This is a genomic window from Crossiella sp. S99.2, assembly GCF_023094165.1.
Classification (GTDB): domain Bacteria; phylum Actinomycetota; class Actinomycetes; order Mycobacteriales; family Pseudonocardiaceae; genus Crossiella.
This window is the reverse complement of record NZ_JALMDK010000006.1, coordinates 515,060-570,105: the sequence shown is the minus strand read 5'-3', so window position 1 is coordinate 570,105 and position 55,046 is coordinate 515,060. Positions and strand designations below refer to the sequence as shown.

Annotated in this window: 58 protein-coding genes, 1 tRNA gene and 1 pseudogene (2 of these 60 running past the window's edge); 27 read left to right on the top strand and 33 right to left on the bottom strand. The window is 67.9% G+C overall.

What is annotated here, in order from left to right; translation table 11 throughout:
- The 3 genes in view from MZC64_RS25820 to MZC64_RS25810 are tightly spaced (at most 18 nt apart) and all read right to left on the bottom strand, a layout consistent with a single transcriptional unit that may run on beyond the window.
- Positions 1–116, bottom strand: partial view of a quinone-dependent dihydroorotate dehydrogenase gene (locus MZC64_RS25820; protein WP_247759105.1) — the 5' portion only. 973 nt of this gene lie to the left of the window's left edge; only the first 116 of its 1,089 coding nucleotides appear in the window; its start codon is at positions 114–116; its stop codon lies off the left edge, out of view.
- Positions 117–134: 18 nt separating this feature from the next.
- Positions 135–512: a nuclear transport factor 2 family protein gene (locus MZC64_RS25815; RefSeq protein ID WP_247759106.1), complete on the bottom strand. Its 378-nt coding sequence runs from the start codon at positions 510–512 to the stop codon at positions 135–137.
- A 14-nt stretch (positions 513–526) separates the two neighbouring features.
- Complete coding sequence (locus MZC64_RS25810) at positions 527–1,255, bottom strand: SDR family oxidoreductase (protein WP_247759107.1); 729 nt, start codon at positions 1,253–1,255, stop codon at positions 527–529.
- A gap of 69 nt (positions 1,256–1,324) precedes the next feature.
- On the opposite strand from MZC64_RS25810, the gene MZC64_RS25805 reads away from it, so the two are divergent.
- Positions 1,325–2,215 carry a LysR family transcriptional regulator gene (locus MZC64_RS25805; RefSeq protein ID WP_247759108.1) on the top strand — a complete coding sequence of 297 codons (891 nt, stop codon included), beginning with the start codon at positions 1,325–1,327 and terminating at the stop codon, positions 2,213–2,215.
- Positions 2,216–2,375: 160 nt separating this feature from the next.
- Here the strand turns inward: MZC64_RS25805 and MZC64_RS25800 are convergent, their stop codons facing one another.
- The 4 genes from MZC64_RS25800 to MZC64_RS25785 are packed head-to-tail and all read right to left on the bottom strand — an operon-like array spanning position 2,376 to position 6,921.
- Positions 2,376–4,493 carry a bifunctional diguanylate cyclase/phosphodiesterase gene (locus tag MZC64_RS25800; RefSeq protein WP_247759109.1) on the bottom strand — a complete coding sequence of 706 codons (2,118 nt, stop codon included), beginning with the start codon at positions 4,491–4,493 and terminating at the stop codon, positions 2,376–2,378.
- Positions 4,494–4,499: 6 nt separating this feature from the next.
- Positions 4,500–5,315: an SAM-dependent methyltransferase gene (locus MZC64_RS25795; RefSeq protein WP_247759110.1), complete on the bottom strand. Its 816-nt coding sequence runs from the start codon at positions 5,313–5,315 to the stop codon at positions 4,500–4,502.
- On the bottom strand, positions 5,312–6,115 hold the full coding sequence (locus tag MZC64_RS25790; protein WP_247759111.1) for an SAM-dependent methyltransferase: 804 nt from the start codon (positions 6,113–6,115) through the stop codon (positions 5,312–5,314). The genes MZC64_RS25795 and MZC64_RS25790 overlap by 4 nt, the downstream gene beginning before the upstream one ends.
- A complete protein-coding gene (locus MZC64_RS25785) occupies positions 6,112–6,921 on the bottom strand; it encodes an SAM-dependent methyltransferase (protein ID WP_247759112.1) in 810 nt (269 codons plus the stop codon). Before MZC64_RS25785 ends, MZC64_RS25790 begins: the two co-directional genes overlap by 4 nt.
- A 155-nt stretch (positions 6,922–7,076) precedes the next feature.
- Between MZC64_RS25785 and MZC64_RS25780 the strand changes: the two genes are divergently transcribed.
- Positions 7,077–9,152: a phosphocholine-specific phospholipase C gene (locus MZC64_RS25780; protein WP_247759113.1), complete on the top strand. Its 2,076-nt coding sequence runs from the start codon at positions 7,077–7,079 to the stop codon at positions 9,150–9,152.
- A gap of 205 nt (positions 9,153–9,357) precedes the next feature.
- Here the strand turns inward: MZC64_RS25780 and MZC64_RS48015 are convergent, their stop codons facing one another.
- From MZC64_RS48015 to MZC64_RS25760, 3 genes are all read right to left on the bottom strand, one after another.
- The gene (locus tag MZC64_RS48015) at positions 9,358–9,636 is read right to left on the bottom strand and encodes a DivIVA domain-containing protein (RefSeq protein ID WP_282105816.1); all 279 of its coding nucleotides are present in this window, start codon (positions 9,634–9,636) and stop codon (positions 9,358–9,360) included.
- Between the two features lie 69 nt (positions 9,637–9,705).
- A complete protein-coding gene (locus MZC64_RS25765) occupies positions 9,706–10,392 on the bottom strand; it encodes a TetR/AcrR family transcriptional regulator (RefSeq protein ID WP_247759114.1) in 687 nt (228 codons plus the stop codon).
- Between the two features lie 2 nt (positions 10,393–10,394).
- Positions 10,395–11,597, bottom strand: coding sequence for a helix-turn-helix domain-containing protein (locus tag MZC64_RS25760; RefSeq protein WP_247759115.1), 1,203 nt, complete (start codon positions 11,595–11,597; stop codon positions 10,395–10,397).
- A gap of 146 nt (positions 11,598–11,743) precedes the next feature.
- Between MZC64_RS25760 and MZC64_RS25755 the strand changes: the two genes are divergently transcribed.
- Positions 11,744–12,622: an alpha/beta fold hydrolase gene (locus MZC64_RS25755; RefSeq protein WP_247759896.1), complete on the top strand. Its 879-nt coding sequence runs from the start codon at positions 11,744–11,746 to the stop codon at positions 12,620–12,622.
- Positions 12,623–12,672: 50 nt separating this feature from the next.
- On the opposite strand, the gene MZC64_RS25750 is transcribed toward MZC64_RS25755, so the two are convergent.
- From MZC64_RS25750 to MZC64_RS25735, 4 genes are all read right to left on the bottom strand, one after another.
- The gene (locus tag MZC64_RS25750) at positions 12,673–13,443 is read right to left on the bottom strand and encodes an alpha/beta fold hydrolase (protein WP_247759116.1); all 771 of its coding nucleotides are present in this window, start codon (positions 13,441–13,443) and stop codon (positions 12,673–12,675) included.
- Positions 13,428–13,916, bottom strand: coding sequence for a hypothetical protein (locus MZC64_RS25745; RefSeq protein WP_247759117.1), 489 nt, complete (start codon positions 13,914–13,916; stop codon positions 13,428–13,430). The genes MZC64_RS25750 and MZC64_RS25745 overlap by 16 nt, the downstream gene beginning before the upstream one ends.
- Positions 13,917–13,989: 73 nt before the next feature.
- On the bottom strand, positions 13,990–14,388 hold the full coding sequence (locus MZC64_RS25740) for an SgcJ/EcaC family oxidoreductase (protein ID WP_247759118.1): 399 nt from the start codon (positions 14,386–14,388) through the stop codon (positions 13,990–13,992).
- Between the two features lie 139 nt (positions 14,389–14,527).
- Positions 14,528–15,187: a PadR family transcriptional regulator gene (locus MZC64_RS25735; RefSeq protein WP_247759119.1), complete on the bottom strand. Its 660-nt coding sequence runs from the start codon at positions 15,185–15,187 to the stop codon at positions 14,528–14,530.
- A gap of 142 nt (positions 15,188–15,329) precedes the next feature.
- Here MZC64_RS25735 and MZC64_RS25730 point away from each other — a divergent pair, with 142 nt between their 5' ends.
- The 4 genes from MZC64_RS25730 (at position 15,330) to MZC64_RS25715 (ending at position 18,589) form a co-directional block, all read left to right on the top strand.
- Entirely contained in the window at positions 15,330–16,691 is a 1,362-nt protein-coding gene (locus MZC64_RS25730) for an aminotransferase class I/II-fold pyridoxal phosphate-dependent enzyme (RefSeq protein ID WP_247759120.1), read from the top strand.
- Complete coding sequence (locus MZC64_RS25725) at positions 16,688–17,308, top strand: hypothetical protein (protein WP_247759121.1); 621 nt, start codon at positions 16,688–16,690, stop codon at positions 17,306–17,308. Before MZC64_RS25730 ends, MZC64_RS25725 begins: the two co-directional genes overlap by 4 nt.
- Positions 17,305–17,901 carry a DUF6875 domain-containing protein gene (locus MZC64_RS25720; protein ID WP_247759122.1) on the top strand — a complete coding sequence of 199 codons (597 nt, stop codon included), beginning with the start codon at positions 17,305–17,307 and terminating at the stop codon, positions 17,899–17,901. The genes MZC64_RS25725 and MZC64_RS25720 overlap by 4 nt, the downstream gene beginning before the upstream one ends.
- A 64-nt stretch (positions 17,902–17,965) precedes the next feature.
- A complete protein-coding gene (locus MZC64_RS25715) occupies positions 17,966–18,589 on the top strand; it encodes a septal ring lytic transglycosylase RlpA family protein (RefSeq protein ID WP_247759123.1) in 624 nt (207 codons plus the stop codon).
- Positions 18,590–18,657: 68 nt separating this feature from the next.
- Here the strand turns inward: MZC64_RS25715 and MZC64_RS25710 are convergent, their stop codons facing one another.
- Complete coding sequence (locus tag MZC64_RS25710) at positions 18,658–19,401, bottom strand: trypsin-like serine protease (RefSeq protein WP_247759124.1); 744 nt, start codon at positions 19,399–19,401, stop codon at positions 18,658–18,660.
- Between the two features lie 279 nt (positions 19,402–19,680).
- Here MZC64_RS25710 and MZC64_RS25705 point away from each other — a divergent pair, with 279 nt between their 5' ends.
- Positions 19,681–20,067 carry a DUF3800 domain-containing protein gene (locus MZC64_RS25705; protein ID WP_247759125.1) on the top strand — a complete coding sequence of 129 codons (387 nt, stop codon included), beginning with the start codon at positions 19,681–19,683 and terminating at the stop codon, positions 20,065–20,067.
- A gap of 29 nt (positions 20,068–20,096) precedes the next feature.
- Here MZC64_RS25705 and MZC64_RS25700 read toward each other — a convergent pair whose 3' ends face one another.
- The 5 genes from MZC64_RS25700 to MZC64_RS25680 form a co-directional block, all read right to left on the bottom strand.
- Positions 20,097–20,744 carry a TetR/AcrR family transcriptional regulator gene (locus MZC64_RS25700; protein WP_247759126.1) on the bottom strand — a complete coding sequence of 216 codons (648 nt, stop codon included), beginning with the start codon at positions 20,742–20,744 and terminating at the stop codon, positions 20,097–20,099.
- Complete coding sequence (locus tag MZC64_RS25695) at positions 20,737–21,441, bottom strand: DUF4166 domain-containing protein (RefSeq protein WP_247759127.1); 705 nt, start codon at positions 21,439–21,441, stop codon at positions 20,737–20,739. The genes MZC64_RS25700 and MZC64_RS25695 overlap by 8 nt, the downstream gene beginning before the upstream one ends.
- Positions 21,438–22,118: an SRPBCC family protein gene (locus MZC64_RS25690; protein ID WP_247759128.1), complete on the bottom strand. Its 681-nt coding sequence runs from the start codon at positions 22,116–22,118 to the stop codon at positions 21,438–21,440. The genes MZC64_RS25695 and MZC64_RS25690 overlap by 4 nt, the downstream gene beginning before the upstream one ends.
- A 74-nt stretch (positions 22,119–22,192) precedes the next feature.
- On the bottom strand, positions 22,193–23,095 hold the full coding sequence (locus MZC64_RS25685; protein ID WP_247759129.1) for a hypothetical protein: 903 nt from the start codon (positions 23,093–23,095) through the stop codon (positions 22,193–22,195).
- A 109-nt stretch (positions 23,096–23,204) separates the two neighbouring features.
- Complete coding sequence (locus tag MZC64_RS25680) at positions 23,205–23,861, bottom strand: 4'-phosphopantetheinyl transferase superfamily protein (protein ID WP_247759130.1); 657 nt, start codon at positions 23,859–23,861, stop codon at positions 23,205–23,207.
- Positions 23,862–23,936: 75 nt separating this feature from the next.
- On the opposite strand from MZC64_RS25680, the gene MZC64_RS25675 reads away from it, so the two are divergent.
- The 4 genes from MZC64_RS25675 (at position 23,937) to MZC64_RS25660 (ending at position 26,985) form a co-directional block, all read left to right on the top strand.
- Complete coding sequence (locus MZC64_RS25675; protein WP_247759131.1) at positions 23,937–24,485, top strand: NADPH-dependent FMN reductase; 549 nt, start codon at positions 23,937–23,939, stop codon at positions 24,483–24,485.
- Positions 24,486–24,630: 145 nt separating this feature from the next.
- Positions 24,631–25,608: a DUF1996 domain-containing protein gene (locus MZC64_RS25670; RefSeq protein ID WP_247759132.1), complete on the top strand. Its 978-nt coding sequence runs from the start codon at positions 24,631–24,633 to the stop codon at positions 25,606–25,608.
- A 58-nt stretch (positions 25,609–25,666) separates the two neighbouring features.
- Positions 25,667–26,218 carry a hypothetical protein gene (locus tag MZC64_RS25665; protein WP_247759133.1) on the top strand — a complete coding sequence of 184 codons (552 nt, stop codon included), beginning with the start codon at positions 25,667–25,669 and terminating at the stop codon, positions 26,216–26,218.
- 5 nt (positions 26,219–26,223) lie between these two features.
- Entirely contained in the window at positions 26,224–26,985 is a 762-nt protein-coding gene (locus MZC64_RS25660; RefSeq protein ID WP_247759134.1) for a MerR family transcriptional regulator, read from the top strand.
- On the opposite strand, the gene MZC64_RS25655 is transcribed toward MZC64_RS25660, so the two are convergent.
- The 7 genes from MZC64_RS25655 to MZC64_RS25625 form a co-directional block, all read right to left on the bottom strand.
- On the bottom strand, positions 26,936–27,451 hold the full coding sequence (locus MZC64_RS25655) for a DUF2165 domain-containing protein (RefSeq protein ID WP_247759135.1): 516 nt from the start codon (positions 27,449–27,451) through the stop codon (positions 26,936–26,938). The genes MZC64_RS25660 and MZC64_RS25655 overlap by 50 nt on opposite strands.
- Before the next feature lie 213 nt (positions 27,452–27,664).
- Positions 27,665–31,537, bottom strand: a complete 3,873-nt coding sequence (locus tag MZC64_RS25650; RefSeq protein WP_247759136.1) for a hypothetical protein — start codon at positions 31,535–31,537, stop codon at positions 27,665–27,667.
- Positions 31,538–31,734: 197 nt separating this feature from the next.
- Positions 31,735–33,090, bottom strand: a complete 1,356-nt coding sequence (locus tag MZC64_RS25645) for an MFS transporter (protein ID WP_247759137.1) — start codon at positions 33,088–33,090, stop codon at positions 31,735–31,737.
- Positions 33,091–33,228, bottom strand: coding sequence for a hypothetical protein (locus MZC64_RS25640; protein ID WP_247759138.1), 138 nt, complete (start codon positions 33,226–33,228; stop codon positions 33,091–33,093). It abuts the gene before it with no gap.
- 64 nt (positions 33,229–33,292) lie between these two features.
- Positions 33,293–34,042, bottom strand: coding sequence for an SDR family oxidoreductase (locus tag MZC64_RS25635; RefSeq protein WP_247759139.1), 750 nt, complete (start codon positions 34,040–34,042; stop codon positions 33,293–33,295).
- A gap of 100 nt (positions 34,043–34,142) precedes the next feature.
- Positions 34,143–34,907 (bottom strand): SDR family oxidoreductase, encoded by a 765-nt coding sequence (locus tag MZC64_RS25630; protein ID WP_247759140.1) that lies wholly within the window; start codon positions 34,905–34,907, stop codon positions 34,143–34,145.
- A 490-nt stretch (positions 34,908–35,397) separates the two neighbouring features.
- Entirely contained in the window at positions 35,398–36,492 is a 1,095-nt protein-coding gene (locus tag MZC64_RS25625) for a hypothetical protein (protein ID WP_247759141.1), read from the bottom strand.
- A gap of 392 nt (positions 36,493–36,884) precedes the next feature.
- On the opposite strand from MZC64_RS25625, the gene MZC64_RS25620 reads away from it, so the two are divergent.
- From MZC64_RS25620 to MZC64_RS25595, 6 genes are all read left to right on the top strand, one after another.
- The gene (locus MZC64_RS25620) at positions 36,885–37,124 is read left to right on the top strand and encodes a helix-turn-helix domain-containing protein (RefSeq protein ID WP_247759142.1); all 240 of its coding nucleotides are present in this window, start codon (positions 36,885–36,887) and stop codon (positions 37,122–37,124) included.
- A gap of 95 nt (positions 37,125–37,219) precedes the next feature.
- Positions 37,220–37,426 carry a hypothetical protein gene (locus tag MZC64_RS25615; RefSeq protein ID WP_247759143.1) on the top strand — a complete coding sequence of 69 codons (207 nt, stop codon included), beginning with the start codon at positions 37,220–37,222 and terminating at the stop codon, positions 37,424–37,426.
- On the top strand, positions 37,423–37,953 hold the full coding sequence (locus tag MZC64_RS25610) for a DUF6879 family protein (RefSeq protein WP_247759144.1): 531 nt from the start codon (positions 37,423–37,425) through the stop codon (positions 37,951–37,953). The genes MZC64_RS25615 and MZC64_RS25610 overlap by 4 nt, the downstream gene beginning before the upstream one ends.
- The gene (locus MZC64_RS25605; protein ID WP_247759145.1) at positions 37,928–38,779 is read left to right on the top strand and encodes a helix-turn-helix transcriptional regulator; all 852 of its coding nucleotides are present in this window, start codon (positions 37,928–37,930) and stop codon (positions 38,777–38,779) included. Before MZC64_RS25610 ends, MZC64_RS25605 begins: the two co-directional genes overlap by 26 nt.
- A gap of 115 nt (positions 38,780–38,894) precedes the next feature.
- Positions 38,895–39,155: a hypothetical protein gene (locus MZC64_RS25600; protein ID WP_247759146.1), complete on the top strand. Its 261-nt coding sequence runs from the start codon at positions 38,895–38,897 to the stop codon at positions 39,153–39,155.
- Between the two features lie 173 nt (positions 39,156–39,328).
- Positions 39,329–40,354: a Scr1 family TA system antitoxin-like transcriptional regulator gene (locus MZC64_RS25595; protein WP_247759147.1), complete on the top strand. Its 1,026-nt coding sequence runs from the start codon at positions 39,329–39,331 to the stop codon at positions 40,352–40,354.
- On the opposite strand, the gene MZC64_RS25590 is transcribed toward MZC64_RS25595, so the two are convergent.
- The gene (locus tag MZC64_RS25590; protein WP_247759148.1) at positions 40,339–41,097 is read right to left on the bottom strand and encodes a DUF6879 family protein; all 759 of its coding nucleotides are present in this window, start codon (positions 41,095–41,097) and stop codon (positions 40,339–40,341) included. The two genes, MZC64_RS25595 and MZC64_RS25590, sit on opposite strands and share 16 nt — an antisense overlap.
- 419 nt (positions 41,098–41,516) lie before the next feature.
- On the opposite strand from MZC64_RS25590, the gene tgmA reads away from it, so the two are divergent.
- Genes tgmA through MZC64_RS25580 form a run of 3 tightly spaced genes read left to right on the top strand, consistent with a single transcriptional unit; the run spans position 41,517 to position 43,929 of the window.
- Positions 41,517–41,858 (top strand): putative ATP-grasp-modified RiPP, encoded by a 342-nt coding sequence (tgmA, locus tag MZC64_RS49170; protein WP_374205792.1) that lies wholly within the window; start codon positions 41,517–41,519, stop codon positions 41,856–41,858.
- A complete protein-coding gene (gene tgmB / locus MZC64_RS25585; protein WP_282105815.1) occupies positions 41,855–42,805 on the top strand; it encodes an ATP-grasp ribosomal peptide maturase in 951 nt (316 codons plus the stop codon). The genes tgmA and tgmB overlap by 4 nt, the downstream gene beginning before the upstream one ends.
- Positions 42,802–43,929: a methyltransferase domain-containing protein gene (locus MZC64_RS25580; protein ID WP_247759149.1), complete on the top strand. Its 1,128-nt coding sequence runs from the start codon at positions 42,802–42,804 to the stop codon at positions 43,927–43,929. The genes tgmB and MZC64_RS25580 overlap by 4 nt, the downstream gene beginning before the upstream one ends.
- 493 nt (positions 43,930–44,422) lie before the next feature.
- Here MZC64_RS25580 and MZC64_RS25575 read toward each other — a convergent pair whose 3' ends face one another.
- The gene (locus tag MZC64_RS25575) at positions 44,423–44,806 is read right to left on the bottom strand and encodes a winged helix-turn-helix domain-containing protein (RefSeq protein WP_247759150.1); all 384 of its coding nucleotides are present in this window, start codon (positions 44,804–44,806) and stop codon (positions 44,423–44,425) included.
- A gap of 142 nt (positions 44,807–44,948) precedes the next feature.
- Between MZC64_RS25575 and MZC64_RS25570 the strand changes: the two genes are divergently transcribed.
- The 4 genes and pseudogenes from MZC64_RS25570 to MZC64_RS48805 all read left to right on the top strand — a co-directional run.
- Positions 44,949–45,191 carry a hypothetical protein gene (locus tag MZC64_RS25570; RefSeq protein WP_247759151.1) on the top strand — a complete coding sequence of 81 codons (243 nt, stop codon included), beginning with the start codon at positions 44,949–44,951 and terminating at the stop codon, positions 45,189–45,191.
- Positions 45,192–45,202: 11 nt separating this feature from the next.
- Positions 45,203–47,269, top strand: coding sequence for a hypothetical protein (locus tag MZC64_RS25565; protein ID WP_247759152.1), 2,067 nt, complete (start codon positions 45,203–45,205; stop codon positions 47,267–47,269).
- Between the two features lie 261 nt (positions 47,270–47,530).
- Positions 47,531–47,803, top strand: coding sequence for a hypothetical protein (locus tag MZC64_RS25560; protein ID WP_247759153.1), 273 nt, complete (start codon positions 47,531–47,533; stop codon positions 47,801–47,803).
- 116 nt (positions 47,804–47,919) lie between these two features.
- Positions 47,920–49,128, top strand: a pseudogene (locus MZC64_RS48805) (recombinase family protein); the annotation flags it as partial.
- A gap of 626 nt (positions 49,129–49,754) precedes the next feature.
- Here the strand turns inward: MZC64_RS48805 and MZC64_RS25550 are convergent.
- Positions 49,755–49,828, bottom strand: a tRNA-Arg gene (locus MZC64_RS25550).
- Positions 49,829–49,982: 154 nt separating this feature from the next.
- Here MZC64_RS25550 and MZC64_RS25545 point away from each other — a divergent pair.
- Positions 49,983–51,947 carry a bifunctional copper resistance protein CopD/cytochrome c oxidase assembly protein gene (locus MZC64_RS25545; RefSeq protein WP_247759898.1) on the top strand — a complete coding sequence of 655 codons (1,965 nt, stop codon included), beginning with the start codon at positions 49,983–49,985 and terminating at the stop codon, positions 51,945–51,947.
- A gap of 19 nt (positions 51,948–51,966) precedes the next feature.
- Here the strand turns inward: MZC64_RS25545 and MZC64_RS25540 are convergent, their stop codons facing one another.
- Genes MZC64_RS25540 through MZC64_RS25530 form a run of 3 tightly spaced genes read right to left on the bottom strand, consistent with a single transcriptional unit; the run spans position 51,967 to position 54,405 of the window.
- Positions 51,967–52,791, bottom strand: coding sequence for an ABC transporter permease (locus MZC64_RS25540; protein ID WP_247759154.1), 825 nt, complete (start codon positions 52,789–52,791; stop codon positions 51,967–51,969).
- An 11-nt stretch (positions 52,792–52,802) separates the two neighbouring features.
- The gene (locus MZC64_RS25535) at positions 52,803–53,747 is read right to left on the bottom strand and encodes an ATP-binding cassette domain-containing protein (protein ID WP_247759155.1); all 945 of its coding nucleotides are present in this window, start codon (positions 53,745–53,747) and stop codon (positions 52,803–52,805) included.
- Positions 53,748–53,778: 31 nt separating this feature from the next.
- Positions 53,779–54,405 (bottom strand): TetR/AcrR family transcriptional regulator, encoded by a 627-nt coding sequence (locus MZC64_RS25530; protein WP_247759156.1) that lies wholly within the window; start codon positions 54,403–54,405, stop codon positions 53,779–53,781.
- A 207-nt stretch (positions 54,406–54,612) separates the two neighbouring features.
- Here MZC64_RS25530 and MZC64_RS48010 point away from each other — a divergent pair, with 207 nt between their 5' ends.
- On the top strand, positions 54,613–55,046 hold the 5' portion of the coding sequence (locus MZC64_RS48010) for a single-stranded DNA-binding protein (protein ID WP_282105814.1). It continues 328 nt past the right edge of the window; the window shows 434 of its 762 coding nt (coding positions 1–434); it begins with the start codon at positions 54,613–54,615; the stop codon falls past the right edge of the window.

Genomic DNA, 55,046 nt, shown 5'->3' with positions numbered 1-55,046 from the left:
AGCGGCAGCACCCCGGGAATCGCGGCCAGCAGCCGCAACGCGCGGAAGCTGAGGTGGTGCGCCTGTTCGGCGTCGAGTCGCCGCAGTACCAGGGTGAAGAGCAGTCGGTAGAGCACGAGTGCCCAGCTTAGGACCTAGAACATGGTGTTGCCGTTCGCGGGCGACTCGGGCACCTCCTGGGCCACGTCCCAGTGCTCGGCGATCCGCCCGTCGCGCAGCCGCACGATGTCCATGATCGCCGACCCCTGGTTCTCCGGCGTCAGCTTCATATGCCCGTGCGTGATCACGTGGTCCCCGTCGGCGAAGACCCGTTTGATCTCCAGCCGCAGCTCCGGGAACCGCGCGAGGAAGCCGCCCAGGAAGCTCGCCGAGGCCGCGGCCCCGTCCGGGGCGTGCGGGTTGTGCTGGACGTAGTCCGGGTGCACGTAGCGGGCGAAGGCCGCCGCAGGGTCCTTGTCGTTGAAGACCAGGTTGAGGAAGTCCTGGACGGTCTGTTTGTGCGTTTCGCTCATGTCTCCTGCTCCGGTCACCACGGAATGGGTCCCTGCTCGCCCCAGAACTGCCCGGTCGGGCCGTCCGCGCCGAGCAGCGCCAGCCGCAGCGGCACCTCGGCGCTCTCGGCCGGGGTCCGCTCGCCGCGGGGGAACGGGGAATCGATGTTGAGATCGGTGGCCACCAGGCCGGGGCTGGCCGCGTTGACCAGCACGCCGTCCGGGCGCAACGCGTTGGCGTGCAGCAGGGTGATCGCGTTCAGCGCGGCCTTGGCCGAGCTGTAGGCGAGCAGGTGCCGCTGCGCGATCGGATGGTCCGGATCGCTGAGCAGGCCCAGTGAGCCCAGTGGGCTGGACACGTTGACCACCCGCCCGACCGGGGCCCGGCGCAGCAGTCCCAGGCAGGCCCTGGTCACCGCGACCACGCCGAACACGTTGACCTCGAAGGTCTGCCGGAGTGCCTCGGCGGTGGCCAGATCCGGTCCGGCGCCCCAATCCAGGGCCACACCCGCGTTGTTGACCAGCACGTCCAGTCGGCCGGTCTCGGCCTCGATCCGGTCCACCGCGGCCCGCACCCCGGCCTCGTCGGTCACCTCCAGCTGGAGCACCCGGACGTCGCCGCCCAGCTCCCGGGCCGCCTGTTCGCCACGTCCAAGATCACGGGCGCCCAGGTACACGGTCAGTCCCGCGGCGGCCAGGCCCCGCGCGATCTCCTTGCCAATGCCTTTGTTGGCGCCGGTCACCAGCGCCACCTCGTTGTCCACGCCCCCACTTCAGCAGCGCCCACCCGATTCCGGAAAGACCGGTTTGGTCTGTGCTTATACCCTGGCGGCATGAGTGAGGTGGAGGTGCGGGAACTGCGCTACTTCCGGGCGGTCGCGCAGGAGCTGAACTTCTCCCGGGCGGCGGCCGGGCTGGGCATCGCGCAGCCCGCGCTGTCCAGGGCGATCCGCCAGCTGGAACGCCGCCTCGGCGTGCCGCTGTTCCTCCGGGACACCCGCCGGGTGGAGCTGACCGCCGCGGGGCACGCCCTGGTCACCGAGTCCGGGCGGGTCTTCGACGCGCTGTCGGCCGCGGTGCACCGCACCCGGCGCTCCGGCGCGGTCACGCCGACGGTGGTGGTCACCGCGAAGGCGGGCGTGGCCACCGACCTGCTCCGCCGGATCGTGGCCGCCTACGCCGCGCAGTCGGCGCAGGAGCGGGTGGAGGTGCTGGTCAGCGGGTACGGGGAGCAGTCGCCGATGCTCCGGGACGGCCGCGTCGACCTGGCCCTGATCGGCTCCCCGGCCGAGCACGCCGGGTTCGATGTGGCGCCGCTGCTGTGCGAACCGCGGGTGGCCGCGCTGCCGGCCGGGCACGAGCTGGCCGGCCGGGTGGCGCTGGAGTGCGCCGATCTGATCGGTCAGCCGATGCCGCGGTGGCCGGGCGCGGACCTGGCCGAGCGGGCCTACTGGGCGGGTCGTGATCATGATCTGCCGGATGGCCCCGAGGTGCGGGACAGCTCGCAGCTGCTGGAGATCATCGCGCTCGGCCAGGCGGTCGGACTGGTGCCGAGCACGCTGGCCAGGCTCAACCCGCGCTCGGACATCGTCTACCGGCCGGTCCGCGACGCCAGCCCGTACCGGACGGTGATCGCCTGGCCGGCCGGCTCACGCTCGCCGTGGATCGCCCGCTTCGTGCGGGTGGCACTGGATCTCGTCGGCGAACCCCTGCTCGCCGGCTGACGGCCCCATAGACGACGCGCCCGGTTCGATCACCCCGAACCAGCCCGGCAAGATCCCCCTCGCCGGGTCCCCCTGGCAATCGCCCTCCCCCTGCTACCCGGGCGCGCCGTCTGCCGGAAATACTCGTCGAGACCGGGCCCCCGGCACAGCGGGGAACTACTCAACCTCGGCTGGGGGAGTGCCCGGACAGCAGCGCCCGCGCGTCCTCCGGCGTGCCCGCGACGCCGAAGTAAGGCCCCTGACCGGCGTCGCAGCCCAGTTCGGTGAGCCGCTGGGCCTGGTCCGCGTCGGCCACGTGCTCCACGATCACCGGCAGCTCCAGCACGTGCGCCAGCGCGATCAGGTCCGAGACCATCCGTTCCCTGGCGGGGTCGGCGCCGGTGCCGCCGAGTCCGGCCAGCGGCATCCGGTACACCTTCACCGCGTGCAGCGGCAGGTTCCGCAGGTGCGCCGGATCGGCCGGGTCCTTGCCGAAGCGATCCAGGAGGATCTCCACGCCCATCTCGGCCAGGATGGTCAGGGTCTCGATGGCCTCGGTGGCTTCCACCGGGACTGCGCTTTCCGGGACCTCCAGCCACAGCCGCTGCGGCGGCAGCCCGGTCTCCCGCAGGATCGTTTGCACATCGCGCACCAGATCGGCGTCGCGGAGCTGACGCGGGCACAGGTTCACGCTCACCGCGGGCGCCCGCTCGCCCAGTTCGGCCGACCAGGTCGCGGCCTGGGCGCAGGCCAGTCGCAGCACCCACTTGCCCAGCCGCACGATCAGCCCGATGTCCTCGGCCAGCTCGCAGAAATCGTCCTGGACCAGCACGCCCAGCTCGGGGTGGTCCCAGCGCAGCAGCGCCTCCACTCCGCGCACCAGGCCGTCCCGCAGCCGCACCACCGGCTGGTACTCCAGGTAGAACTCCTCGTTGTCCATGGCCAGCGCGATGGTGGTGGCCATCTCGTAGCGGATCCGCTCCCGTTTGGCCCGGTCGGTGTCGAAGAGGGTCCACTGGCCGCGGCCGTCGGTTTTGGCCCAGTGCAGGGTGATGTCGGCATCGCGTAACAGGTCCGGGGTGCGCACCCCGGGGGCGGCGCGTTCCACCACACCGGCGCTGGCCGAGACGGTCAGCCGGTGCCCGACGACCTGGATCGGCTCGCCGATGGCGGCCAGCACCCGCTCGGTGGCGGTCACCGCGGCCTGCACGCTGCCGCAGCGGGGCAGCAGCACCGCGAACCGGTCCCCGCCCAGGTAGGCGGCCAGCGCGCCCGGCTCCGCGGCCACGGTGTCCCGGATCCGGGCGCCCACCTCCTTGAGCACCTCATCGCCGACCACCGGCCCGAGCCCGCCGTTGACCACCCGGAACCCGTCCAGGTCGAACAGGCACAGCGCCACCCGCGCGTTCGGTCCGGCCTGGCCGAGCAGGCCGTCCACCGCGGCGGTGAACCTGGCCCGGTTGGGCAGGCCGGTGAGCTGGTCGTGCAGGGTCTGGCGGCGCAGTTGTTCGTAGAGCAGGTGGCGCTGGGAGATGTCCTCGACCATGGCCATCCGGTAGGCGGGCGCGCCCCGGCTGTCGTGGATCAGCGCCACCGAGACGTAGGTCCACACCAGGTCGCCGTCGGGCAGCAGGAAACGCTTCTCGGTGCGGTACAGCTCGACCTCGCCGGTGTCCAGCTCGGCCTCGCACCGGGTCAGCGCGGCGGCGTCGTCGGGGTGCACCAGCTCGACCAGGGTGCAGCCGGACAACGCCGAGGCCGAGCTGCGCAGGATCTCCTGCAGCGCGCTGTTGGCCTCCACGATCCGCCCGTCCAGGCCGGTGATCGCGATGCCGATGGGGGACACCGAGAACATCGCCCGGAACCGGGCGTCGCTGGCGCGCAGCGCGCTCTCCGCGTCGTCGCGGGCCCGCAGCACGGCCCGTTTGATCGTCTCCTGCTCGTCGAAAGTGCGCTCGCGCAAGGCATCGGCGTACCCGGCGGCCAGCGCGGCCATCAGCGCCACCACCCGGCTGGGCAGCTCGCCGTTCGCCGGTAAGTCCACTGTGGACAGTAAGTGGTCGCCGACCAGGCGCAGGGTCCGGTCCAGCACGGTGGGTCCGGTGTAGTGCGCAGCGACCAGGTCTTCGGCGACCTGCGCGGCGGGCACCGCGCTGAACGGGTCGGTGGTGAGGGCGGTGACCAGCCTGCCGGTCAGGCCGAGCAGGAAGCGCTCGGTCTCCGGCCGGGACAGCGAGACGAAGCTGGTGCCGTAGACCTGTGCGGTCCAGGCACTGGCGAACGTCGCGTGGTCAGCCATCCAGGGTCACCGCCGTCGCCCGACCGCCGCGTAGATCACCGACCGTTCGGGGTCCTCCCCGACCTCCTCCGGGCTGTCCGGTCGCCAGGCCGGGGTGAACACGATGCCGGGGGCGACCAGGTCGAAGCCGTCGAAGAGGATCTCCAGCTCGGCCCTGGTGCGCGAGGTCATCGGGTTCTGGCTGTTCTCATAGAGCTGTCGGACCTGCTCGGTGATGGCCGGCTGGTGCTCCAGGGTGGCGTGCGAGAGCGCCAGGTAACTGCCCGGCGCCATCGCGTCCCGGTACTGGGCCAGGAAGGCCTTGGGCTCGTCGGCGTGCGGGACGAAGTGCAGCAGCGCCACCATCAGCACCGCCACCGGCTCGTCGAAGTCGAGCAGCCGCCGGGCCTCCGGCGAGCCGAGAATGGACTCCGGATCGCGCACGTCGGCCTGCACCACCGCGGTCTGGCTGTCCTGGGACAGCATCATCCGGCTGTGCGCGACCGCGACCGGCTCGTTGTCCACATAGACCACCCGCGCCGCCGGGTCGACCTGCCGGGCCACCTCGTGCACGTTGCCCACGCTCGGGATGCCGGAGCCGATGTCCAGGAACTGCCGGATCCCGTTCCGCACGCAGAAGCGCACCGCCCGGCGCAGGAACACCCGGTTCAGCTGGGCGATCATCGGCAGGCTCGGCAGCAGCGAGATGGCCTTGCGGGCGAACTGCCGGTCGGACTCGAAGTTGTACCCGCCCCCCAGGTAGTAGTCGTAGATGCGCGCCGCGCTCGGGCGCTCCACGTCCACACCCTGGGGCACCCAGCTGGACCTGGGGGTCTCGGTCATAGCAGCCTGCCAGCCATCCCGTACCAGCCCGCGTCCTCAGGCCGGTCGAGCTTCTCGGCGAGTGGCTCGGGCCGCCACAGCGGGGTGAACACGACCCCGGGCTCGACCAGGTCGAAACCGTCCATCAACTCGATGCACTCCTGCTTCGTGCGGGTGATGACCTTGTTGGGACTGCGGTTGTAGAGGTCCTGGATCGCCTTGGCCGAGGGCGCCTGCTGTTCGAGGGTGCCGTGCGAGAGGACCAGGAAGCTGCCTGGTGCGAGCTGGTCGCGGTAGCGGGCGAGCACAGTCTTCACCAGGTCGGTGTCCAGCACGAAGTGCAACACGGCCACGATGAGCAACCCGACCGGCTGATCGAAGTCGAGTAATCGCCTGGTCTCCGGGGCGTCCAGGATGGTCTCCGGATCCCGCAGGTCGGCGTGCACGATCGCGGCCCGGTCGCTGTCCTTGAGCATCATCCGGCTGTGCGCGACCGCCACCGGCTCGTTGTCCACGTAGACCACCCGCGCCTCCGGGGCCACCTCGTGCACGTTGCCGCTGGTGGGCAGGCCGGAGCCGATGTCGAGGAACTGGGTGATCCCGTTGGCCACGCAGTGCCGCACCGCGCGGCGCAGGAAGGACCGGTTCTCCCGGCACACCATCGGCAGCCCGGGGTGGATGCCGATCGCCTGCTGCGCGAACGCGCGGTCGGCGGCGAAGTTGTAGCTGCCGCCGAGCAGGTAGTCATACACCCTGGCCGCGCTCGGCGCGTCCACGTTCACCTCGGTCGGCACCCACAGCCGACGATCGACCACGGTCACGGTTTCCGCCCCACAATCGCGTAGAACCCGGCCAGTTCGGGTTCGTCCGGCACGTCCGATGGCGACTCCGGCCGCCATTCCGGGGTGAACACCAGCCCCGGCTCGACGATGTGGAAATCGCCCAGGAACGAGGTGATCTCCGCACTGGTCCGGGTGGTGACCCGGTTGGCGCGCTGGTTGTACAGGTCGCGCACCGCGTGCACCTGCGGCGGCTGCCGCTCCTCGGTGCCCTGGGACAGCGCGAGGAAACTGCCCGGTGCGAGCACGTCCCGGTAGCGCGCCATGAACTCGGCGGGCTCGTCCGCGTCCGGCACGAAGTGCAGCAGGGCCACCATGAGCAGCGCCACCGGCTGGTCGAAGTCGATCAGCGACCGGGTCTCCGGGGCGTTCAGGATGCCCTCGGGATCGCGTACATCGGCGTGCAGGATGACCGCGGAGTCGTTGTCCTTCAACATCAACTCGCTGTGCGCGACCGCGACCGGCTCGTTGTCCACGTAGACCACCCGCGCGTCCGGGTAGGCGGCCTGGGCGATCTCGTGCACGTTGCCGGTGGTGGGCAGGCCGGAGCCGATGTCGAGGAACTGCCGCACGCCGTGGCCGAGGATGTGCTGCACCGCGCGGCGCAGGAAGGAGCGGTTCTGCCGGCACACCATCGGCATGGTGGGCGCGACGGCGAGTAGCTGCTGGGCGAAGGCGCGGTCGACCGCGAAGTTGTAGCTCCCGCCGAGGAAGTAGTCATAGACCCGGGCCGCGGACGGTTTGGAGACGTCGACTTCCTTCGGCACCCAGCTCAGCCGCTGCTCCACGGCCCACCTTCCCTGCCCTGGTGACCGACCGGAACCGAGTGCGCCCGGTCCGTAGCGGTGAGTGTACTGACCGGAACGGTCCAGGCCATTCGTTCACACGATGGTCACCCCTTCGCCCCTAGCAGAGGACTGTCGCGGCAGGTCAGGTTGGCGGTATGAACGCTGTTTCCCGCCGCCGGGTGCTCACCGCCGGCGCCGCCACCCTTGGCGCCGCCGCACTCGGCTCGTTGTTGCCGCCTTCCGTGCACCGTGCGCTGGCCCAGCCCGCCCCGACCGGTGGCCTGCGCGACCTGCGCCACGTCGTGGTGCTCATGCAGGAGAACCGGGCCTTCGACCACTACTACGGCACCCTGCGCGGGGTGCGCGGCTTCGGCGACCGCAACGCCCTCGAACTGCCCGGTGGCGCCTCGGTGTTCGCCCAGCCCAGGGCGGGTGGCGAGCCGGTGCTGCCGTTCTCGGTGCGGCAGGCGGCCAAGGACGCCCAGCGGCCGGGCGCGGCGGTGCACTACATCGGCGACCTGGACCACGACTGGGACGGCGGGCACAAGGCCTGGGGCCAGGGCAGGCTGGACGGCTGGATCGGCGCGAAGTCCCCGGCCACCATGGCCTACTACGACCGCACCGACATCCCGTTCCACCACGAGCTGGCCGACACCTTCACCCTGTGCGACGCCTACCACTGCTCGGTTTTCGGCGCGACCAACCCGAACCGGATGTACCTGATGACCGGCACGGTCGGGTTCGAGCCGCCGCCCAACCAGACCCGTCGTTCGGTGCGCAACTGGGCCTACGCCGAGGACACCCACCCTGGTTATGACTGGACCACCTACCCGGAGCGGTTGCAGCAGGCCGGGCGGAGCTGGAAGGTCTACCAGGAGTTCGACAACTTCCAGGACAACGCGCTGGAGTTCTTCGCCCGCTTCAAGGCCATCGCCCGCAAGGCCCTCGCGCCCGCCGGCGACTTCAAGAGCCTGGACACCTTCTACGGCAAGGTCCGGGACGCCGAACCCGGTGAGCGGCAACGACTTCTGGACCTGCTGGCCAAGGGCGTGGCCACGCTGACCGGCGAGGAGCGCGCGCTGTACGACCGCGGCCTGCACCGGGTGCCGACTGGCCGGCTCGCCGCGGACCTGCGCGCGGACATCGCCGCGGGCACGCTGCCCCAGGTCTCCTACCTGGTGCCCTCGGCCCTGGACTCCGAGCACCCCGGCGCGTCCTCCCCGGCGGCCAGCGCGGGCATCACCTACCAGGTGCTGGACGCGCTGGCCTCGGACCCGGAGACCTGGCGGCACACCGCGCTGATCATCAACTACGACGAGAACGACGGCTACTTCGACCACGTGCCGCCGCCGGTCCCGCCGCCCGGCACCCTGGACGAGTACGTGGACGGCCTACCCATCGGTCTCGGTTTCCGGGTGCCGGCCACCATCGTCTCGCCGTGGACGGTCGGCGGCTACGTCAACTCCCAGGTCTTCGACCACACCTCGGTACTGCGTTTCCTGGAAGGCTGGCTGGGCGTGCGCGAGCCCAACATCAGCGCCTGGCGCCGCACCGTCGCCGGCGACCTGACCTCGGCCTTCGACTTCCACGGCCGCCGCCCCGGCCGAGTGCCAGCCGAACCGGCGCAGACCCCGCCCGCGCTCTCCCGCTGGCGCCCGGCCCCACCGGCCAAGGCCGCCATGCCGGTGCAGGAGCCCGGCGTCCGCCCGGCCCGCGCCCTGCCGTACCAGCCGGACGCGACCGCCACCCTGGACGCCACCCGCACCCACCTGGTGCTGCGCCTGCGCAACTCCGGCCAGGCCAGCGCCCACCTGTCCCTGCACGCCTATGCCGGCGAGTTCCCCGCCCCACGCCACTACGACGTGGCCGGAGCCAAGTCCGACGCGGTCCCGCTCACCGGCCCGACCTACCGCCTGACCCTGTTGGGCCCCAACGGTTTCCGTCGCGAGTTCGGCGGCAGCAAGGACAACACAGCCGAGGTCGAGACCGAGGTCTCCGGCATCGCCCGCCTACTCCGCCTGACCCTGCGCAACACCGGCGGCACCCCGCTGACCTTCGACGTCGCCGGCCGCAAGATCCGCCTCGCCCCCCACACCGACCGCACCGTGCACCACTCCGCCGCACCCACCCGCGGCTGGTACGACCTCACCATCCGCGCCCAGGGCGACCCCACCTTCCACCGCCGCCTGTCCGGCCACATCGAAACCGGCCGCGACAGCACCAGCGGCTAACCACCCCCGCGAGTGTTGGCCGTTGTGTACGCCGAGTTGGCCCAAGTCGTACGCCGGTTTGGCCGTTCTGGACGTCGAGTTGGCCCAACTGGCCGACTCGACGTCCCGGTCCGGCCAAACCGCCGTCCGTAACGGCCAACTCGACGTCCGTAACGGCCAAACCGGTGTACGACAACGGCCAACACGCGCGGGATTGTGGGCGGGATTAGCCGGTGGCTTCGTCCAGGGTGCTGAGGGTGGCTACTACCTGGTCGAGGAAGGCGTCGACCTCGTCCACGTTGTAGCCGCGGCGGCCCAGTGGGGGTTTGCTGAAGGTGACCTCGTCGACGTCGCGGGCGGTGACCGAATCCTTGCCCAGCAGGGTGGCCTCCACGCGGTCGAGGAAGGCGTCCACCTCGCCCTCGTCGTAGCCGCGGCGGAGCAGCGAGGAAGTGCTGAACTCCACGGTGCGGACATCGGTCGGGGTGAGTCCCCGGTCGTTCATGGCAGTCCTCCCCGGGTGGGTGACCGCCGCAGTATCACGCCGGGCCGGGGTGCGTGCGGGCTCAGCGGGTCAGGCGTCACCCGTCGGGGTAGCCGCTGTCCCCGGAGCGAGTGTGACGCGGATCCCCGCGAGCACCACGTCCAGCTTGTTGCCGAACCAGACGTCCTGATCTTCGACCATGGCCTGGAAGGCGATCCGGCGCAGTTCGCCGTCGAGTTCGGGGTCCGGGAAGGAGTCCTGGATCCGCTGACCCACCGCCTCCGGGCCCAGCCGCCGGGTGTCCACCGCGGTCACCGCGGACTCGTCCACCATGTCGATCACCACATCGGTGGCCAGCAGCGCGGCCTCGGCCGGGAAACGCAGGCTGATCAGGTGCCGGATGACCGGCAGCGAGCGGGCGCCGAAGGGATCGGTGTTCCAGGACAGGCCGGCGATGGCCTGCCGGATCCCGGGGTACTCGGTGAAGATCCGCCAGCGCACCCATGCCTCGCCGCGCAGCAACTGTTCCCAGTCCGGACCCAGTTCGGGCTGGGGCGCGCGGTCGGCGACCCGTTCGACCGCGGCCCGCACCAGATCGTCCCGGTCGGTGACGTGCCGGTACAGCGCGGCGTGGGTGGCGCTGAGTCGCTGGGCCACCGCGGTGACCGTGACCTCCTCGAAGCCGACACCCAGGACCGCCTCGGCGATGAGGTCCCGGCTCAACCGGGGGGCGGGACCCGGTCGGCGTCGGCCGCCCTCCGGCGGAGAAGTAGTCACGATCAAGAACCTACCCGCTCAGCGGGGGTGTCATGCTGAGGCAGAAGACGCAACGCCTCCAGCGCGAGGTGTAACTCGCTCAGCGCCTTCGGGCTGGTCAGCGACAGTCCGGTGAGGTCCTCCAGCCTGCGCAACCGGTACCGGACCGTGTTCCGGTGACAATGCAGCTCGGCGGCCGCGGCACTGGTCGCGCCGTCGTGGCCGAGCCAGACCCGCAGCGTGCTCAGCAGCAGCTCCCGGTCCCGCGCCGGCAGTTCCAGCACCGGGCCGAGCGCGGCCTGGGCCACCGCGCGGGCCGCCTCCGGGGCGCTGGCCAGCAGGATCGGCACCGGCGCCCGGTCGTGTCTGAGCACTCCCGGTCCGTGCGGGCCGACCGCGGCGCGGGCCAGTCCGGCGGCGTGCCGGGCGGCCGGGGTGGCCTCGATCTGGTGGTACTCCGCGCTCACCCCGACCCTGGCCCTGGTGTGCCCGGCCAGCTGCAGGCACAACTGCTCCGGCGATCCGCTGGGGGACAACAGCACGATGCCGGCCTGGGCGTCGATCTCCTGCCGCCACACCGAGATCGTGCCGCGCAGCCGCAGCCGTTCCTCGATCCGGGGCAGCGCGTGCGTGTCCGCGACCACCACCAGGAACCGGCCGCCCGCGGGCAGCCGGAGGTCCGCGGCGCAGTCCAGCAGCGACCGCCCGGCCGCGGACTTGCCGGTGAACAACGCCTCCAGCAACGCCGAGCGGACCTCGGTGTCGGTGCGCGCCCGGTCCTCACTGGCCAGCCGGTGGCCCTCGGCCAGCGCGGCGGAGTAGGTGTCGATGAAGGTCCACAGCGTGGTCGCGGCGGCCAGCACCGCGCGCTGGTCGCCCAGGTCAGGGCCGGCCGCGCTGACGAAGGTCTCCCACATGAACTGCCCGCCGATGCGGTAGCTGCGCAGGGTCGCCTCCACCGGGAAGCCCTGCTCGGCGCGGCGGCGGCCCAGCACCCTGGCCGCGTCCGTGCCGTTCCAGGACGGGCTGTCCACATCGCGCAGGCCCTGCACCAGGTTGGCCTCGCACTCGGCGACCAGATCGGCGAAGCTGACCAGCCGGTCGTCCTGGTAGGCGGGCACCTCGGCGCGGATCCGGGTGGCCAGCGCGAGCGCGAGCCGGGGCACCTGACCGGTCAGCTGCCTGGCCAGCCTGCGCACCGCGTCCGGGAAACTCGGGGTCGTCACCGCCGTCGCACCGCCCAACCTCGTTGTTGTGCGCGAGCACAAACGAGGACGGGTCAAGGCTGTGCTCGCACCCATTCCACCACAGCGTGACCGCGATCACGATTGGTCCGGGGCCACCCTGTTCACGGAAGGGACACCTGGTGTCGATGATGACGTTGCGTGCCCTGGTCTTTGCCCTGGTGACAGCCTTGACGGTGCTGGTGGTGGGCGCCGGATCGGCCGTCGCCGCGGTACCGCCGACCGAACCCGGATCACCGCCCGGAGCCAATGACTGGGCGTGCAAGCCGAGCAAGGCCCACCCCGAACCGGTGGTGCTCGCGCATGGAGCCAGCGCGAACATGACCGTGAACTGGCTGACCCTGTCCCCGCAGCTCAAGGCCAGGGGCTACTGCGTGTTCGCGCTGACCTACGGGGTGCCTGCCGGGACCCCGTTCCCGATCAACCAGATCGGCGGCCGGCTGCCGATGGAGCAGAGCGCCCAGGAGTTCGGCGCGTTCGTGGACCGGGTGCTCAAGCACACCGGGGCGCGCAAGGTGGACATCGTCGGGCACTCCGAGGGCAGCCTGATGCCCAACCACTACGTGAAGTTCCTCGGCGGCAAGGACAAGGTCAACCGCTACGTGGCGCTGACCCCGCTGTGGAACGGCACCGAACTGCTCGCCCTGCCCAAGCTGCTCGACTTCGCCCGCAAACTCGGCCTCGGCCCGATCATCGACGGCATCATGGGGCCGGTGTTCCCCTCCGCGCTGCAGTTCCTCAACGGCTCGGACTTCCTCAAGAAGCTCAACCAGGACGGCGTCGCGGTGCCCGGGGTCAGCTACACCAACGTGATGACCCGCTACGACCAGGCGGTCTGGCCGCACACCAGCGGCTGGATGCACGCGCCCAACGCCAAGAACTACGTGCTGCAGGACCTGTGCCCGCTCAACTTCTCCGAGCACGTCCTGGTCGCGGTGGACCCGCTGGTCGCCCAGCTGGTGTTCAACGCGCTGGATCCGGCGCACGCCAAGCCGATCCGCTGCTGACCTGAGCACCGCGACCCACCATCCACTGTGGACGGTGGGTCGCGGTGTGCTCAGCCTGCCAGGAACCGCCGGATCAGCTTGGCCACCTCGGCCGGGTGTTCGGTGACCATGGCGTGCGAGCTGCCGATCCGCTCGACCTGCACATTCCACACATCGTCGAGCGCGGCCAGATCCCGGTCCAGGCCACGGCGGAACGCCTCGGCCAGTTCCGGGAACTGTTGCTGGGCAGGCAGGTTCTCGGTGGCCACGACCACCAGCAGCGGGGACCGGGCGGCCAGGCAGGCGCCGATGTGGTCCTCGTCCAGCGCCGCCCTGGTCTCGGCGATGATCTGGGCCAGCGGCCCGGTGACCGCGGCGGCCTGCTCGTCGAAGAGCACCCGCAGCCGGGCGATTTCCTTGTCCCGCAAGGCCGGATCCAGGCCGGGGTAGTTCTCCGGCGTGGTCAGGAAACCACGCAGGCCGTCCAGGTTCACCGCGCCCGGACAGCCCGGCCTGCCTGCCCAGCGGGTGGCCACCATGCCGCCCAGTGACATGCCGGCCACCGCCGGATTGCCCAGCCCCAGTTCGGCGATCACCGCCTCGATATCGGCCAGTGCCGCCGCCCAGCTCCACGGCCCGGTCCCGGAACCGCCGTGCCCACGCAGGTCCATCAGGACCACCCGGTAGGTCGCGGTCAGCTCCGGGAGCAGCGGATCCCAGTGCGCCATCGAGCCGCCGAGTCCGTGCAACAGCAGCAGCGGCGGGCCGTCCCCGCCGTGGTCCCGCACCGCCAGCGGCACCGGACCGGACTCGACCACCAGCTCCATCATGTTGTCCCCCATGCGAATCCGTCCTTTCGGGTGAGTAGCCGGACGCGGACGGACTCGGTGCGCACGCCACCGTCGGGATGCCGGTCGAGCTTGTGCCGGTTGACCAGGTCGTGCACGCCCTGCCGGGTGACGCCGAGCATCGCCCCGGCCACCGAGTACGGCACCGCCTCGGTGGCCGGGTGCCCGACCCGGCGGGCCACGACCTGGCCCAGCGGCGTCTGCCACCACTCCAGCGGCGGGTCGAACGGCTTGTCGCCCGGATAGAACGCGCTGATCAGCCGGGTCACCGCGTGCGTGGCCAGCAACTCGTTCCGGCCGAGCAGTTGCGCCGCCTGGGTTTCCACCGCGGCGCGCAGATAGGTGCGCACCGTGGTCAGCGGATCCGCTGACTGGAGCAGGATCTCCAGTGGGTCGAGCAGCCGCTGCTCGCTCAGCCGCAGCAGTTGCGCGACGAGGGCGGTGTGGAAGGACGTCGGGACGGGCATCGAGTACCTCCGCTTGCTACTTGACGGCAAACGTAAAGTACTTGACGCCAGGCGTCAAGGAGTCGACGGCGCATCAGAACGCCTGCCGCCGGGTCACCTGGAACGCGCTGATCAGCCAGTCCCCGCCGGTGCGCACCACGACCGCGGTGGTGACCGAATCCCGCTCGGGCGCAGGGGCGTTCGCCTCGGGCAGCGTGCTGCCGCCGGAGTTGACTACCACCGCGACCTCCGGGCTGAGGTACTTCACCGCGGGCGGCGCGGCCGCGGCGGATCCGCCGCCGAGCTTGACCCCCTTGAGCGGACCGGCGAACAGCTTGGCGTGCCCCGCTTCCAGTTCCGCGCGGCCGCGGATGTGCATGCCGTGGAAGGTGACGTAGTCGACGTCCTCGGTGAACTGGGCGGCGTAGGCGGTGGCGTCGCCGTTGTTCCAGGCCTCGACCAGGCGCTGGAAAACTCCACTGATATCGGACATGCGGATGCTCCTTCGGTGCTGGATGATCCGCGCGGCGTCCCGGCTATCCTGGGTGTGCGTCACCGGACGCAGGAGCCGCCACGCGGTGCTTGCGAGCCACTTCTCGGCGCGGTGTTGGCGCACCGCGCCGAGAAGCTCGTCAGTCCACTTCGGACTGGACGTCTGTGGTGGGCCCGAACGGCGGCAGCTGACCGGGTTTCGCACCGCGTGCGTGCCAGTCGCGCCACCAGTCCGCGCCCTCGATGGTGTTCTCCCGGATGCTCTCGGCCACCTCGCGTACCCAGCGCTGTTCGGCCTCGATCATGGTCACCCGGTACTCCAGTTCGATCCAGGCCAGCGCGGGCAATCCCTGCTCCCGCAACATGGCCATCACCGAACGCAGCCCGTCGGCGTGTTCGGCCAGGGTGTCCGCGCGCTGGGTGAGTAGCCGCTCGGCCTCTTCCGGCGGCAGGATGCCGAGCAGGGACACGCCCGCCTCGAACCGCGGATATTCCTTGTGTGGCACCGAGATCAGTTCGCGCAGCCAGTCGTTCAGCTCGGTCAGTCCGGTCGCGGCCAGCCGGTAGCGGGTGCGCTCCGGCCGTCGGCCGTCCCGCTCGGCCTCCACCACCTCGATCAGGCCGTGCTTGCTCAGCGATTCGACCACCGTGTACAGCGTGCCCCAGTTGAGCTTGACGCTCTCGTCCTTGTGCCGTTCGCGCAGCGTGGTGGCCATCTCGTAGGGGTGCATCTCGCGTTCCCAGAGCAGCGACAGCAGTGCCAGTGCCAGGGGGTTCGAGCGGCGGTACTTGGTGGCCATCTCTGCTCCGTTCCGATTACTCGGTTCCGAATATACGGCGACGAAGGTCCCCTGGCAACCGGGACCGGCTCCCGCCGGGGGACGAGCCGGTTCCCCTCCCGGTGGGAGGTGCCGGGCAGTCGCGCTGACCAGGCTGGATCACGTGGATCTCCGATACTGGCTGGGCAGCGCGGTCGACCAGGCGCAGGACTGGGCGGCCGGGTTCGGCCCGGTCACCCCGCATCCGGCGAACGCGGTCAGCGACGCCGACTTCGGTCGAGCCTTCGCCGAGTTCGGCGAGCGGATGCGGGACAACTACCCGTTCTTCCACCCGCGCTACGCCGCGCAGATGGTCAAACCACCGCATCCGGCCGCGATCACCGGCTACCTGGCCGCGATGCTGCTCAACCCGAACAACCACGCCCTGGACGGCGGCCCGGCCACCGCGCGGATGGAACGCGAGGTGATCGCCCAGCTGGCCGGGATGTTCGGGCTGCCGACCCACCTCGGCCACCTGACCACCAGCGGCACCATCGCCAACCTGGAAGCGCTGTTCGTGGCCAGGGAAACCCACCCCGGCAAGCTGGTGCTGCACAGCGCGGAGGCGCACTACACGCACGGCCGGATGTGTCAGGTGCTCGGCGTGCCCAGCGAACCGGTGCCGGTGGACGGCCTGGGCCGGATGGACATGTCTGTCCTGGAACGGAAACTGCGCCGGGGCGACGTCGGCACCGTGGTGCTCACCCCGGGCACCGCCGGGCTCGGCGCGGTGGACCCGATCCACGAAGCCCTCGCGCTGAAGGAGAAGTACGGCGTCCGGATCCACGTGGACGCGGCTTACGGCGGCTTCTTCGCCTTGCTGGCGGGGGAGTTGGGCGTGCCGGCCGAACCCTTCGCCGCGATCCGGCACTGCGATTCGGTGACCGTCGACCCGCACAAGCACGGCCTCCAGCCCTACGGCTGCGGCGCGGTCCTGTTCGCCGATCCCCGAGTCGGTCGCTTCTACCGGCACGACTCGCCCTACACCTACTTCACCTCCGGCGAGCTGCATCTGGGTGAGATCTCCCTGGAGTGCAGCCGGGCCGGCGCCGCCGCGGCCGCGTTCTGGCTGACGCTGAAGGTGTTGCCGCTGACCAGGTCCGGGCTCGGCGAGGTGGTCGCGGCCGGCCGCCGGGCCGCACTGCACTGGGCCGAGCTGATTGAGAAGTCCGCGGAGCTGACCCTCTACCAGCCGCCGGAACTGGACATCCTCACCTACTTCCCGCAGCGCGACTCACTGTCCGAAGTGGACGGAGCATCGGCGCGGGCACTGGCCGCGGGCATGGCCGACCCGGCCGACCCGGTCTACCTCAGCACCCTGCGGGTACCCGCCGCCGACCTCGGTCGCCGCCACCCCGGCCTGCGCGCGGACGCCGCCTGCGCCCGGGTGCTGCGCAGCGTGCTGCTCAAACCCGAGGCGGAGCCGTGTGTGGACCGGCTGCACCGGCGGGTCACCGAACTCGTACGGCAACGGGAGGACACATGATCACCACCACCCTGGACCGCCTGGTGCGCAAGGGCACCCCGGCCGACGTCCCGACGCTGACCCGGCTGCTCGCCGAGTCCTTCGCCGCGGACCCGCTGGTCGAGTGGATCTTCCCGGACCCGCGGCAACGAACGGCGCTGCTGCCGCGGATGTTCCGGGTGTTCCTGGACCTGTCGCTGGCCAACCACGGCGTCTACACCACGGTCGACCTGGATTCCGTGCTGCTCACCCTGCCGCCGGGCGCCACCGAGCTGACCGGGTTCCAGCAGGCCGAACTGGACCGCCGGTTCACCGCCGCGCTCGGTCCGGAAGCGGCCAAGGTGCGGGCCATCGGTGGGCTCCAGGACGCCGCGCACCCCCAGGACCAGCCGCACTGCTACTTCAGTTTCGCCTGCGTGGCCCCGGATCTCCAGCACACCGGCCGCGGCCGGATGCTCGCCCCGTACGTGATCGACCGCTGCGACCGGCTCGGCCTGCCCATCTACCTGGAGGCCAGCTCGCCCGGTGGCGCGGCCGCGGCCCGGCTGCTCGGCTTCACCACGCACGGCCTGGACATCCAGCTGCCCGAGGGCCCCAGCCTGCGCCCGATGTGGCGCGCGCCCAGGACAGTCCGATGACCCCGCGACTGTGGACCGCGAGCGAGATCGAGGCCGGGTCACCACCGCCCGCCGATCTGCCGCCGCTGGCACGGATCCTGCGCTGGGCCAAGGACTTCCTGGTCCCCGGCCACCCTGATCTCGGCCGCACCGGCCCGGTCTGCCCGTACACCCGCCCCGCCCTGCGCCGGGACCTGTTCCACCTCGGCCTCGGCGGCCCCGGCGACCTGCGCGAGACCCTCACCGGCCTGCGCGCCACCTACACTGCGGCACTGTCCACAATGGACGCATCCGACGCTGAACTGCTCACCTACGTGCTCGTGCTGCCCGAAGCCGATCCGGCCGAGATCGACGCGGTGCAACGGGAACTCAAGTCCGAGTTCGTCGCCGACGGTCTGATGCTCGGCCAGTTCCACCCGCACTGCGCCGAACCCGGTCTGTGGAACCAGGAGTTCCGCCCACTGCGCGCACCGTTGCCGCTACTGGCCATCCGGCGGCTGCTTCCGGTCGACCTGCCGTTCCTGCTGGCCGAACCCGGTCAGCTGGACGCCTACCTGGCCCGGTTCGCCCCGGGCATCCCGGCGCGATTGCGAGCCCAGCTCATCTTTCGCTGAACCGCGACCGGGGACTTTTCCGTTGTCCGGTCCTGACCAGGCAGTGACGACGAAGGAGAACGGCATGCCTCTGTTCGGCAGCGGTGGACGGCACCGGAAAACGGCGACCATCGGCGCGGCCGCGGTGCTCGGCGTAGCGGCGCTGACCGGCGGCGCGATCGCGATCAGCACCGGCACCGGTGAGGCGGCGGAGTCCTGCGCGGGCCTGGACACCGCGCTGCGCAACAACCTCAGCTTCATCCAGGGCCAGCAGCGGAATCCGGACGCGCTCTCCGCCGCGCGCATCGCCAACCGGCAGGCGGTGGTCGACCTGATCCAGCAACGCCGTCAGACCGCGGGCTGCACCGGCGCGGTCAGCCCCGAAGCCCCCGGCCAGGGCGGAAACGCGGCCCCGCCGCCCAGTAGCCCCAGCGCAGCCCCGGCCCCGGGCGGCGCCGCGGGCGAGGTGGTCTGCCGCGGCAACACGGTCACCCTCTCCGCCGAGGGCGGCGCACCCGGCGCGACCAGCAACCAGTTCCCGGTCGGCACCCTGCTCAAGGTGACCAACCTGGACAACAACAAGTCTGCCACGGTGCCGGTGACCGGACCCTCCGGCAGCTGCGCGCTGCTCAACAGCAGTGCCTTCGAGCAGGTCAGGGAACCCGGCAAGTTCCTGATCCGGCGGGTGGTCATCACCCGCGTGCGATGAGCCAACCGAAAGGAGTCCGGCCCGCCTGCGCAGGAGCAGGCGGGCCGGACGGTCCACTGTGGAGCAGATCAGACCGAGCCGACGTACTGGCCGATCCAGCTGCGGAAGTAGGGCACGTCCACGTAGATCGACGGGCCGGTGGCGCAGCGCGGGTCGCCGTTGCCGGAGCGGCTGGTCGCGCCGACCAGCTGCCAGGCTCCGCCGACCTGCTTGACCTGCGGGCCACCGGAGTCGCCGTAGCAGGCGCCCTGGTTGCCGCCGGGGTTGTTGGTGCAGATCTCAGCGGCCGCGTTCATCCCGTTGGTGCACCGGTTGTCCGCGACGATCGAGGTGTTCAGCTCCTTCAGGTAGGTCGCCGCCCCCGAACCGCTCGGGTTGGTCGCGCCCCAGCCGATGATGCGGGTGGCGGTACCCACGGCGCCGGAGGTCGAGGCCAGCGGCACGGTCGCCTGGCTGACCGGGGAGGCCAGCTCCAGCAGCGCCAGGTCGGCGGAGGAGTGCCGCAGCACCCGCTTCACCGCGGCGGTGCTGCCACCCTGGTTGCGGTACAGCGAACCCACCCGCACCTGCCGCGGCGCGGTGTTGGTGCAGTGCTTGGCGGTCACCACCCAGGTCGGCTTGATCAGCGAACCACCACAACCGGTGTCCAGCGACACCATGAACGAGTAGGTCTGGGTCGCGTTGCCGCCACCCACGATCAGCGGCGACACGTCCTCGCTCGGCGCCGGAGCGGCCGAGGCGGAACCGGCCAGACCGGTCACGGCGGCGGCCGCGGCAACGAACAGGCTCACCGCGATACGACGAATCCTCATGGAAAAGCGCTCCTTCCCGTCCACCGGTCACCCGCGAAGCAGGGGGCGGGGACCGCTAATCGGACGGTGGTGTTCGGGCTTCGCACAGAGAATCCGTCACGGGCCGCCACTGAGGGAAGGGTCGGAATTTCACACGCCGGAGAGTGAAACGGTCCCTACTTCCGGCCGGGTCCGGACAGCACGCCGGTGACTCAGTATGTCCGGTCGCGCCAACGTCAGGCGGACTCGTGATAGACCCGCCGGGCGATCTCCTCGACCTGTTCAACGACGAGAAGCGGGGTGTCGGCCGCCGATCTGGTCACCGCGCTTGACCTGAGACTGGCCGAGAACGACGAATATGGGCTGATCATCATGGACGGCGACGGCACCGATCCGTCCTACCGAGGTGCCCACCGCAGCCTGAAGCTGGCCACTCGCCGGATCGTCGAGGACCCCGCGTTCCAGGGATCGCACCTCAGCCAGCTGGTGCAGCTCGCGGATCTGGTGGCCTACTCGGCCTACATGCATGTCCTGCGTCAGCCGGCCAAACAGTTGATGTGGGACTGGTATCCCGACCTACTGGGCGGCAGCTGCATGGTGGGCGGTCAGCCGCTGGTGCTGGACCCTGAAAAAGAAGCTGGACCCGTCTTGCCACGAGAGTGGGACGGGTCCGCGCGTTCACATTAGCACTGGTCGTCCCCGTCGCCAACGACTGCTCAGCCCTTGCCCGCTCCACGCAGCTTGGCCTTGAGCGCCCGCCGAGCCACCGGCCCCAGGTTGTCCACCACCTCCGCCAGCACCGCCAGTTGTTCCAGCGCGGCCAGCCCGTCCTCCGCCCCCCGCGGATCCGCCGCCGCCCACAGCTCGATCCCGATGAAACTGGCCGCCACCGCGCGCGCCAGACCCCGCGGATCGGCCAGGTCTCCCATGGGGGAGGCGGCCAGGATGCGGTGCAGCACGAGTTCGATCTCGGCCACCCACAGGTCCAGGGCGGTGCGGGTGGCTTCGGCGAGTGTGGGGTCGCCCTGGGCGCCTGCCAGCATCTGGGCCAGCACGGTCACGTTGCCCGCGGCGCGTTCCTCGTGTTGCAGGGCACGGCCCAGGTTCAGCAGGTCGCGCAGGTTGTCGGTCTTGGCGAAGCGGTCGCGGTAGGCCTCGACCCGGTTCTGGGTGGAGACCAGGCAGGCCGCGCCGAGCAGTTCGTCCACGGTGCCGAAGTGGTAGAAGATCAGCGCCTGGTTGACGCCCGCGGTGTTCGCGATGGACCGCGCCGACACGCCGCTGATGCCCTGGGCGCGGATCGTCTCGATCGCGCCGTCCATCAGCCGCCTGCGGGTCTCCGCGGTGCGGGCGTCCTTAGTCACGCAGCTCCTCCCGGTAGGGCCGGACGGTCGCCGGCACCCGAGCCGCCGCGGTGTCCCAGTACCGGGCGGTGAACCTGCCGCGGTAACCGAACAGCGGGCCCGCCCAGCGACTGGACACCCGCACCTCGATCCGGAACTCCGCGGCCTGCTCGTCATACCACTCGCGGACCTCGGCGTGCGCGAGCAGCGCCCGGGGCACCCGCAGGTCCAGCAGGCCCTCGCGGAGCCGCTGCTCGCCACTGCGGATCAGCAACCCGCCGCGGGAGTCCACCGACAGGTCGAGGTCGACCGCCACGTGCTGGTGGGTGCCAAGGTAGTCGACCACGCAGCCACGCCGGGCGCTGTGCACCATGGTGGCGTCGAAGCGGCGGCGTAACCCGTTGCCCAGCTCGAAGGTGCGCGTGAAGGTCACCGTGTCCCGGCCGAAATCGTCCAGGTAGGCGTAGTTCTCGATCACGAACGGCACATTCCTGCCGGTTTCCGGGAACAGGATGTTGCGGGCCGCGCCCAGCCGCAGGAACGGCACGGCGAAGACGGATCCGCGCCAGATCTCCTCCATCACGCCCTCGCCGACGCAGGCCACGCCGTCGGCGCTGCTGAAGCCGAACCGGCGCTGCAGTTCCGGGTGCAGGCGGTCGAAGTCGGCGCCCAGCGCGGTGCGGAAGATCGAATCGGTCCTGGTCAGGGTGGTGGTCATGGCAGCTCCAAGCGGGACAGGGTGGCCGGGGGAGTGGCGGCGAGGGCATCGGGCGGGCGGCGCAGACAGCGCCGGGCGGCCGGGACGCCGGGAGCGGGCGGGGCGAACAGCGCGAGCAACGCGGTGGCCAGCGCGGTCGGCCAGGGGGTGAGCAGCAGGGTGGCCAGGGTCAGCAGCAACCGGACGGCGAGGTCGGCCAGTGCCCGGCGCAGCGCGGATTCGGGGCTGATCCCCTCTTCCAGCCACAGTCGCAGCCGGTCGAAGGACCACGCGGTGGCCCAGCCCATCAGCGGCCGGAACAGCAGATCGGCCGGCAGGCCCAGCCGGCCCCAGCCCGGCCGGTAGTCGTAGCCGGTGCTGAACCGGACGCCGTGCGGGCCGGGCCGGTAGCGCCAGTACCCCGACCCGGAGCGGATCAGCGAGAGCGGGTGGGCGGAGGCGAAGCGCAGCGCCGAGGTGCTCGACCCGTCCGGGGAACGCCGCTCGCCGACACTGACCCCGACCCCGGCCACACCGAAGGTCGCGTACCGGAAGCGCTGGGGCTCGCCCGGCGCCAGTGGCAGGTATTCGATGCGGTGGAAACGCAGGTCCCAGCGCTGATGCTGGGCCGGATCCTGGGTGCGTGCCCACAGCGCCGCCGGGTCCGCCTTGATCGTGTTCTCGATGTAGAGCCGCATGTCACCCCCACTGTTGAGCGATTGCTCAAATCGATGGGCGCAGCGTAACCGTTCTTGAGCACTCGCTCAAGTGGCTAGCCGGTGATCCAGCGGATGCCGTAGTTGCCCGCGACCGGGTCCGGCACCACCAGGTGCGCGGTGTGGTACTGCCCGATCCAGAGCTGTTGCTCGCCGGCGGGCTCGCCGTCCGGGCGGAGATAGCCGAGACAGTCGGCGGGCACGGCGGCCGGGTCGAAGTGCACCTGGAGCAGATAGTCCTTGGCGCCCATGGGCAGTCGCCGCTCGTGGTGGTCGGCGGGCGCGTCGCCGGTGAAGGTCAGCTCGTAGTCCAGCACCGCGGTCTCGCCCTCGGCCAGCGGGCGCTCCAGCAGCAGCTCGGCCAGCAGTATCCCGGCGGTGGGATCGGTGCGCACGCGGCCGATCCGGCAGCCCGCGGTGTCGTGCAGGGTCGGCAGCGGCTGGTCCAGGCGTTCGCCGTGGTAGTAGACAAAACCGCGGGTCACGCCGTCCCGCTTGGCCCGCACCACCTCGCGCACCCGCAGCAGCCGGTGCGCGAAATCCGGGCCCAGATGGTAGTTCTCCTGCACCAGCAGGCGTTCCAGCCGGGGCTGGCGGGTCCGGCGGCGCAACATGGCCAGGTCGGTGCGCGGATCGGCCGGATCCTCATCGGCCAGCAAGGCGCCGAGTGAACCGGGTGGCAGGCCGAGCACGCTCTCCAGGGCGGCGATCTCGCCATCGCCCGCGGGTGCCGCGCCACTGCATCGCCAGTCACTGAGCGTGGTCAGATCGAGACGCGAACCGCGGGCGATCAGCTCGCGCTGGATGTGCTCCAGGGTCAGTTCGCTGCGCTGGATGGCCAGATCCAGCGCCAGTCCGAACGGACCGTCGGCGAGGGCCCCGGCGAGCGGGTCAACGCTGTTGCTGAAGTCCTTGTCCGAGAACGGATCCCGTTCGGACCGACCCGATGCGGCCGCCATGTTCCCTCCCTCCGGCGAGGGCGAGACTACCTGCCGAAAGGCAACCTTCTTACCCTCTCGGAAAGACTGGTGCGACGTCACCGAGTACGCGTTCAGTTAACAGATTTCGTCACAGATTTTGGCCACCGGATCGGCGTACGGCGATGGTCGTGACAACCAGCCCGTCGGCCACCAGCCAGCGCCCGGAAAAGCCCTCGACCGGACCCGGAACCAGCAGGTCAGCCCGGAAGGAACCGGCCGAAGGGTCGACGGTGAGCCTGGCCTCCTCGAAGCCCAGCCAGCGCCGGGCGAGCGGGAACCAAGCCTTGTAGACCGACTCCTTCGCACTGAACAACAACCGGTCCCAGTGCACGCCGGGCTCGCGCCGGGACAGTGCGCTCAGCCAGTCCCGCTCCGCGGGCAGCGAGACCGCGTCCAGCACGCCCTCGGGCAGTGGCGCGTGCGGTTCGGCGTCGATCCCGATGGTCTGGACCGCGCGGTCCTCGGCCACCGCGGCGGCCCGGTAACCGTCACAGTGCGTCATGCTGCCGACGATCCCGGCCGGCCAGATCGGCGCCCCGCGCTCCCCGCGCAACAGCGGCACGGCGGGGCGGCCCAGTTCGGCCAGCGCGCGCCGGGCGCAGTGCCGGACCGTGGTGAACTCGCGCCGCCGCTTCTCCACCGAACGGCCCAGCAGGGCCTCCTCCTCGGGGAAGAGCACGGCCTCCGGCGGGTCCCCGAACGCCTCGGCCACGGCGATGCCCGGCGGCAGGATCTTCTCAAGCACGGCATCAAAGTACCTGGAGCAGCGAGAATTCCGGCCCTTGACCTCTACCTAAGTCGAAGTTGTTGGCTTTGAGGCATGACAACTTCGATCCCTGCCACGAACCGCCTCAAGATCGCCGTCATCATCAGCAGCACCCGCAAGGGCCGGCTCGGCCCCGCGGTGGCGCACTGGTTCCTCGGCGAGGCCGCCACCAACCACGAGGTCGAGCTGGACCTGGTCGACCTGGCCGACGGCGTGGACGGCTTCGCCGCCCGGATCGCCGACGCGGACGCCTTCGTGATCGTCACTCCCGAGTACAACCACGGCTACCCAGCCCCGTTGAAGGAGGCGATTGACGCCTCCTACAGCGAATGGCGGGCCAAACCGGTCGCCTTCGTCAGCTACGGCGGCATGTCCGGCGGCCTGCGCGCGGTGGAGCAGTTGCGTCAGGTGCTGGCCGAGATGCACGCGACCACGGTGCGGGACACCGTGAGCTTCCACTCCGTCTACGAGAAGTTCGACGCCAACGGTCCGCTGGCCGAGTTCGAGCACAGCGCGGCCGCGGCCAAGGTCCTGCTGGACCAGCTGATCTGGTGGGCCGACGCGCTGCGCGAGGCCCGCGTCAAGCGGCCCTACGCGGCCTGAGTCCATCGGATCAGTCCACGGGATGCGGTTCTGGAGGTCCGCATCCCGTGGACATCCCCGGTGTGGCGGGTTACCGTTTTCGAGTCAGTTTGAGAGCGCTCTCACGCCGCCGCCACGGTGTCTTCAGCCGTGCGGAGGTGTTCCTTTGCGAGTCCAGCGGAGTTCCCGCGAGACCACCGGAACCGTCGTCACCGTGCTCGTGGTGGTGGCCGGTCTGCTGCTCGGTGGGCTGGTGCTGACCAGCCCGCGCACTGACGCCGCCATTCCGAAGATCGATCACAGCAAACACGGCATCCGGCCGGACCCGGCGCAGGAGGCCGCGTTGCTGGCCCAGGCCGCCGCGCCGGTGCGCGGATCGGAGTTCCGGGCGGACTGCGTGAGCAGCCACCGCGCCGGGGACGATCCGATCGTCTACCCGAACCAGCCGGGCGTCTCGCACATCCACGAGTTCTTCGGCAACCGCACCGCCAACGCCCGTTCCACCTTGCAATCGCTGGCCGCTGGCACGACCAACTGCGATCCGCGGGTGGACCTGTCCTCCTACTGGACGCCGACGCTGTACCAGAACGGGCAGCCGGTGCCGCCGGAGCGGGTCACCGTGTACTACCAGGGCATCACCGAACCGCAGCGGGCCGTGCCGCCACCGCTGGGCCTGCGTTACGTGGTCGGCAACGCACTGGCCAAGACCGCCGAGGAGAACCCGCACGCCCGCTGGTCCTGCCTGGGCGCATCCGAGTCCAGCCGGGACTTCCTGGTCTGCCCGCCGGGTTCGAAACTCCAGACCTACCTGGACTTCCCGACCTGCTGGGACGGCGTCCGGCTGGACAGCCCGAACCACCGCGACCACGTGATCTACGCCTCCGGCGGGCTCGGCGGCACCTGCCCGGCCAGTCATCCCACGCCGATCCCCCGGGTGCAGTTCCTGATCACCTACCCGGTCACCGGCGGCGGGCTCAGCCTGGCGGGCACGGTCAACGGGGTGAACCTGACCACCGCCCGCGGGTTCACCTTCCACGGCGACTTCTTCAATGCCTGGCAAGGCCCTGAACTGCAACGACGAGTCCGGGACTGCATCAACGCCGGCTACATCTGCGGCACCGACGGCAAGCCGGTCCAGCAGTGAGTTGACCCTGCCCCAGGGGCAGGCCCGCACGCTGTCCCCATCGAGGAGAGGGGACAGCGTGCGGGTGTTCGGGGCGCTGTGGCTGGGACTGCGCGGCAGGCGAGTGGTGCCGGCTGGGGCGCGGACCATCGGGTACGCCGGTGGGCTGGCCCTGCCGTTGGTGATCATGGCCGTGCTGGGGGTGGTCGAGATCGCCGCGGCCGAACTGCTGGTGCCCTGGCTCTGGCTCCGGCTGGTGTTGCTGGTGCTCGGGCTCTGCAGCTTGCTGTGGGTGCTGGGTTTCCTGGCCGCGACCCGGGTGTATCCGCACGCGGTCGGGCCTGCGGAGCTGCGGCTGCGGTTCGCGCACCTGGTCGAGGTGGCGGTGCCGCTGGGCAAGGTCGGCGCGGTGCGCAAGGAGCTGTGCGGCAGGCACGAGCAGTCGATCGAGGTCGAGGCGGGCACGCTGTCCTTCGCGGTGCTCGGCACTACCGGGGTGGTGGTCGAGCTGACCGAACCGCACGAGGTCGACCTGGGCAAGCGCGGTCGGCACCTGATCGAGCGGATCCGGTTGCACGCCGACGATCCGGCCGCGGCGGTGACCATCCTGAGCGGCGCCCGGCTACCGTGAGGATCGTGTTGACCGTCGGGGAGTTGGCCCAGCTCGCGGGCACCACGGTGAAGGCGGTGCGGCACTACCACGCGCAGGGCCTGCTGCCCGAGCCCGCGCGGGACCACTCGGGTTACCGGCGCTACGGCTCGGCCGCGCTGGTCAAGCTGTTGCGGATCCGGCGGCTGCGCGAACTGGGCCTGTCCGTGCCGCGGATCCGCGAGCTGCTCGGCGAGGGCCCGGCCACCGTGCGCGCGGCCCTGGACGAGCTGGACCGGGACCTGGCCGCGCGGCAACGCGAGATCGCCAGGCAACGCAAGAAGATCGCCGAACTACGCGCCTCCACCGCGAATCTCGACCTGCCCGAACCGGTGGCCGGGATCTTCGACCGGCTCGCCCTGACCGAGGCCGGGGTCTCCAAGGACATGCAGGACCTGGAACAGAGCGCGGTGCTGCTGCTGCACGCGCTGGCCCCCGAACACACCGACCGGATGGCCGAGTTCTCCCGACAGGTCTGGCTGGACCAGCGCGAACTCGCCCAGCGAGTGGCCACCCGGTTCCAGGCGCTGACCGACGCCCCGGCCGACGCGCCCGGGATCGAGGAACTCGTGGAGGACATGGCGACGCTGGCCCGCGCGGGGGAGTGGCACACCGTCGCGGGCGAACCAGGCCACCGGCACGGGGCCGCGTTGCTGACCGACTACCTCGCCGGGTTCTCCGCGGCCCAGCGCCGGGCGATCACGCTGCTGGGGGAGCGGTTGTCCGCACCCGGTCGAGCACCTGGGTGACGATCAGCGCCACCCCGGCGATGATCACGTTCTGCAGCGCGGCCTGCAGGCCGTTCCACTGCTTGGACTGCCACATGCAGAACCACTCGCCGCCGATGGCGATGAACCCGCCGCCGAAGAGCAGCAGCATCATGGCCAGGCCCAGGCTCCCGATCCGCCGCGCGACCTCGGTGGCGGACCGCAGCCAGCTCACCGTCGCGATGATCAGCACCACCGCGGTCGCCGCCTCCCACGCGATGATCAGCACGTAGGCGATGTTCACCAGCGCCGGGCTGGTGATCGCCCGCCAGCTGGTGTCCGGCGACTTGAACGTGGTGTCCATAGCGAACACGTGCTGCACGAAGGCGTGGTTGGTGCCGAAGTCGGTGATGTTGTTGAAGACCACGAGGGTCAGGTAGAGCGCGGTAACGCCGGTCAGCACCGCGCCCACCGTGCGCGGGCCACCCAGTCCGATCAGGAGACGCATGCCCGGGAACTCTAGAGGTATCAATTGGCGTGCGCTGCACGCGGGATTTTTCGCTCCCGAAGTCGCCTCGCCGTGCACTCGCCGCACGCGAAGCGCGCTTCGGATGCGTCGAGCACACGGCAAGGCAACGCGAAAAAACAACCGCACTGAGGGCGAAAGGCCCGCCGTGTCGCTGACGCGCCACGCCTTTTCGCGAGCCGTGGATCCAGTCAGTTACGCCGGGCACGGCGGCGCGAAATCCAACTGCGGCAGGTGGAGTTTCCACTGGTCCTCGGTGAGCACGCCCTTGGTGCGCGCGCAGATCTGCCGCCGCGCGTCGGCCAGGTCCAGGTCCCACAGCCGCACCGTGTTGTCCGAGCCGGGCGTGAGCAGGTAGCCGCCGTGCGGGCTGAACACCGGGCTGCCCCAGGTGGCGAAGCCGGAGACCAGCGGCACGCCGACCGGTTCGCCGTCGGGGATGTGCCAGCGGCGCACGGTCTTGTCCGCGCTGCCGCTGACCAGGGTCTTGCCGTCGGGGCTGAAGGCCACCTGGCCGATGCCCTCGGTGTGCCCGGTCAGCACCTTGCCCGGGACCGGGTGGCGCGGGTCGGTCAGGTCCCACAGCCGGATGGTGTTGTCGCCGCTGCCGCTGGCCAGGGTTTTGCCGTCCGGGCTCAGGTCGGCGGTGCGCACCGCCTCGGTGTGGCCGGTCAGCGGCTGGCCGATCGCGGTCGGGGCGGCCGGGTCGCCGACGTCCCAGAGCCGGATCCGGCGGTCGTCGCTGGCCGAGATCAGCGTCCGGCCGTCCGGGGTGAACCGGAGCGAGGTGATCGAGCCGTTGTGCGCCTCGGTCCGCCCGCCCAGCGGCCGCGGCCGGGCCGGGTCGCTGACGTCGATGAGCTGGATGGTGTTGCCGTCCATGGCGGTGGCCAGCAGTTTGCCGTCCGGGCTGAACTGGATCGGCAGACTGTACTTCTGCCCGCCGGGGATCGGATCGCCGAGCGCGGCGGGCTTGGCCGGATCGCTGACGTCCCAGAGCCGGATGGTGCGGTCAGTGGAGGCGGTGGCCAGCACCTTGCCGTCACCGCGGAAGGTCGTCCACCACACCGCGTCGGTGTGCCCGTCCTTGATCACCGACAGCGTGCCGGGCGTGTCCGGGTTGGCCAGGTCCCACAGCCGCACGGTGCGGTCGGCGCCGCTGGTGGCCAGCACCCGGCCGTCCTGGCGGAACTCGGGGGTGCCCAGGCCGAGGGTGTGGCCCATCAGCATGCCGTGCGGCAGTGTCCACAGCCGGGCCGCGCCGTCCTCGCCGCCCACCGCCAGGCTGCGGCCGTCCGGGCTGAACGAGACCGCGTACAGCTCGTTGCTGCGACCGGAGAGCGCCGGCCGGAACTGGGCGACCGCGTTCGGGTCGCTGATGTCCCACAGCCGCGCGGTGCCGTCCGCGGCGGCCGAGGCGAGCAGGTTCTGGGTGGGGCTGAAGGCCACCGACCACACCTGGGCGGAGTGCCCGAGCAGCGGCGGCCCGGCCGGGACCGCCGCGGCCGGATCGCTGAGGTCCCACAGCCGGACGGTCTTGTCGTCACTGCCGGAGGCCAGCAACTTGCTGTCCGGGCTGAAGGCCACCGAGTGCAGTCCGGCCAGGTGCCCGGTCAGCGGCACGCCGAGCGGGGTGACCCGCGCCGGATCGCGCAGGTTCCACAGCCGGATGGTGTTGTCGTCACTGCCGGTGGCCAGCAGTTTCCCGTCCGGGCTGAACGCCAGCGCGCGCACCTGACCGCGGTGCCCGGACAGCGGATCGCCCAGGCGGACCGGCTTGGCCGGGTCGCTGACGTCCCACAGCCGCGCGGTGCGGTCCTCGTTGGCGGTGGCCAGCAGCTTGCTGTCCGGGCTGAAGGCGAGCAGGTAGGCGGTGCCGGCACCGGTGCCAAGCGCCGGGCCGAACTGCCTGGGCTGGGCCGGGTTGCGCACGTCCCAGAGCCGGATGGTGTTGTCCGCGCCGGTGGTGGCCAGGGTCCGGCCGTCCGGGCTGAACACCGCGGAGCTGAGCCAGCTGCTGTGCCCGGTCAGCGGCTGCCCGAGCTGGCGCGGCCGGGTCGGGTCGCTGACGTCCCAGAGCCGGGCGGTGCGGTCGTAGCCCGCGGTGGCCAGGGTGCGGCCGTCCGGGCTGAACGAGGTCAGGTAGACCGCGCCGGTGTGCCCGGTCAGGCTGGTGGCCAGCGGGAGTTGCTGGGCGGCCAGCAGCCGGGTGCGGACCTCGGTGTCCTCCGGGCGGAGCGCGTCGGCGACCAGGGTGAGCTGGGCAGCCAGTGACGGGTCGGACTCCAGCATCCGGTCGGCCTCGGCCAGCACCTGGCGGAACTGGGCGTCGTCGCGCTGGCTGACCGCGGCCACCGCCGCGATCGAGGCGATCAGCGCGAGCACGCACACCGCGGCCACCGCGGCCCGGCGCAGCCACACCGCGCGCCGCCACTGCCGGGTGGAGGTGGCCAGGAACTGCCGGGCCACCTCGGTCGGCCCGCCCGCCGCCACCGCCTGCCTGCTGGTCTGCAACCGGGCGCCGCGGTAGAGCAGCGAGGGGTCCTGGTCCTGGGCGGCCCAGGTCTTGGCGTCCTCCTCCAGCCGCTGCCGGGTGAGGTGACCCTCCCGGTCCTGGTCCAGCCAGCCGTGCAGCCGGGGCCAGGCCCGCAGCAGCGCCTCGTGGGTGATCTCCACCGACTCGGCGTCCAGGGTGATCAGCCGCGCGGAGACCAGCGTCTCCAGCGCGGTCTCGGTCGCGGCCCGGTCCTGGGCCTGGTCCAGGACCTCGTCCCGGCCTGCCCTGCGGCGGGTGTCCTCGGTGTCCTCGCCGATCCGCACCAGACGCAGCAGCAACGGCCGGGCGGCGGCCTGGCCGGCGGCGCCGAGTTCGGCCCAGGCGCGTTCCGCGGTGGCCGCGACCGCGCCCTGGATGCCGCCGGCCGCGCGGTACCCGGCCACGGTGAGCCGTCCGCCATGGCGGTGCTGCCAGGTGGCCAGCAGGGCGTGCGAGAGCAGCGGCAACGCACCCGCGTCGTAGCTGTCCTTGTCGCCGCGGGTCCGGTTGCGCCGCTCGCTGACGCCCAGATCGCGCAGCAGCAGTTCGACCAGGCCGGTCTCCAGTTGCAGGCCGACCGCGCGGGCCGGCGCGGTGACCGCGGCGCGCAGTTCGGCCACCGTCATCGGGCCCAGCACCAGGTGCCGGTGCTGCAGCGCGGCGACGAGTTCGGGGTGGTCCAGGCAGCGGCCGTAGAAGTCCGCGCGCAGGCCGAGCACGACCAGCGCGGGGCCGGGCGTGCCGGCCAGGTGCAGCAGCCGGATGAAGCAACGCCGGACCTCGGGGTCCGGGCAGAGCGTGAAGACCTCCTCGAACTGGTCCACGATGATCACCCGGCGGGCCTCGCCGAGGATCGCGCGCACCTGTTCGGGAGTGTCCGCCTCGGCCAGTCCGGGCAGATGCCGGTCCAGTTCCTTGACCGGGTTGACGCCGGGGGTGATCAGGGTGACCGGCCAGTCCGCGGACTCGGCCTCGGCGGCCAGCGCGGGCACCAGCCCGGCCCGCAGCAGCGAGGACTTGCCCGCTCCGGAGGCCCCGACCAGCATGGCCAGCCCGTCCCCGGCGCGGAGCAGGCCGAGCAGCGCGGCGGTGGCCCGGTCCCGGCCGAAGAAGTGCGGTGAGTCCTCCGGCTGGAAGGCGGCCAGGCCGCGGTAGGGGCAGAGCGCGGTGTCCGGCGGTGGCGGCGGTTCGGCCTCCTCCACCGGGCTGGCCTGCGCGGCCGACCACAGCTTCTGCCAGCCGTCCCGGTCGTAGAGTCCGGGCAGCGCGGGCGCCGGCCGCCGGGTGCGGGCCTCGCCGATGAGGACCTCCAGCACCACGGCGAGTCCGGCGAAGCGGGCGGGCACGTTGCGGCCGCGCCGCCAGTCGCTGATCCGCTGGGTGGTCACCTGGACCGGTCGGCCGCGTTCGTCGGCACGCCGGGCACGCGCCACCGACTCGGCGACCCGCTTCAGCGGTGGGTCACCGGCTTCGGCGTACAGCAGCGCGAATCGTTCGGCGAAGGCCGCGCGGGCCCCGGATACGACCGACAACCGACCTGCTCTCCCCGCTCCCCAGCGTTCCGCCTATCCGGACCGGAAAACCCATCCTATGCCGTTGACCAGCGGCTTAGGTCATCCGGTCCGATCGGGCTCGTGCGGCGGCAACCAGGGCTTGAAAGGTTGGCCTCGGGCAGGTGTTCGTCGGTTCGGCGGGAAGCGCTGCTGAGAGTTGGTACTGGGGGTACTCCTCAGCGGCGCGTCTCTGCCGGATCCGTCGGGACGCCGCCCTTTTCTGTTTCGCTGTCTTCAGCATCCACGTCATACCCGACTGGCTCCCAGCGCACCAGCAGCAGGGCGAGCAGACCCAGCGCGGGGGCGAGTGCGATCACCCAGAACACCCCGGTGCCCAGGCTCGCGCTCAGCACGGGGAACAGGAACAGCGACGCGGTCGAGCCGATCCGCAGCATGCCCTGGTTGAACCCGACGCCCACCCCGCGCAGCGAGGTCGGGTAGCTCAGCGTCGCGAAGGTCATGTAGTTCGCGCCCGGCCCCCAGCCCTGGGCGAACAGGAACGCCCCCAGCGCCAGCAGTGCCGCCACGGCCAGTTCCTGCCCGCTGGGCCTGCCGATCAGGGCCAGCGCGACCAGCGCGGCGAACTGCACCGCGAACCCGAGCGCGGTCAGCTTCCAGGCGCCCTGGCTGCGCACCCAGCGGATGCCGAGCAGGCCACCGGTGACCGCGAAGCACACGTTGAGCACCAGCGAGGCGCTGATCGTGGTCAGCGGGCCCTGGGCGAGGAACCCGGCGATGATCACCGGCAGGCCGTAGGCGACCGCGTTGTAGCCGAAGGTCTGGGCCAGTGCCACGGCCAGGGACAGCCAGGTGCGGCGGCGGTAGGTCCGGTTGAACAGCCGCCCGAACTCGGCCCGGATCGAGCGCTTCGGGGCCTTGACCACCTCGGCCTCGGGCGCGACCACCGCGTTGACCCCGTAGGACTTGCGCAGGATCGCCGCGGCCCCTGCCAGATCGCCCTGACCGGCGGCCCAGGCGGGGGACTCGTTCATATAGCGGTGCCGGATGAGCAGCACGACCAGCGCGGGCACCGCGCCGAAACCGACGGTGAACCGCCACAGCACGCCGTGGTTCTCGGCCGGGATCAGGAAGTACAGGCCGAGGATGATCAGGTAGCAGGCGCTGGTGGCCACGAACCAGGCCGCCGACCAGGACGCGGTGCGCGAGCCCTTGCTGCCCTTGCCGCGCAGCCGGGAGAACTCGGCCAGGAAGGCCATCGCCACCGGCAGGTCCATGCCGACCCCGACGCCCATCAGGAACCGGAAGAACACCAGCACCTCGGCGTTGGGCGCCAGCGCGCAGCCCAGCGCGGCGATGACGAAGAAGAGCATGTCCGCCATGAACACCCGGTACCGGCCGATCTTGTCGACCAGATAGCCGCCACCAAGCGCGCCGACCACCGCGCCGACCATGATCGAGGCGTTCACGATGCCCGCGCCGACCGGGCTGAGCCCGAACTGGACGGTGATGTCGCGCATGCCGTAGGCGAGCGAGCTGAAGTCTGCCGCAGACCTGCTCGCAGGGTCGAGCATTCAGTGAGCGTCGATGAAGATGCCGCCCAGCGCGATGATCACGATCATGGTGGCGTGGCTGCCCCGCGCGGCCCCCGAGTTCACCAGGTCGGTGACATCGCGGGCCGAGCGGATCAGCACGGGTTCTGGCTGGCTCACCCCGGCAGTCTGCGAACCCTCCGGGGCGTGGGCAACTCGTTCCGCCAGGTGGGAACGATTCTGCTCAGATGCCCATGCCGCCGTCGACGTGCAGTTCGGCGCCGGTGATGTAGGCCGCGTCCGGTCCGGCCAGGAACACGATCGCGGCGGCCACCTCGGCTGCCTGGCCGTAGCGGCCGAGTGCGGTGAGCGCGGTCCGCTGCGCCGCGGCCTCGCCCTCGTTCGGGTTCATGTCGGTCTCGATCGGGCCTGGGTGCACGGTGTTGACGGTGATCCCGCGGCCGCCGAGGTCCCGCGCCCAGCCCTTGCTGAACGCCGCGATCGCGGCCTTGGTGCCGGAGTACTCGGCCACCCCGCCGCCGGCCTGCCTGGTGGCCAGCACCGAGCCGACGGTGACGATCCGCCCGCCGTCGCCGATCAGCGGCGCGGCCGCGCGCACCCCCGCCGCCACCCCGCCGATGTTGATCGCCAGCTGCCGGTCCAGCGCCGCCTCGTCCCTGGTGGCCGGGTCCAGCGTGTCGACCGCGATCACCCCGGCGTTGTTGATCAGCACGTCCAGCCGCCCGAAGTGCTCGTGCACGGTCCGCACCAGCTCCTTGACCTGCGCCGAGTCGGCCTGGTCGGCGCGCACCGCGAGCGCCCGGACCCCGGCCTCCTTCAGCTCGGTGACCAGGGCCTCGGCCTTGTCCGGCCGCGAGGTGTAGCTGATCGCGACATCCGCGCCCGCCGCGCCCAGCGCCCGCGCGGTGGCCGCGCCGATCCCCCGAGAACCCCCGGTGACCAGCGCGACCTTGCCCACGAGTTGCTTGCCCATGACCAGCTCCCTACTTCTGTAATGTCTAGTACAGAAGTAGTCGACGTGTCACCGACCCGTCAAGTTCGATGTGTATCGAACGTTAGGAAAGTGCCGAGGGTCACCCCTCGCGGTGCACCTGGAAGCCCGCGAAGCTCTGCGCCACCGGCATCAGCTCGATGGTGTTGACGTTGACGTGCGCGGGCTGCCCGGTCACCCAGTGCACGGTCTCGGCGATGTCCTCGGCGGTCAGCGGCTGCATGCCGTCGTAAACCCCCGCCGCCTTACCCGAGTCACCCTGGAACCGGACCAGCGAGAACTCGGTGCCGCCGCACATGCCCGGCTCCACGCAGGTCACCCGGACCCCGGTGCCGTGCAGATCGCTGCGCAGGTTGAGGCTGAACTGGTGCACGAATGCCTTGGTGCCGCCGTAGACGTTGCCGCCGGGGTAGGCGTGGATGCCAGCCACCGACCCGATGTTCACCACATGCCCACGTCGCCGCTGCACCATCCCCGGCAACACCGCCCGGGTGCAGTACATGAGCCCCTTGCAGTTGGTGTCGACCATCTGCTCCCAGTCCGCCAGCGAGGCCCGCTGCGCTGGTTCGAGGCCCAGCGCCAGCCCCGCGTTGTTGACCAGGACGTCGATCGCGGCGAACTCCGCGGGCAGCCCCGCCACCACCTGCTCCACCGCGTGGTTGTCCCGCACATCCAGCGCCACCGGGAACACCAGGTCCCCGAACTCCGCAGCCAGCGCCTCCAGCTTGTCCTTGCGCCGCGCGGTAGCCACCACCCGCGCCCCCTCCCCGGCGAACCGGCGGGCGATGGCCGCCCCGAACCCGGTGGACGCGCCGGTCACGAACACGGTCTTGGGCTGTGTGGTCACGGAAGTACTCACCGTTCTCTCCAGATGGGCCAGGTGACCCGTCCAGGCTATGCGGTGATCCGCCAGAGACTTGGGGGTTTCAGGGAGGGGGAAATTCGGGGCGCGAGGCTCGGGGGGTTCGGGGGCGGAGCCCGCCGACCGGGGCCTGGGGGTTGGACCCCCAGAGTCGTGGCGACCGACCCGGTCCGCGCATTCCGCGGGCAGAGCTGTGCCGAGGGAGCGCCCCCAGCGGGAACCTGACAGCATCCAACCGCGTTGTTGATGTTGTAGATGCAGTCTGTGCCCCCGACGGGGCTTCTGTTGCATCTAATCGCATTGTTGTCCCTGGTAAGGGTTCCGCCTGGGGTTCGCATAGAGATCAGCGACCCCTTGAACTGCGGATAACTAGGAGGGTACACATCGAGCGCAGGATCAGGAAGTCTGGCACTACGTAAGCACTTCCTGCCTGACTAGAAGGTGGTGACGGCTCCGTCCTTTCAGGACGGGGCCGTCACTGTTGTAGCTCCCGTTTCAGTGCCCAGGTAAACGTGACGCCAGAACCTGGATATACCCAGCCATCGCAGCCAACAGACACTTCCGGTATTCGGGCACCTGCTGGGCTGGTGTAGACACGGGCCGGGTTCAGACTGGAAACATAGTCCGCGACGCGGATATGGGCAATATCGCAGTCCTGGTGGGTGAGGTTCACCTGAAGTCCGTCACTGGTTTTGGTTAAGGCGAGATACAGGTGGCCGTGTTGCTGGAGCAGGGCACGGTACTTGTAGGACAGGTGAAAACCGCGTTCGCCGCGTGTGTGGTTGTGGTCGAGGGTGACGCTGTGGAATTGCTGGGAATCACCGCGCACGACAACAATTTTTTGTGCTGTGCCGTTGACGGCGTAGCGCACCAATTCGAATGCTTCCGGTGATGCCGCACTGATTCCACTGGTCGGATCGAGTAGCCACACGCCAGCGTTGGCAGGATCGCGAGTGGCCTGCTGCCTGGTGGTGCGATCGCTGACGCACCAAAAATTTTCTTCGGTAGGCAGTGCGCTGATGTAGTGTTCCCAGGTGAATTCGGCAACGAACATTGCGCCCAGTCCGTGTGCGGGTCCTTCGGTCCATGGTGTGAGCACAATGGACACGCGTGTATCGGAACTTGTGACGGTGGAGTGCTCGACCTGGCGGCGAAATTTTTGGGTGAGGTCCGCCGCTAGCGGCGGGTTCTTTAGCCTGACGGCTAAAGAACTTTCGATCATCTCATCCAAGGCGTCTGGGGTTGCGGTTCGGCTGAATTCCCGTGGCGCGGCGGCGAATCCGTCTATTACGCTTTGTTTGATGGCGGGAACCTGTTGAGCGAGCAGGGCTTCAAGGAGTTGGATGAGGCGTTCGATGTAGTCGCGGTAGTCGAAATAGATGAGCAGGGTCGATACGAGGCCGGTGCCCATTAGTGTTTGCCCGAATTCTTCTACGGGAAACCAGTAGAGCTGTTTGATCGGCTCCAGTTTGGACAAGAACAGCAGACCCATGCCGGTGACGGTCAAGAGAATGGCAATAAGGGCAAGTTTTGTTCTGTGGAGCTGTTGTAATGGTCCGCTATCGTCCATGAATGCCGATAGTAGAACAATGCGGAATTGTTTCTTTTAGGGCTGGTGTTCTGTCACTATGAGAGCGGACCCCGGAAGTAGTAGTTCCGGGGTCCGCTCATCATCACCGTGTTGGGTGGTTACTTCTTCTTCGTCGGCTTGGGGTCGGGGCTGCCGCCCCCGTCGCCTTCGCCGCTGCCTCCGATGTGGCTGTCACGGCTGAATCGGGTTCGTGTCATACATCCTCCTCTCCAGCTCTACGGGGCTCTCGGCGTCCGCCAGGGGTGAGCTGGCAGACGCTGCGGACTGGTGCCCGCAGCCAGGCAGAGTAGGACTCATCGTCACTAGACGTAAAGTCTCGTGATTCAACGTCTCTGGATACATCGTCCCTAGACCTATGGGCTTGACCCGTCATGGTCAAGCAGACGTCGCCAGCAGCCCGCCAGTTCGGATCACGAGTCCGCGCCCGCCGGGAAGAACTCGGCCTGAGCCAAGAAAAACTTGCCGACAAGGCCGGGTTGCACTGGACCTACGTCGGCCAGGTCGAACGCGGCCAACGCAACGTCTCGCTGCACAACATTTTGAAGATCGCCGCCGCGCTGCAGATGGACGCGGGCACCCTCATGCAGGGGCTGGAACCGCCCGCCGAGTAGCCGCGGTGAGGGTGGCTACTGCGATCGGGTGGGGTCTATGCACGAGCGTGACTAACCGCCTGAACTGCGGGTTCTGCCGTGGTATCCAGACAGGTATGAGAGCTGAGCGCATCGCAGGCTGTGAAGACACGGACTGCCCGAAGATCTACTTCACCACTACCGGCACTGTGTTGGCCCAGGGCAACCCAGTCACCAATGTCGAGGGGGTGACCCCTGGCCCTGGTGAGCTGGTGGTGGAGCTGCCCGAGCAGGTGTTGCGGCTGGCTGTTGCCGAGTTGGATCTCCGTCAGGGGCGCGTGTGACCGAAGTGGACGGTGCCGCCGTCGCTGAGTTGTTCGAGACGTGCCGTACGGCGTGGCGGTGGGAAGCTCAACCCACTTACACCATCGAGCGGGAACAGCCGACGCTGGCGCTTTTCCTTGCAGCCCAAGCCAAACCCGAGGATCACAACGCGGCCTGGCGCCGCAAGATCACCGCCTGGGCCGCCGAGGGCAAGCAGATCGCACGGGTTCGGGTGCTGTCCCATCCGTTGACGGACTACCAGCGGTATCAGCTTGCCTGGGGTATCCCCGGCAACATCGCTGCCGGGGAAGACGTCCGCGTCTACGACCGTGATGCACACCCGGATGGTGTTGTGCCGCAACAGGATTTCTGGCTGTTCGATGACAACGCCGTGGTGGTGTTGAACTTTTCCTCAGATGGGCGCTTGCTCAACCGCGCCTTGGCGGCAGATTCTGAGCTGGACCAGTACCGCACCTGGCACCAGGTCGCGGTCAACGCCTCGATACCGCTAGCAGAGTGGGATGCTCGACCTCGACCGACTCCCTGACGATCGACGCGACCTCGCGTCGATTCTGCGTGCCCTGCGCACAGCAGCGGGCCTGTCGGGGGAGCGCCTGGCTGCGCGCTGCAACCTGTCGCAGACCAAGGTCAGCCGGATCGAGACCGGCAAGGCCGTGCCCACCGTGGCCGAGGTGGAGCTCATCCTGCACGCTCTGGCCACACCACCGGAGGTTGCTGAGCGGCTGTTGCAGCTCGCTCGTGTGGCCAACACCGACTTCACCAACCTGCGCGCCTTCGCTGAGGCTGGCCTGTGGCGAGCACAAGAGGCCATCACGGCCCTGATCCGTTCCTCAACCCAGGTACGCCAATTTCTTGCGGTCATGCCTTCCGGGTTGTTGCAAACCGAGGACTACGCCCGCGCTGTCCTGACCCAGACCAAGGGCAAGGTCGGGCGCGATGTTGAGCGCACCGTCGCTGCACGTCTGGCGACGCAGGCGACCTTGCACGATCCAGGCCGGCGTTTCTCGTTCCTGGCCACCGAGAACGCCATCCGCTGGCCGGTCGGCAACCCGAAGATCATGGCTGGGCTGTGTGACCGCCTGGCCCAAGTCGCCGAGTATCCCAACGTGAAGTTGGCTATCGTGCCGCGTGATGCCTGGCTACCAGAACGACCCCTGCACTACTTCACCTTGTATGACAGCCGCTTGGCCGTCACCGAGCTGTTCACCGGTGTGATGACCCACCGCGACCCCAAAGACATTGCCCGGCTGGCCGCTGTCTTCGACACCTTCTCCGAACATGCCGTCACCGGGTCCGCGGTGACCGAGCTGCTGTCGCACGTCCGGAGCGATTTTATGCGACAGCGTAACTAAAACTGGATGCCGAACCAGGCCGGTCCTAGCGTAATCAGCACCCCCTCGCGCTGACCGAATCCTGAGTTCCTGCACTCGGTGAGCGCGCCCACCTCGTGACGTCGGGAGCCACGCTATGGACCCGCACCTTGCCGCCCTGCAGCGCTTGGCCTTGGCTGGCTGGCTCGGAGTCCCCATCGGTGATCCCAGCGACCCCAGCGAGCTGCTGTACACGAAAACCCTTGGTGGTGTTGAGGAATCTCTGCTCGTGCGCGCCCACGATGACGCTGTGGCATTCCGTGTCGTTGGCGGGCGCCGGACCCAGGCCACCGAAGGCACCGTCTCCGACGTCGTGGCTGCAGTGTTGGATTGGCCGAGCCTGATCGTCACCCGATGAGCGCACAGCCGGATTACAGCCAACGCGAGTATGAGCGGCAACGCGACCGCCGTAGCCGCTGCGCCCGCTGGCTTTCCTCTGACTGCCACGGGGTCCTGGTCAACTGCACGTGCATCGCAGCACCAGCCGTGGCCTCAGTGCCGTGGCAGGCGAAAATGGACTGGTCGCTGTAGATGAATAACTCACTGGATTGTCTTTGTGTCGCAGTGGCTTTCGATGCGAAGCGGCGCTACTGTGTGACTGAAAGTCTGGTAGCGTTGATAGATCAAGCAGAACGGCAACAAGGTCTGGAATTCATGCCTTCTTCATCTTCCTCGTCAGCTCAAGCGGCGCGGCAGCGATTGGCTGACCAACTCCGAGAGCTACGCGTCCAGGCTAGGATTTCAGGGGTAGAATTTGCGCGGCGGGCCGGATGGGGCGACTCGACGAACGTTACGAAGATTGAAAAGGCTCAACGTCCTGCTTCTGTGGATCATGTGCGCTTGTGGTGCAGAATATGCGGCGCAGGTGAGCAGCGCGAGGCTGAGCTTTTGAACGAGCAGCGCGCGGTAGCGCGCATGTGGGTCACCTATCCGCAACTAAACCAAGGTGGACTCAGGGCTGCACAAAAGTCTATTCGAGATAGATACGAAAATCTTACTTTGTCGCGCATCTACCAGTCTAGGGTTCTTCACAGCCTGCTGCAGACAGAGGCGTACACACGTGAAGCCTTGCGAGGTGCCCAAGTGGAACAAGGCGTTACTGATGTCACTGACTTGGAAGCCGACCTGGAAGCAGCTGTTGCAGAGCGCATGAACCGCCAGAAGGCACTAAAACGACCGGATGCTCGCTGGGTGTTCATACTTGAGGAGTGGGTGCTATGGCTGCGCCCCTGGTGGCCTGAATTGCATATTGATCAGCTTCATTATCTGCTAAAACTTCGCAAGCAACCTACGGTTTCGGTGGGTATTATCCCCGCGAATGCGTCTCGGCAGGGCATTCACCCTACCGAGACGTTCAGCATCACTGATACCCACTTGATCACCGTTGAGTTGGTTTCAGGCTACCTTTCGGTGACGCAGCCAGCCGAGGTCGAAATGTATCAGGCCAAGTGGAGGCAGCTATCAGAGTTGGCGGTTTTCGGTCAGTCGTCCGTTGCGCTGATAGGACGGGCGATCGCTATGCTCGAACATAGTAGGCGCAATCAAGACGGGGTGTAATCGGCGTGTGGAATAGCTCGTTCCCAGGCCATCTCGAACATGCCCACTACAGGAATAATCTTTCGAGGATCGGTCACGTACTCGAACTTGTTCATCTCGGCTCCGGCTCCGCTGGTGTAGTGGTAGCGGATGAGGCGCTGATCCAGCATCCAGTAGTCGGCGATGGGCACCGGCAAGTCATAGGCGAGATGACGCGGGAGCCAGCGCAGATCTTCGCCAGCTGCAACGTTTCCGTAGCTGATCGCGTGTTCCCAGCGGATATAGTCGCTCACCGGCTCGGATACGATCCGCAGCCGCCGAAAGCGCACACCACGACTGACTGCCGAACCGATCAGTTTCTTCCAGTTGTCCCAGTTGTATGACGTGTCGCCGTCAACTAGCCACTTTTGGAATGCCGGGTGGGTCGGGTCGTAGGTGTCGCGCGCTTCCAGGTGAACTGCTGACCTCATTGTAGGTTCCAGCAGTTCTTCAAACGACGGGTCGCCATGCCCGCGGCGGCCTTTTTCGTACTCGCCGTTGAGGGCTTCCAGCAGGGACGGCTTCAGGTTCGCTGGGAGCCAGATCGCCGTCTCATCATCATGAATTGGGACATGCTCGGTGAGTTTGGCCAGTGTGCCTGGATCGGTGACGCGCCGCCCAATGAGGCTAATGTCGCCGGTAGCAGCTTCGACGTACACAGCCGGACAGGTCAGTTCTGGCGACATTTTGTCTCCGCCAACAAAGTCAATGTCACGTTCTGCCATCACTTGCATCCCCTCCGTGAGATCCGATGCTCGACTAGACCTTGCCGCCGGGCGTTGGCGCTGGTCAAGGCCAGGGGCCAAAGATTGCCAAAAAGCTGGCGTGTAGCGCTGAGACGCCGCCACACTCGCTGTCCAGCGGCTAGGACTGAGGAGGTGGAGGGCATGGTCTTAGTGGTCGTGCTCGGGTGCAGCTTCCTACTCACTCTTGGCGCGGTCCTGGGCTGGGCGCTGGCCGAGGCAGCGCTGTCGCACCGTTCGCGGCGGCAGGCGATCCTTCAGCGCCAGCTGAACATGCAGTCACGTGCTTTACGTTCACGGTGATCAGCTGCTCGTGCCTGATTGTTTTTTGCCGCCTGACTTCGGATCCTGGGCTGTCTTAACTGTGTCCGTTACGCAATAGTCATTGAGGAGAATGCGGTATGAAGAACCTATCTTCTGTAGACCCGATCAGCCCGGCGTCGACGTTGTTCTCCACTGGACGTGGTGAGGCGCGTGAGTGGGACGCGGGGACGGCACGGTCTTTTGGTTTGCGGCGCATGGTGCCGACTGAAGCGCACGAAATCGTGGATCTGACCGGACTTCGGTACGACCCAATTGCTCAGATGACGAACGCCGGCGTTTTGCCGATCACGTCCGGGACATACGAGACGGGGACGCAACAAACGGTCACTAAGTCAACCAATCAGACTACAACGCGGGATCACCAGTCCTGGCCTGACAGCGACACCGAGACTTTTATCCTCCCGGACACTGATCTATGACTGTCTTGATTCTTACTTCTCCGCTGGACACGACAGCGGACATGGTAGTCAGCCGACTGCATGATCTCCAAGTTCCACTATTTCGAACTGATGTTGCCGACTTTCCACAATGCCTGAAGTTCGAGGCTAGGCTAATTTCCGGACGGTGGATCGGTAAGCTGGCAGATTCCTACCGAAGCGTGGACTTAGAAGATATCCGTTCAGTGTATTACCGGCGTCCAACTATGTTTCGGGTCGATTCCACTCTTGCCGGCGTAGAACGATCGTGGTGTGCAAGCGAGGCAAGATTTGGTTTCGGAGGAGTGCTATCTAGCCTCCCGGCGCTCTATGTGAATCACCCCACGTGTAACGCGGCTGCTTCATATAAGCCGTATCACCTTCAGGTAGCCACGGACGTAGGGCTCATGGTTCCGAAGACAATAGTCACCAACATAAAAGAAGCTGCCAGAACATTCTTCAGTCGCACGGGAAGTGTTGTCTATAAGACCCTCTGCGGAACCCCGTTTACGAGTGCCCCAAGTTTGCTGTTCACTAGCCCAGTAATTGTTGATGAACTCGATGAGAGCATCGAGCTAACTGCCCACAAGTTTCAGGAGAGGCTCGAAAAGGAGTACGAACTACGTGTCACCGTTGTGGGAGAACGTGTATTTGTCGCCCGCATAGATGCGCTCTCTTCTGCAGCAAAGATCGACTGGAGGCGCGACTATGCAAATCTCAAGTACACCTCATGGATTTTGCCCGACGAAGTGAAAACGCGTACGCTAAAACTCGTAAAACGCCTCGGGTTGCAGTTCGCTGCAATAGACATGATTGTTACGCCCTCTGGTGATCACTTTCTGATTGATGTTAACCCCAACGGTCAGTGGGGGTGGATCGAAGAAGAAACAGCTTTGCCGATCAGTCAAGCGCTAGCCAGACTCCTCTCACAAGGAAATTCAGAGCTGTGACAACAACGAATGACTATATTCAAGATCGCCGTAAGCTTGTTGCCTTGCTTCGGCAAAAAGGAACTCTGCAAGATCGACTGTGGTGCCAGGCGTTCCTCGATGTTCCGCGGCACGTATTCGTGCCTAAATTCACCCTTCTTGATGCTGCCGAAAATCTTGTCACCATAGACCGGAGGCAACCGGAGGAGTGGTTGGCTGCGGTGTACAGCGACGACGCCTTGGTAACAAGTCATGACGAGAGCGGAATTGCCTGCAGTTCGTCGACTCAGCCGTTCGTGATGGCGGTCATGCTTGAGGTATTGCAGGCTAGATCAGGTATGAGAGTCCTTGAGATCGGAACAGGTACCGGATACAATACGGCGCTTCTGAGCTATGCTCTTGGTGCCCAGAATGTTACTAGTGTCGAAATCGACTCTGCTGTCAGCAGGGCGGCAAAGACCGCTCTTGTCAGTCTTGATTTCCGGCCAGAAATTATCGTCGGCGATGGGCTGCAAGGATTCCCGGCAAACGCTCCCTATGATCGGATCATCGCAACCTGTTCCACTCGAAAAGTCCCGCAATCATGGCTAGAACAGACTGCCGATAATGGTGTAATCGTAGTCAACCTAGGGTTCGGCATCATTGCTCTGTCCATGACGACGGAGCGTGTTGCCAGCGGTCAATTTCATCCAGAAGTCGCGGCGTTCATTGAGGCACGTCCCGCTGATGGGCGTGCTGGACTGCCCTTTGGGGAGCTGATCAGAATTGTCAACCAAGAACCAGAAACAGTGAGTCAGGGTGACAATCCGAGCTTGATCACTACAGCCGACTTTGAGTTCCTGCTTAAGCTCGTAATTCCTGGCTTGAGTTGGTACACCCGGCTCGACGATCTAGGTAACCCAGAACGCTGGGGTGCTACCGACATCGATAGCGGGTCCTGGATTACCCTGGATCACCACGGTGACATGACAACCGTTAGCCAGGGTGGAGCCCGGAAACTCTGGCCCACCATCCAAACTCTCTACCAAAGTTGGCTGGAAGCTGGGAAACCTTCCCACGACCACTACGGCCTGACCATCGCACCTGATGGTCAACACAGCCTATGGCTTACTAATCCAGACAATGTGATCTACGTTCTAGACTAGGCATTTTGAAGCGTCGTGGTGGGGCCTGGTGTTGATGAGGTTCCACTGCTTCATTTTTTCCTGGTCGCTGTGAAGACTGTCTTTATGGTTTCGTTTGGAGGCAAGAGATAGTCTTGAGAGTTGGGCTGTTTGTTGCCATTTTTCTGGTTCTACTGAAAAAGAAGTTGTTGATTGTAAGCACAATGGCTTGTGTCCACAAGGGACGCCCCGCTACCTGGCGTTGAGCTACCTCTACATCACGTGCTGACGGTAGTCAGCCTGTCACTGTGTGCTGTACCACAGCCCGGAACCCCGTCAGTTGTTGATTCACCTAAATCTGTGGCGGCATAGCGTGTCGCCTGAATGAGGGGATGCTCGGGGTCGTAGAAAGGTGCTCGCATGAACACCAGCAGTGAGGATTCATCAGAGAGTTACCAGCAGCCCGCCGACGGGGCTGTTAGGGATGCGCATCTGCGGTACTCGGCGCAGCTGGCGGTGGAGCGCTTGGAACAGATCAGGCTCGACCTGTCCGCCGTGGTGGACTCGCTCGGCGCGTAGCGGCGTTGAGCTCGGCCAGCTTGCGCACGGTCTCTTCCAGACTGTCCAACCGCTGGTGCACCAAGGTCAACATCTGGGCGAACTCGTTCGCCGGGGTGGCTGGTGGGTCGTTGCGGATCACGTAAGTTCCCCTGCCCCGGATCGCTGCCACGTAGCCTTCGGCCTTGAGGACGTCCACGGCTTTTTGTGCTGTGGGCAACGTCGATTCCCACGTGTTGCGCAAGGCTGCGTGCGAGGGGATCTCATCACCCACGGCCAGCTCTCCGCTGGTGATCTTAGCGCGAAGGTCGTCGGCGATGATCATGTAGTCGGGGCGGTGGTCGGTGGGTTCGCGGCGCATATGGTCAGTCTATGCGCTTCATGCAGCACATGCAGTTAATTCGCTGAGTTGGCCTCTGGTAGATGCCTAGGCTCCCTGATTGCATGGAGTGCATGGATAAAACACATGTACTCCATGACCCCCATGAAGGGGGTTGTGATGAATGAGCGAAAAATGGGAAGACCTCCAAGCACGCCTGGTTCGCCTGGGCGAGTTCGCCGAAGACCTGCCGGAATTCGTCGCTGACCCAGCGCTGAACACCTGGCTGTATAAGGAAATCTGCCGGGAAGCCTCGACCGTGTGGGATACGTCCATGTCGTACTGGATGGACACCCTGCATGCCCGGCTTGACCGAGCACTCGCTGAGTCCGAGCAAGGAACCGGCGATGGGTGCGATGTGCCCTGATTGGCGTTCGCGTGCTGGCTGCCCTGCGCGCCAAGGTATCCAGCATCCGCGATCATGTGGCGCGTGTTGTGTGGCATCTGGTGCACCTGGTGTGCACTGTGGCCGCGATTGTTCAGCGGTGCTTGCGCTGGTTCGCGGCTGTGCCCCTCGTCGTCGTTCTGACTCGATGGGCGAAGTTCGTAGGAAAGTGTTGTGCACCAACGGTTCTTGATGTTCTGAGCTGGCTGCGGCATCGGGCGCTGTGGGCAACAGGTGGCCTGATCAAGTGCAGCTTGTTTGCGCTGCTGCGGACAGGGTGGCGCACGCTGGGCGATACCAAGCGCGGCCTGGTGTGGTCGTGGGCCAGGCTGGCGCCGTACCTGGTGGCCTACACCGATTTCGCCAAAGTCGTTGCCAATGCGGTAAAAGAAGGCGAAGCCAAGCGCGAGAAGCGCCTCCGGGCGCAGTGGCGTAGAGCAGCGTGGCGACGCACCGCAACAGCCGTCGCCATGGCGTTCATGATCATGGCCGCGGTGCTGACCGCTGCCCAGTTCTATGGCTGGCTGGCCTACCTGATCGGAGCAATCCTCGTGGCCGTGCCGTTCGCGGTCATCGGCGCAGTGCTGCGCCGCCGAGGCGAGCAGGAACAAGCCGAGACCGACCGGGCGATGGGCCAGCCTTTCCCGATCGCCGACGCCCACACCCGCAAGGAAGCAGCCGACTGTGTAACGCGGGCTGTGCAGACCGAAGGCATCGAGCTGCGTGGCACTGAGGAAGCTGTGCGTCAGCCGTGGGGTTGGCAAGTGCCGGTGATCTTGCAACGGGGCACCCCCGATGCGTTGATCGACAAACTTGCCGCGCTGGAAACCACTCTGGATCTACCAGCAGGTGGCCTGTTGGCCACACCAGCCAGCGACCGGCGGGCACGGGTTGTGCTTCGCCTGGCGCTGCGTGATCCATTCGCACAGATGCCGGAGGCACCACAGTACGAGCCGGGGTCGCTGTCCATTGTGGACTCCCATGTGATCGCCCAACGGATGGACGGCACCGATCTTGGGCTGTGCCTGTTCGGCGCGCACGTGGTCGTGATCGGCGTACCCGGTGCGGGCAAGTCGGTCACGTTGCGGACGCTGGCTGATGTGGTCTCGGCCTGCCGAGATGCGCAAGCCTGGGACTTGGCCCCCTCCGGTGACGGCCTGGACGTGCTCGGCGGTGCCATCGCCAGAAGGGCACGCACTCGTGAGGGCATCGAGCGTGCTCTTGCCGATGCGTTGGACTACGCCGAAGCCAGACCACGCCTGTTTGGCCAGCTCGGTATGGGCGACTCGTGGCAGGTCAGTCCAGAGCGGCCTGCGGTGGTGCTGTTCATCGACGAATACCCCGCCTTGAGTGATGAGGCCAAGGAACTCTGCGTGCGGCTGCTGCGAGCCGGGCGCAAGGCTCGGATCGGTGTGGTGTTCGCCGCCTCTGAAGCTACCTCCGACACGTTGGGGAGGGCGATCGCGGACACGCTGCCCACCAAGATCATGTTGCCGTGCCGCAATCAAGATATTCGTTTGGTACTCGGCACTAATCGTGTGGGCGAGGGGTGGCGACCGGATCGACTCAACCCCGAATCTGGTGAAGCCTCCGAAGATGCCGGAAAGTGCTACATCTACGCCGCCAAGGCACGCGAACCCATGATCTCCAAAATCCGGCTACTGCCGCGCGATCGAGCCCACCGCAATGGTGCACAGCGCGCTACTGCTGGGTTGCCTCGACTCGATGCCGACACCATCGCCGAAGCTCGAAAAAATCGGGCGCAGCGCGGCGGCAGCACGCCACCTACGGCAGTCGATGAACAAGCCGTCGTTGACGTACTCGGTGTGTTCGGTATCCGCGAAGAAATGTGGACCAAGGACATTCTTCCTGGCTTAGTCGCACGGGATCAGCGCTATCAGGGCTGGACCGGGCGCACACTTGCCACAGTTCTTCGTCCACTCAAAATTTCGGCTGGGCAAGTCCGCATCAACGGCACCAACCTCAACGGCTACTACCTGGCCGATATCACCGAAAAATGGGAAAAATACCAGCGCGACAGCACATCCGAGCCGCCCTAGACGTACCTCTGCCGTGCAGAGCCACCCAGACCCTACGCGCAGCAGCGAGAACATCGTTTGACCTGCACTGCAGGGGCTGAGAGGCAGAACCGCGGCACACCCCTTAAAACCCAAAAACCGTTCGAAACCAGCAACAACACCAGGTTCCGCACTACCTCTGCCTCTGCTGGAAACGGCATAGGCCGGCACACCCGAACGGACCAACGCAACGCGACCGCAACGAAGCTCACTACTACCAACAGAAAGGAGTCGATCATGTAGGTGAATGACCGTCCACAACAGACACAACAAGGAGAAAACCATGACATAGCAAGCACAACTGACATTGAGAAATGCGTAGAGAAAAGGGCGCGGCAGGCGTACCATGAAACCGCGCGGGCACGCGGTCCATTGAAGTTCCGCGTCACGATCACCTACATCGGTGGCGCGGAAGGGGAACGCATTCGTCAAGAACTCGCGATGTGGCTACGGCAAGCACTGATCCTGATTGCCGAACACAAGAAACAATCTGAGCAGAAAGGAGAACGGTCGTGACAGTCAATCACTCTGCGGACGGGCGTGTCCCGCCTGCGTTCGCTCGTACCGGATCATCACCGGCAACGGTGTTTGGTCCCTCCGGGCTGTCCGATCACGCTGTATCACCCCTGGGCATGCCTGTTGCTTTGCTGACAGGCAATGTTCGGGTGGCGATCCTGGCGCGTACGTCCACAGACGATAACCAAGATCCGCGCCAGTCCATCATGAGACAAGTACGAAACTCTAAACAGCCGTTGCCGGAAGCCTGGACCGTGGTCGCCTATTTCTATGATGTCGAGTCAGGGCGCAAAGATCTAGCAGAGCGCGGACAGGGTACCGATTACGAACGCTACGATATTCCGATCCCGCGTGAAGGCGGCATTGCTGACCTTCTGGCTGAAGCGAGCCGCCCGGATCGACGGTTCGACGTGGTGATGTGCGAATCAATCGCGCGGGTAGCCCGTCGCCAGTTTGAAGGGCTCTCCATTGAGCGGGAACTTGACGAGTGTGAAGTTCCGCTGTTTGCTGCTAACGAACCGATCATGTTGGACGGTCGCCGGTCGCAAAAGGTGTTGCAGCGTGGCGTGAACCGCGTCATTGCCGAATACGAGGTTCTCAACACCCTAGAACTATCATGGGGTGGACTCTGTGAACACGTCCGCGAAGGCTACAACATAGGCATGCCCCCGTATGGGTACGAAGGAAAAATTCTGCCGCACCCGAATAAAGACAAGGCTGACAAGGGCAAGAAGAAAACCCAACTTGCCGCCCATGAAGTACGTGGACCCGTGGTTACCCAGATTGCGCATTGGCGCTACCATGAAGGCTTGGGATATAGCGATATCGCTGACCGGTTGAACGCTGACCCTGTGCGGTATCCGCCACCCATGCCCCCTGGCGGTGCGAAAAGAGCGCGGGGAGTATGGGGTAAAAGCACGGTGGGAGATATCCTGCGCAACCCCAAATATACCGGCTATATGGTCTTTAATCGGCGGCGCACTAGTTCCGGTAGTGGTCAGGTCAACGATCCGATGAAGTGGGTATGGTCAACCCAGCCCACGCATGAACCGTTAATTCCTAAATGGATGTACGACGAGATCAACAGTGACAGGCTCGCCCGGCGCGGTTCACGATCAGGTAATGATCTCAACTCCCACCCGGCTACGTTGCGCACGTATGTGTTGCGGGGCTTGCTGTTTTGTGGATGCGGTCGCCGCATGTTCGGTAACAAGCGCCGTAAAAGCACCTACTACCAGTGTTGGCCACGGGCGAATAACCGAGGGCGACCCGACAAGTATGAAGGTCACCCCAAAGCGGTGTATCTGCGTGAAGACGCCGTGCTGGATGCGGTCAACACCGTGTTCAACGACAGCGTTTTCGGCCCAGATCGGCACACGGTGTTGGCCGCTGAACTAGCTACCGCCGACACCACGCAAGCCGAAAGGCGCAGTGTTGAGCGGGAACGACTCCAACGCGTCCTGGCCGACATCGCACGCCAACAGGCCGCGATCATGACCCAGGCGCGCGCCGGAGACCCCAACGACCCGTTCACTCAGGCGCTGCGCACCGACTACAACGAGCTGGACAGCCGGAAGAACACCACCTTGGCTGTGATCGCCCAACTCGACACCGAGGATGGCAACGACCCGCACCCGCTGCCCAGCCTGGACGAGATCGCTCTACTGGATGAGTTGCCGGTGATGGTGCTCACCCTGGCCCAGTGGGCACCTGCACACCTGCGCACGCTGTTCGAGGTCACCAAGCTGGCCGTGGCATTGGACCAGGACAGCGACCAGGTGCACATCACGTTGAGCCTGCACGCAGCAGAGCTAGCCGCGCTGGCCACCCTGGCAGCCGAACAACAAGAAACGGCAGGTCAAACGGCCTGCCGGGGGTGTGCAGATGGTGGTGGTGACCTCTGCGAGGGTCGTACTGCATCTAGCGCGCCCGATGTTGTAGATGCTGAGCGTGCCCCCAGCAGGACTCGAACCTGCGACCTAGAGATTAGAAGTCTCTCGCTCTATCCAGCTGAGCTATGAGGGCAGTGGCGGAGGTGAGCCGCCGGGTCGAAATCGTAGCCGGAACCTGGACCGGGGTCGCGCCCCCTTCCAGGTTCTTCGTTGCCTACGCTCGTCCTGTGGCACCCGAGCGCACCGACGAGGTCGACCCCACCCCCGTTCGACGTCCCACCGGCGGCATGGCGGTGCTGGTGATCGTCGGGATCCTGCTGGCCCTGAGCGTGGCGGTCGCGCTCACCGCGCTATCACCCGGCCGGGTGTACGCCGAGTACGGCCTGCCCGATCCGGGCGATGTGACCCGGTTCGGGCAGTCGCTGGTCCGGGCCATCGCCGAGGTGTGCGCGGCGATCGCGGTCGGCTCGCTGCTGTTCGCGGTCTTCCTCACCCCGGCCCAGCGCACCGGGCTGCTGGCCGCCGACGGGTACGCCGCGGTGCGGGCCGCGGGCTGGGCGGCGCTGGGCTGGTTCCTGGCCGCCTCGGCCATGGTGCCGCTGTTCGTGGCCAACGCGCTGGGCAAGCCGGTCTCGCAGGTGCTCAACCCGACCCAGCTGATCGTCTACATCGACGCGCTGGAGCAGGCCAAGGCCTGGGTGGCCACCGCGTTGCTGGCCGGGTTGCTGGCCATCGCCTGCCGGATCGTGCTGTCCTGGGGCTGGACCTTCGCCGCGTTCGCCTTCTCGCTGCTGTGCCTGATGCCGGTGGCGGTCACCGGGCACTCGGCCTCCGGTGGCTCGCACGACGTCGGCACCAACTCACTGATCTTCCACCTGCTCGCCACCGCGTTCTGGGTCGGCGGCCTGGTCGCCCTGGTCGCGCACGCCTACCGCGGCGGCGGCCACCTCCAGCTCGCCTACCGCCGCTTCTCCAAGCTCGCGCTGATCTGCTGGATCACCCTGGCCGTCTCCGGCGTGATCAACGCGCTGGTCCGGCTCACGCCCGCCGAGGTGTTCAGCACGCCCTACGGCACGTTGGTGCTGGCCAAGATCGGCGCGCTGGGCGTGCTCGGCGTGGTCGGCTATCTCCAGCGGCAGCGCGGGGTCCGGGCACTGGGCGCGGACGAGTCCCGCTCGGTGCTGATGCGCCTTGGCGGCATCGAGATGCTGCTCATGCTGGCCACCATCGGCATCGCGGTCGCCCTGGGCGGCACCCCGCCGCCGGGGGAGATCAGCGCCCAGCCCAGCACCACCGAACTGCTCATCGGCTACAACCTGGACGGCCCGCCGACCTTCCTGGCCCTGCTGCTGGACTGGCGGTTCGACCTGCTCTTCGGCTCACTCTCGATCGCCGCCGCGCTGGTCTACCTGGCCGGGGTGCGCAGGCTGCGCAAGCGTGGGGACGCCTGGCCGGTCGGCCGCACCATCGCCTGGGTGGCGGGCTGCCTGACCATCCTGATCGCCACCAGCTCCGGCATCGGCCGCTACTCGCCCGCGATGTTCAGCGTGCACATGGGCAGCCACATGCTGCTGTCCATGCTCGCCCCGGTGCTGCTGGTGCTCGGCGGCCCGGTCACGCTGGCCCTGCGCGCGCTGCCCACCGCGGGCAAGGACGCCCCGACCGGACCGCGAGAGTGGATCCTGGCCATGGTGCACTCGCCGGTCAGCCGGTTGCTGACGCACCCGCTGGTCGCGCTCGCGCTGTTCGTCGGCTCCTTCTACGGCCTCTACTTCTCCGGCCTGTTCGACGCCGCGCTGCCGCTGCACTGGGCGCACCTGGCGATGAACGCGCACTTCCTGCTCGCCGGGTACGTCTTCTACTGGCCGGTCATCGGCATCGACCCGGCGCCGCGCAGGCTGCCGCCGCTGGGCAGGCTCGGCCTGGTGTTCGCCTCGATGCCCTTCCACGCCTTCTTCGGTATCGCGCTGATGAGCGGCTCGACGGTGATCGGCGCGTCCTTCTACAACCAGCTCGCGCTGCCCTGGGCCACCGACCTGCTCTCCGACCAGCGCCTCGGCGGCGGCCTGACCTGGGCCTCCGGTGAGTTGCCGCTGTTGGTGGTGGTGATCGCGCTGCTCGCCCAGTGGGCCAAGGCGGACGCGCGGGACGCCAAACGGGCCGACCGGCACGCCGAGTCCGACGGGGACGCCGACCTGACCGCGTACAACGAGATGCTCAAGCGGATGGCCGGGGGCAAGCGCGACGGCTGACCCCCGGCCACCTACCGGCTCAGGGGCGGCGGAACCCGCGTTCGGCCAGCACCGCGCCGACCACCGCGATACCCGCGCTGGCCACCAGCGCCGAGGTCACGCCGGAGCCGACCGGGTTGTTCAGCGCCAGATCGCGGGCGGCGTTGATGGCGTAGGAGATCGGGTTCACCTCGGCCACCACCTGCAACCAGCCCGGCAGGCTCTGGATCGGCACGAACGCGCTGGAGGCGAACTGCAGCGGGAACAGCGCCATCATGCCCACCATCTGCGCGGTGGTGCTCTCCCGCAGCCAGGCGGCCGCGGCCAGGAACAGCCAGCCCAGGCTCCAGCCGACCGCCAGCGCCAGCAGCAGCGCGCCGATCACGCCCGGCAGCCCGCCGGCCGGGGCGAAGCCGAAGAGCAGGGCGGCCGCGATGAGCATGACCACCAGCTCGATCAGCCCGCGGGTCAGGTCGGCGACGCTGCGCGCGATCAGCACCGCCACCGGGCTCACCGGCATCGAGCGGAACCTGGCCAGCACGCCGTTCTTCATATCGCTGGTCAGCCCGACCCCGGCCTGCACGCCGACCATGGTCGCGGTGGTGACCATGATCGCGGGCAGCAGGTAGTCGATGTAGGCCACGCCCTTGGGGAACATCGGCCCCTCGGCGATCACCCGGAACACCTGACTGAACAGCACCAGCATCAGCAGTGGCTGCATCAGGCTGAACACCAGCGTCCTGGGGTCGCGCAGCACCGGGCGCAGTGAACGCCCGGTCAGCACCCAGATCTGGGTCAACAGGCCGCTGCCCTGCCACGGGGTGGACACCCCTGGCAGCTCCGGCCTGGCGATGGTCGCGGTCATCACATGTCCTCTCAGGCCGCGCTCGGGGAGCTGTGGGTCAGGGCCAGGTAGACGTCGTCCAGGGTGGGTTCGGTCAGGGCGAGCCCGGCGGGTTCGATGCCGGCCTCATCCAGCGCGCGCACCACGGTGACCAGCTCCTTGGAGGCCAGCACCGGCACGCTGATCGAGTTGCGCTCCGGGTCGAAGGTGGGCAGCTTGCCGCCGCGGCGGATCGCTTCCACCGCGTGCCACGGGTCGGTGCCCGGTTCCAGCGACACCGCCACGGTGCGCTGTCCGACCTCCGCCTTGAGCTGGGCCGCGGTGCCCTGGGCGACCACCCGGCCCTTGCTCAGCACGGTGATCGAGTCGGCCAGCCGGTCGGCCTCGTCCAGGTACTGGGTGGTCAGCAGGATGGTGGTGCCGCCGGCGACCAGGCCCTCGACCACCTCCCACATGCCGACCCGGCTGGAGGGGTCCAGGCCGGTGGTGGGCTCGTCCAGGAACACCATCCGCGGCTGCCCGACCAGGCTGGAGGCCAGGTCCAGCCGGCGCCGCATGCCGCCGGAGTAGGTCTTGACCGCCCGCCCGGCCGCGTCGGCCAGGTCGAAGGTCTCCATCAGCTCCGCCGCCCGCTGCCGGGCCGCGCGCCGGCCGGCGCCGAGCAGCCTGGCGATGAGCACCAGGTTCTCGGTGCCGGTCAGGTCCTCGTCGACCGAGGCGAACTGCCCGGTCAAGCCGATCCGGCGGCGTACCTCGGTGGGCTGGGCGACCACGTCGTACCCGGCCACGCTGGCCGTGCCGGAGCTGGGCGGGAACATCGTGCTGAGGATGTTCACCAGCGTCGTCTTGCCCGCCCCGTTGTGCCCGAGCAGGCCGAGCACGGTGCCCTGCGGCACCTCGACGCTGACCCGGTCGAGCGCGGTGACCTTGCCGAAGGTCTTACTGACCTCCGAGGCCCTGATCATCAGTTCGGTCATCGGTGAAGTTCCTCCCCCAAGAGGTGTGTGATCAGTGGGTGAGCGCGCCGTGCAGGAAGAAACCGACGATGTCGTCGATCTCGGCCTGATCGAGCTGCTGAGGCGTCCGGCCCAGGCCGCTGGAGACGACCAGGCCGAACAGGAACCGGACTGCCTGGTCGGTCGGCACCCGCAGCCGGGCGCCGTCCGCGCCGAGCAGCTCGGCCACCGCGGTGAGCACCGGCCGCAGGTGCGCCAGATCCTCGGTCTGCTTGGTCTGCGCGCGGTGTTTGGCCTCGTCGAGCCGGTAACCGGTGGTGGCCAGCGCACTGAGCACCGAGCCCATCCGGAAGAAGTAGGCGTCCATGGTCCCGACGGCCGCGGCGAGCCGGTCGGTCAGCGGCCCCGCCTGCGGGATCGCGGTGAGCTGATCGACCAGCTCGTCCACCCGCAGCGCGGCCTCCACACAGGCGTTGATCAGCTCGGTCTTGTCCGCGAAGGCCCGGAACACGGTGCCCTCGGCGATGCCGGCCGCCTTGGCGATCTGGCTGGTGGTGACGTTGAGCCCATGCGTGGCCAGCAGCGGCAACGTGCTCCGGATGATCTCCGTCCGCCGCTGCTCCGGACTCATCGCGGGCGCCCGCCGCCGCCGTAGGGCCCCCGTCTCGTCAACCACCATGCCCCCACATTATGAGTGAGTCCTCACTCAGTCAACTCGTTACCACTCCCCACCGACATTCCCCGCCCCGCACCACCCCCAAGATCGCCACTGCTCCACAACCCACCACCTGTCCACAGCCCCCACCGTCCCGCCTTTCCCCACCCCCCATCCCCCACAAGACTCGACCCCAACACCCCCCACACCCCCACCCCCAGGGAGCCCCACATGTTCGAGACCCCCATCACCGTCATCGGCCGCATCGCCAGCGAGATCCGCGTCCGGCACACCCCCGCCAACGCCCGCGTGGCCGGCTTCCGCCTGCTCAGCCGCTCCCGCCGCTACGACAAGGAACGCCAGGAGTGGACCAACGGCGATTCGGTGTCGCTGTGGGTGAACTGCTGGGACCACGTGGCCTACGGCGTCACCGCCAGCCTGCGCCGCGGCGACCAGGTCCTGGTGCACGGCTCGATGAGCACCCGGGAGTACGACGCCAGCGACGGCACCCGCCGCACCGCCACCGAGGTGCGCGCCGAGGCCATCGGCCCCAACCTCCGCCACTGCACCGCCGACGTGCTCCGCTCACCCCTGTACGACCAGCCCGGCCACGCGGCCCCCGCCGACTTCACCGCCACCGACTTCGCCCCCGCCGACCCCGCTCC

Excerpts from the sequence above, each read along its gene's own strand:
- MZC64_RS25595 (WP_247759147.1), top strand. The coding sequence starts at position 39,329 with ATGAATAACTCACTGGATTGTCTTTGTGTCGCAGTGGCTTTCGATGCG.
- MZC64_RS25755 (WP_247759896.1), top strand. The coding sequence starts at position 11,744 with ATGATGACGTTGCGTGCCCTGGTCTTTGCCCTGGTGACAGCCTTGACG.
- MZC64_RS25655 (WP_247759135.1), bottom strand. The coding sequence starts at position 27,451 with ATGCGTCTCCTGATCGGACTGGGTGGCCCGCGCACGGTGGGCGCGGTG.
- MZC64_RS25750 (WP_247759116.1), bottom strand. The coding sequence starts at position 13,443 with ATGGGGGACAACATGATGGAGCTGGTGGTCGAGTCCGGTCCGGTGCCG.
- MZC64_RS25675 (WP_247759131.1), top strand. The coding sequence starts at position 23,937 with ATGACAACTTCGATCCCTGCCACGAACCGCCTCAAGATCGCCGTCATC.
- MZC64_RS48015 (WP_282105816.1), bottom strand. The coding sequence starts at position 9,636 with ATGAACGACCGGGGACTCACCCCGACCGATGTCCGCACCGTGGAGTTC.
- MZC64_RS25815 (WP_247759106.1), bottom strand. The coding sequence starts at position 512 with ATGAGCGAAACGCACAAACAGACCGTCCAGGACTTCCTCAACCTGGTC.
- MZC64_RS25805 (WP_247759108.1), top strand. The coding sequence starts at position 1,325 with ATGAGTGAGGTGGAGGTGCGGGAACTGCGCTACTTCCGGGCGGTCGCG.
- MZC64_RS25625 (WP_247759141.1), bottom strand. The coding sequence starts at position 36,492 with ATGGACGATAGCGGACCATTACAACAGCTCCACAGAACAAAACTTGCC.
- MZC64_RS25745 (WP_247759117.1), bottom strand. The coding sequence starts at position 13,916 with ATGCCCGTCCCGACGTCCTTCCACACCGCCCTCGTCGCGCAACTGCTG.
- MZC64_RS25620 (WP_247759142.1), top strand. The coding sequence starts at position 36,885 with ATGGTCAAGCAGACGTCGCCAGCAGCCCGCCAGTTCGGATCACGAGTC.
- MZC64_RS25780 (WP_247759113.1), top strand. The coding sequence starts at position 7,077 with ATGAACGCTGTTTCCCGCCGCCGGGTGCTCACCGCCGGCGCCGCCACC.
- MZC64_RS25645 (WP_247759137.1), bottom strand. The coding sequence starts at position 33,090 with ATGCTCGACCCTGCGAGCAGGTCTGCGGCAGACTTCAGCTCGCTCGCC.
- MZC64_RS25725 (WP_247759121.1), top strand. The coding sequence starts at position 16,688 with ATGATCACCACCACCCTGGACCGCCTGGTGCGCAAGGGCACCCCGGCC.
- MZC64_RS25590 (WP_247759148.1), bottom strand. The coding sequence starts at position 41,097 with ATGGCAGAACGTGACATTGACTTTGTTGGCGGAGACAAAATGTCGCCA.
- MZC64_RS25545 (WP_247759898.1), top strand. The coding sequence starts at position 49,983 with ATGGCGGTGCTGGTGATCGTCGGGATCCTGCTGGCCCTGAGCGTGGCG.
- MZC64_RS25530 (WP_247759156.1), bottom strand. The coding sequence starts at position 54,405 with ATGGTGGTTGACGAGACGGGGGCCCTACGGCGGCGGCGGGCGCCCGCG.
- MZC64_RS25690 (WP_247759128.1), bottom strand. The coding sequence starts at position 22,118 with ATGCGGCTCTACATCGAGAACACGATCAAGGCGGACCCGGCGGCGCTG.
- MZC64_RS25535 (WP_247759155.1), bottom strand. The coding sequence starts at position 53,747 with ATGACCGAACTGATGATCAGGGCCTCGGAGGTCAGTAAGACCTTCGGC.
- MZC64_RS25740 (WP_247759118.1), bottom strand. The coding sequence starts at position 14,388 with ATGTCCGATATCAGTGGAGTTTTCCAGCGCCTGGTCGAGGCCTGGAAC.
- MZC64_RS25800 (WP_247759109.1), bottom strand. The coding sequence starts at position 4,493 with ATGGCTGACCACGCGACGTTCGCCAGTGCCTGGACCGCACAGGTCTAC.
- MZC64_RS25570 (WP_247759151.1), top strand. The coding sequence starts at position 44,949 with ATGAGCGAAAAATGGGAAGACCTCCAAGCACGCCTGGTTCGCCTGGGC.
- MZC64_RS25715 (WP_247759123.1), top strand. The coding sequence starts at position 17,966 with ATGCCTCTGTTCGGCAGCGGTGGACGGCACCGGAAAACGGCGACCATC.
- MZC64_RS25575 (WP_247759150.1), bottom strand. The coding sequence starts at position 44,806 with ATGCGCCGCGAACCCACCGACCACCGCCCCGACTACATGATCATCGCC.
- MZC64_RS25685 (WP_247759129.1), bottom strand. The coding sequence starts at position 23,095 with ATGGCGGCCGCATCGGGTCGGTCCGAACGGGATCCGTTCTCGGACAAG.
- MZC64_RS25605 (WP_247759145.1), top strand. The coding sequence starts at position 37,928 with ATGCTCGACCTCGACCGACTCCCTGACGATCGACGCGACCTCGCGTCG.
- MZC64_RS25795 (WP_247759110.1), bottom strand. The coding sequence starts at position 5,315 with ATGACCGAGACCCCCAGGTCCAGCTGGGTGCCCCAGGGTGTGGACGTG.
- MZC64_RS25720 (WP_247759122.1), top strand. The coding sequence starts at position 17,305 with ATGACCCCGCGACTGTGGACCGCGAGCGAGATCGAGGCCGGGTCACCA.
- MZC64_RS25695 (WP_247759127.1), bottom strand. The coding sequence starts at position 21,441 with ATGACCACCACCCTGACCAGGACCGATTCGATCTTCCGCACCGCGCTG.
- MZC64_RS25735 (WP_247759119.1), bottom strand. The coding sequence starts at position 15,187 with ATGGCCACCAAGTACCGCCGCTCGAACCCCCTGGCACTGGCACTGCTG.
- MZC64_RS25615 (WP_247759143.1), top strand. The coding sequence starts at position 37,220 with ATGAGAGCTGAGCGCATCGCAGGCTGTGAAGACACGGACTGCCCGAAG.
- tgmA (WP_374205792.1), top strand. The coding sequence starts at position 41,517 with ATGAAGAACCTATCTTCTGTAGACCCGATCAGCCCGGCGTCGACGTTG.
- MZC64_RS25710 (WP_247759124.1), bottom strand. The coding sequence starts at position 19,401 with ATGAGGATTCGTCGTATCGCGGTGAGCCTGTTCGTTGCCGCGGCCGCC.
- tgmB (WP_282105815.1), top strand. The coding sequence starts at position 41,855 with ATGACTGTCTTGATTCTTACTTCTCCGCTGGACACGACAGCGGACATG.
- MZC64_RS25600 (WP_247759146.1), top strand. The coding sequence starts at position 38,895 with ATGGACCCGCACCTTGCCGCCCTGCAGCGCTTGGCCTTGGCTGGCTGG.
- MZC64_RS25540 (WP_247759154.1), bottom strand. The coding sequence starts at position 52,791 with ATGACCGCGACCATCGCCAGGCCGGAGCTGCCAGGGGTGTCCACCCCG.
- MZC64_RS25635 (WP_247759139.1), bottom strand. The coding sequence starts at position 34,042 with ATGGGCAAGCAACTCGTGGGCAAGGTCGCGCTGGTCACCGGGGGTTCT.